Below are 56,113 nucleotides of genomic sequence, written 5' to 3'. Positions count from 1 at the left end.
GCCGCACCGTTGGCCGATGCCGAATGGCAGCACTTTTTCAGCTATGCCGCGAGCCGCGATCACCAGGAGGGCGTGCAGGCCTTCCTGGCGGGCCGTCCCCCTGTTTTCACCGGAGAATGAACTTGGAACACGACGCCAATCTCTATGCCATCTTGCAGACGGGCTTTCCGGCAGACCGCCAGGCCGTCGCCATCGAGACCCCCGAACGCAACTACAGCTGGGATGACATCGAAGCCCTGAGCGGCCAGATCGCCAGCCTGTTGGCCAGCCTGCGGGTGCCCGCCGGCGCCCGTGTCGCCGTACAGGTCGAAAAATCGCCTGAGGCGCTCATGCTGTATCTGGCCACGCTGCGCGCGGGTCTGGTCTACCTGCCGCTCAATACCGCCTACCACGAGGCCGAGGTCGGCTATTTCCTGGGCGACGCCGAGCCCGCGGTGGTCGTCTGCACCGAGGCTGCCCGCGGTTGGTGCGAGCCCTTGGCGCGGGCCAAGGGGGCGGCCCACGTCTACACCCTGGACGCCGATGGCCAGGGCAGCCTGATGCGGGCCGCCGCCGGACATGACCCAGCCTTCCAGACCGTGACGCGCGCCGCCACCGACTTGGCCGCCATCCTGTACACCTCGGGCACCACGGGGCGCAGCAAGGGGGCCATGCTCACGCACGGCAACCTGGCTTCCAACGCGCTCACGCTCAAGACCTATTGGGGCTGGCGCGCCGATGATGTCTTGCTGCACATGCTGCCCATCTTCCACGTGCACGGCCTGTTCGTCGCCTCGCATGGCGCGCTGCTGGCCGGTGCGCGCATGATCTGGCTGCCGCGCCTGGACATCGACCAGGCCCTGCGCTACCTGCCGCGCTGCACGCTCATGATGGGTGTGCCCACGTATTACGTCCGTCTGCTGGCCGATGCGCGCTTCGAGCGCACGGTTTGCGGCCACATGCGCCTGTTCATTTCCGGTTCTGCGCCGCTGCTGGTAGACACTTTCCGTGAGTTTCAGCAGCGCAGCGGCATGACGATACTCGAGCGCTACGGCATGAGCGAAACGGGCATGATCACGTCCAACCCCTACGACCCGGCGCGCGGCGCGCGCCTGCCGGGCACGGTCGGCCCGGCGCTGCCGGGGGTGGCGGTGCGGGTGGTGGACGACGCCGACCAGGGGTTGGCCCCCGGCACGCCCGGCCACGTGCAGGTGCGCGGCCCCAACGTCTTCGCCGGGTATTGGCGCATGCCTGAAAAGACCCGGCAGGAATTCACCGCGGATGGCTGGTTTCGCACCGGCGACATCGGCGTGCTGGGTGGCGCGGGCATTCCCGACGACTACCTGAGCATCGTCGGGCGCAGCAAAGACCTCATCATCACTGGCGGCTACAACGTCTATCCCAAGGAAATCGAGATGGTCATCGACGCCATGCCGGGCGTGCAGGAATCCGCCGTCATCGGCGTGCCGCATGCCGATTTCGGCGAGGCCGTGGTGGCCGTCATCGTGCCCCGCGCGGGCGCCACGGTGGATGCGGCGGCGGTGCTGGCGGGCCTGAAGGCCGATCTGGCCAATTTCAAGGTGCCCAAGCAGATACACCTGGCCGATGCCCTGCCGCGCAACACCATGGGCAAAGTGCAGAAAAACGTCCTGCGGCAACAGTACGCGGGCCTGTCGTAACCCCAGGAAGCGGTGCCTGATCCTGGCAACCTTGCCGTCCCGGCGTGGGCGGCGGATTCACCATCAAGACCCATCATGGAGACAAGACAATGAAGCGACACATTCTTTGCGCCGCCCTGGGGCTGGCCTTGGCGGCAGGCAGTGGCGCCGTTCTGGCCGAAACCACCTTGCGCGCCTCGCACCAGTTTCCCGGCGGGCAGGGCGATCCGCGCGACGAAATGGTGCAGATCATCGCCCGCGAGGTCGAAGCGGCCAACGTCGGCCTGAAAATCCAGGTGTTTCCTTCGTCCTCCCTGTACAAGGCCAACGAGCAGTGGGGCGCGCTCACGCGCGGGCAGCTGGACATGGCGGCCTTCCCGCTGGACTACGCCTCGGGCCGGGTGCCGCAGTTTTCGGCCACGCTCATGCCGGGGCTGGTGCGCAACTACGAGCACGCCGAACGCCTGAACAAGTCCAACTTCATGAAGGAGATCAAGGGGATCGTCGAGCGCCAGGGGGCGGTGGTGATTGCCGATGCCTGGCTGGCCGGGGGCTTTGCTTCCAAGAAAAACTGCATCACCGGGCCCGAGACGATCAAGGGGCAGGTGATCCGTGCCGCGGGCCCGGCGTTCGAGCAGATGCTGGCGTCGGCGGGGGCCTCGATTTCGTCCATGCCCTCGTCCGAGGTGTATTCGGCCATGCAGACCGGGGTGCTGGATGCCGCCAATACGTCCAACGACAGCTTTGTCTCGTACCGCCTCTACGAGCAGGCCAAGTGCCTGACGGCGCCGGGCGAGAACGCTCTGTGGTTCATGTACGAACCCGTGCTCATGTCCAAGAAGGTGTTCGACCGGCTCGAGCCCGCCCAGCGCGACGCCATCCTGGCGGCCGCACAGAAAGCCGAGGCTTATTTCACGGAAGAAGCCAAGAAGGGCGAGCAGAAGATGCGCGACATCTACACCAAGGCTGGCGTCGAGGTGGTCACCATGACGCCCGAGCAGTATCAGGCCTGGATGGCGATCGCCAAGCACTCCTCGTACCGGCAGTTCGCCGAAAAAGTGCAGGGCGGCGACGCGCTGCTCAAGAAGGCCCTGGCGGTTCAGTGATGGGGGGCGGCCGCTGGTTCGGCCAGCGGCCGCCTGAAGCGTCGGCGCGACACCGGGAGGTCGCATGAGTCGGATTTTCATTCGTTGGGTCGAGGCGCTGTCGCGCGCCTGCGGGGTGGCTTCCGTGCTGCTGCTGGGCTTTGCCATGCTGGTTGTCTGCCAGATGATCCTGATGCGCTACGTCTTTCGCGCCGCCACGATCTGGCAGACGGAAGCCGTCGTGTTTGGCGCCACCGCCGCCATTTTCCTGGGGGCACCCTACGTGCTGATGACCAAGGGGCACGTGGGCGTCGATTTCATCCAGATGCTGGTGCAGCCGCGCACGCGCCTGTGGATGGATCGGGTAGGCGCCTGGCTGGGGCTGATCTTTTGCGTCGTCATGGCGGTGGCCAGCGCCCTGTACCTGTTCCAGGCCATCGCAGGCGGCTGGACGACGCCCAGCGTGGCCGCCGTGCCGCTGTGGATGCCGCTGAGCCCCGTGGCCTTCGGCTTTGCGTTGCTCAGCCTGCAGTACGTCGCGGAAATCATCAAACTGATGGAGGCGCAACCATGACGCCCACTCTGGCAGGAATCAGCATCGTGCTTGCCCTGTGCCTGATGCTGGCCACCGGCATGCCGATTGCCTTCGCCCTGGGGCTGGCGGCCATCGGCGGTCTGATGCTCGACATGGGGCCCGACGTCATCGAGGTGCTGGCCGAAACCATGTTCGCCGGCATCGCCAACCTGGGCTACGTGGCCATCCCCATGTTCGTGCTGATGGGCGCCATCGTCGCGGGCACGCCAGCGGGCGGCGATCTGTACAAGGCGCTCGATCGCTGGCTGCACAAGGTGCCCGGCGGCCTGGTGCTGTCCAACATCGGCGCCTGCGCCATTTTTTCCGGCATGACGGGCTCCAGCCCGGCCACCTGCGCGGCCATCGGCAAGATGGGGATCCCCGAAATGCTCAATCGCGGCTACCCGGCTTCGGTGGCCACCGGTTCGATTGCCGCGGGCGGCACCCTGGGCATCCTGATTCCGCCGTCGGTCACCATGATCGTCTACGGCATCTCCACCCAGACCTCGATCGGGCGCCTGTTTCTGGCGGGGGTGATGCCGGGCCTGTTGCTGACCGTCCTGTTCATGGCCTGGGCGCTGTACGACGCGCGCCGCAAGGGGTTTCGCTTTGGCGGCGGCACGCTGCACTACTCCTGGCGCGACAAATTCGAGGCGCTGCCCCGGGTGCTGCCGCTGCTGTTCATCATCCTCGGCATGCTGTTCGTGTTGTATGGCGGAGTGGCCACGCCTTCCGAGGCCGCCGGGGCGGGGGCGCTGCTCACGCTCGTGGTGGTGGCCGTCGTCTATCGCCTGTTTCGCATCAAGGACTACACCGGCGTCTTTGGCTCGGCCATGCGCGAGAGCGTCATGATCATGATGATCATGGCGTCCGCCGAACTCTTCGCTTTCGCGCTGTCGTCGCTGTTCATCACGCAGTCGCTGGCCGCCGCCATTGCCGCCCTGGAAATCAACCGCTGGCTGCTCATGGGGCTCATCAACGTGTTTCTGCTGGTGGCGGGCATGTTCCTGCCGCCGGTGGCCATCATCGTCATGGCGGCGCCCCTGCTCTTGCCCATCATCACGCAGGCGGGCTTCGATCCCTACTGGTTTGCCGTCGTGCTCACGGTCAATATGGAAATCGGCCTGATCACGCCGCCCGTGGGCCTGAACCTGTTCGTGCTCAACGCCATCGCGCCGGACGTACCCACCAAGGACATCCTCGCGGGGGCCTTGCCCTACGTGCTGGTGATGATGCTGGGCATCGTGCTGCTGTGCTTTTTCCCCGGCGTGGTCACCTGGCTGCCCGACACGCTGATGGGCAAACCGCTCTGAACCGCGCGCGGGCCTGGACAAGGCGTGCCGCCCCGTCGGGCCAGAGGCCATGACGGGCGGATAGCCGCAACTGGCGCGAGCGCTTTGTCGCGGGCGCTGTGGGGTCAGGCCGACAGTGGGCTCAAGCCGCCGGAGCCAGCTTGCGGGCGTTGTCGTCGATCAGCTGGGCCGCCTTGCTCATCTGCCGCAATGGATAGGCCAGCGCGGCGTAATCGCCTTCGGTCTCGATCACGTTGGGCGGCGCGGCGGGCCGCCCGGCCAGCGCGTCGTTGGTGGCCGCCAGCGCCTGGCGGATGCCCTCGGGCTCGGCGTCGAGCAAGGCCAGCTGCGGAATGACGGCGGCGATCTGCGAGGCCAGGGCGTGGTGCTGGATGAGCAGGCGGTTGAATTCGGGCACGTGCCGCTGGCGGCGCACGGGTTCGTCCATCATGCGGTAGAACGCCGAGGCAAAGTTGCTGAAGGCCACGTGCACGTTCTTGCGGCAGAGTTTCCATTGGGTTTCGGCTTCTTTCACGCGCTCGTCGTCGGGGTTGCCGCGCGCGCGCTGCGCCCGGACGGCATCGACGAAGGCCAGGCCGCTGTGCAAGAAGGCCTGGTTGGCGGTGCGCAGCGCCTGGGCCAGCGCATCGAGGGTGTTGCGTTCCCAGGACGGCAGAATATAGCTGCAGCCCAGGGCCAGGATGCTGCCGATGACGGTGTCCACCAGACGCTCGCCCACCACGGTGTTCGAGCCCGGCACCAGAAAATGGAACACCAGCAGCACGAACAGCGTGTTGCAGACGGCGGACAGCACGTAGTTCACCTGGATCAGGCCATACCCCAGGATGCTGCACAGCACCAGGATCAGCAGGTAGACCTTGGAATCCAGGTCGAGAAAGAACAGCACCAGCGCCAGCCCGCAGCCCAGCAGCGTGCCGGTGAGCCGCCAGCCGTTGCGCTGCCGGGTGAGCGCAAAGCCGGGCTTCATGATGATGAGCACGGTCAGGATGATCCAGTAGCTGTGCCCGGCCATGCCGGGGTCGAAGCTGCGCACCATGGGGGTGTAGGCGATGGCCGTGCCCACCCCCATCGACAGCAGCGCCGCCACCGCCACGCGCAGGGCGTAGCGGAAGTGCGCCGACTGCATCCGCAGATTGTCGGTCAGCAGCCCGATGCGCCACTTCTGCCGGGTGAGGAAGCGGTTGAGCGAGCGGTTGGCGCGGCTCAGGTCGGCCTCTGCCATGGGCACGGGGGTGACCGAATGGTCGGCCATGCGATCCACCTGGCGTGTCATGTTGCGCAGGCGCCGCAGCACCTGCACCAGCAGGGCGTAGAGTTCGGGTTTGGCCGTGGCCGTACCGTCGATGCGCAGCTGCTGCAGCTCGTATTCGAGCGCGCGCAGTTCGGCCTTGACGCTGTTGCGCACGCGCGTGTGCCGGTTGCGCGCCACGTTGAGCGCCAGGGCCGCGACGTTGAGCGCGAGCTTGCGCATGGCGTCGCGCACGAACAGCAGGATGTCGCTGTCGGGCAACGCCTGGCGCAGCGTGCTGTAGTCGGTATGGGTGGCCACCATGCTGTCGAGCAGGTTGATCATGTCCACGAACAGGTTCAGCAGCCCCTGGCGCAGCCGGTCGCCGTGCGAGCGGGTGCCCCGGGGCAGCTCGCGCAGCACCATGTCGCGCGCGGCCTGGTGGGCGTCGGTCATGGCGGCCTGGCGGCGGATGAGCTGCCGGTAGCTGTCGTCCAGGTCGGCGTGGATGTCGTAGAAGCGGGCGCGCGTGCCGATGTAGTCGGCGGTGGCAAACAGCGCCACCGACAGGGCCTGCTGTTCTTCGCGGTGCCACAGCAGGCGGTGGGCGATGGCGCTGTAGACGAGATAGAAGGCCCCGCCCAGAAAGGACGTGAGCGTGTGCTGGATGACGTCGGCCTGGGTGAGCGGCGTGCGCAGCGTGAGCGTCATGATGAGCAGGCAGGCAAAGCCCAGCAGGCCGCCGTGCTTGCCGTAGACGGTGAGCATCGAGAAGCCGAAGCACAAGGCGGGCACCACGATCCAGATGGCCAGGGCGTGGCTGGCCGCCAGGCCCGTGGCCGCGGTGGTGAGCGAGCCCAGGCACAGGGCGGCGAACATGCCGTTGAGCCCGTAGCGTCGTGGGCCGCCGGGCTGATCGAGGATGGCGACGCAGGCCGCGCCCACGGCGGCCACGAAGCCGCTGGCGACCCAGCCAAAGAGGCCCGCGAGCACCAGGGCGGGGATGAGCACGCCCGTGGCCTGGCGCAGCCCGCCAAAGAAATAGTGACTGTAGAAGAAACGCTGCAGTTGGGGCGTGGAGGGGGTCATGCCGTCATGGGCCTTGGGCCCCACACGGGGCAATGCTCGAAGTATAAAAAATCCCGCCAGGCCGTGCTTTGGCCACCGGGCGTCGCGGTGCCCGGCAAGGCGCGCGCGCCCGCCTGGCGCGTCCGTGGCGCGCACCGGTGACGCGCGTACGCGACAAGGATACGGCGGCGCCGCTTGCGGCCCATGTTGCAACGCGGTAAATTAAGCGCTCAGTCAGGGGCGATCGCGCCTGATCGATGTGGCGAACGCACCGGGTCACACACCCGGTTTTTTTCGTCTTCCGTTTTCATGTCCCCAGATACGCCAAAAGCGTGATCCCGGGCATCCGTTTCCACCAGTTCGCGCCGCTTCTGGCGCACGCACCTTGTACCAAGGGGTACAGGCAGGCTCTGCGAGGTGGCCGGGCGACGCGGTTCCGTGAACCGTCTAGCGTCGGCGCATGTTGCAGATCACCGGCACTGGCCCAGGCTGTCCGATGGCCGCTTGGCGCAGGTTGCAGGTTACGAAAGGAATCCGCTATGGAACTCAATGGCGCCGACATCGTCGTGCGTTGCCTGATCGAGGAAGGCGTAGACCACGTGTTTGGCTACCCCGGCGGTGCCGTCCTCTACATCTACGACGCAATCTACAAGCAAGACAAATTCCAGCACATTCTCGTGCGGCACGAGCAGGCGGCGGTTCACGCGGCCGATGCGTATTCCCGCTCTTCCGACAAGGTCGGTGTGTGCCTGGTCACCAGTGGCCCGGGCGTCACCAATGCCGTTACCGGCATCGCCACCGCCTACATGGATTCGATCCCGCTGGTCATCATCAGCGGCCAGGTGCCCACTCACGCCATCGGCCAGGACGCCTTCCAGGAATGCGACACCGTGGGCATCACGCGGCCCTGCGTCAAGCACAACTTCCTGGTGCGCGATGTCAAAGACCTCGCCGAGACCATGCGCCGCGCGTTCTACATCGCGCGCTCGGGGCGTCCCGGCCCGGTACTGGTCGATATCCCCAAAGACGTTTCCGTGGCCATGTGCAAGTACACGCCCAAGCGCGGCCCCACGCAGCTGCGCTCGTATTCGCCAGTCACCAAAGGGCACCAGGGGCAGATCAAGAAGGCCGTGCAATTGCTGCTGGCCGCCGAACGTCCCATGATCTACGCCGGGGGCGGGGTGGTGCTGGCCAATGCCGCCGACGAGCTGCGCAAGTTCGTGCGCATGACCGGCGCGCCGTGCACCACCACGCTCATGGGGCTGGGGGCCTATCCGGGTTCCGACGAAAAATTCGTCGGCATGCCGGGCATGCACGGCACCTACGAAGCCAATATGTCCATGCAGAACTGCGACGTGCTGCTGGCCATCGGGGCGCGTTTCGACGACCGCGTCATCGGCAACCCCAAGCACTTTGCGCAAGTGCCGCGCAAGATCATCCACGTGGACATCGATCCCTCGTCGATCTCCAAACGCGTGCGCGTCGATGTGCCCATCGTGGGCGACGTGCGCGACGTGCTGCAGGACATGATGGGGCTGTACGCCCAGTCGCTGGCCGAGCAGAAAGCGCCTGAACACCGGCTCGACGCCTGGTGGCAGCAGATCGACGGCTGGCGCGCGCGCAAGTGCCTCGACTACGAACACTCCGATACCGTCATCAAGCCGCAGTTCGTGGTGCAGAAGCTCTGGGAAGTCACCCGTGGGCAGGCCTTCGTCGCCTCGGACGTCGGCCAGCACCAGATGTGGGCTGCGCAATACTATCCCTTCCCCGAGCCGCGCCGCTGGATCAATTCCGGTGGTTTGGGCACCATGGGGGTGGGGCTGCCCTTTGCCATGGGCGTGCAGATGGCCAATCCCGACCGCGACGTGGCCGTCATCACGGGCGAGGGCTCCATCCAGATGAACATTCAAGAGCTCTCCACCTGCAGCCAGTACCGGCTCAGTCCCAAGGTGCTGTGTCTCAACAACCGCTATCTGGGCATGGTGCGCCAGTGGCAGCAGATCGAATACGGCTCGCGCTATTCCGAATCGTATGTCGATGCGCTGCCCGACTTCGTCAAGCTGGTCGAAAGCTACGGCCACATCGGCATGCGCATCGACAAGCCGGCCGATGTCGAACCCGCCATCCGCGAGGCCTTCACCAAGTACAAGGATCGCCTGGTCTTCATGGATTTCATCACCGATCAGACAGAAAACGTCTGGCCTATGGTCAAGGCAGGCAAGGGCCTGACCGAAATGCTCCTGGGCGCCGAAGATCTGTGAGGAACCAACCATGAAACACGTCATTTCCGTTTTGCTGGAAAACGAACCGGGCGCCCTGTCGCGCGTGGTGGGGCTGTTCTCGGCCCGCGGCTACAACATCGAAACGCTCACGGTGGCGCCCACCGAAGACGCCACCCTGTCGCGCATGACCATCGTCACGGTGGGCTCCGACGAAATCATCGAACAGATCACCAAGCACCTCAACCGCCTGGTCGATGTGGTCAAGGTGGTCGATCTCTCCGAAGGCCCGCACGTCGAGCGCGAGCTCATGCTCATCAAGGTGCGTGCCGTGGGCAAAGAGCGCGACGAGATGAAGCGCATGGCCGAGATTTTCCGCGGCCGCATCATCGACGTCACCGACAAGACCTATACGATCGAACTCACCGGCGTGCAGGATAAAATTGCCGCCTTCATCGAGGCCCTCGATCGCAGTGCCATCCTCGAAACCGTGCGCACCGGCGTCTCGGGCGTCGGGCGCGGCGAACGCGTGCTCAAGCTGTAAACCGCAGGCCTGGCGGGGCACCTTCCGGTGCGCCGTGGCTGCCTGAAGCGGGCCACAGGCCAGGCCATCCTCTCTCAATTCAGAATTAAAAAGTTTGGAGTTTTTCATGAAAGTTTTTTACGACAAAGATTGTGATCTGTCCCTCATCAAGGGCAAGCACGTGGCCATCATCGGCTACGGCTCGCAAGGTCACGCGCACGCGCAAAACCTGCACGACTCCGGCGTGCACGTCACCGTGGGCCTGCGCAAGGGCGGCGCCTCATGGAAAAAGGCCGAGAACGCCGGTCTCACCGTGAAAGAAGTGGCTGAAGCCGTCAAGGGTGCCGATGTCGTCATGATGTTGCTGCCCGACGAGCACATCGCCGAGGTCTATCGCACGCAAGTGGCCGCCAACCTCAAGGCGGGCGCCGCGCTGGCCTTTGCCCACGGCTTCAACGTGCACTATGGTCAGGTCGTGCCGCGCGCCGACATCGACGTCATCATGATCGCCCCCAAGGCCCCGGGCCACACCGTGCGCAGCACCTACACCCAGGGCGGCGGCGTGCCGCACCTGATCGCCGTGCACCAGGACGTCTCGGGCAAGGCCCGCGACCTGGCCTTGTCCTATGCCATGGGCAATGGCGGCGGGCGTGCCGGCATCATCGAGACCAACTTCCGCGAAGAAACCGAAACCGACCTCTTCGGCGAACAGGCCGTGCTGTGCGGCGGCACCGTCGAACTCATCAAGGCCGGCTTCCAGACGCTGGTCGATGCCGGCTACGCGCCCGAAATGGCCTACTTCGAGTGCCTGCACGAACTCAAGCTCATCGTCGATCTGATCTACGAGGGCGGCATCGCCAACATGAACTACTCGATCTCCAACAACGCGGAGTTCGGCGAATACGTCAGCGGCCCGCGCGTGGTCAACGCGGAATCGCGTGCCGCCATGCGCCAGGTGCTGACCGACATCCAGTCGGGCGTGTATGCCAAGAACTTCATCCTGGAAAACGCCGCGGGCGCGCCCGAGCTCACCTCGCGTCGCCGCATCAACGCCGAGTCGCAGATCGAACAGGTGGGCGGCAAGCTGCGCGCCATGATGCCCTGGATCACGGCGCACAAGCTGGTCGATCAGACCAAGAACTGATCACCTGCTGAGATGAAACCCGGGCCGCTGGGCGCCGGGCCCTGGAATCACGCGATGCGGATTCCGGGGCTGGGGCACCCGGCGGCCTTGTCGTCTTTGCCTGGGCCGTGCCGTCGGGCATTCATCCGGCTGAAACCCTGTGCCGAATTGGGTTATCCTTGCGCCTATCATGAAAATCCCTCCCTATCCTCATCCCCTCATCGCCCGCGAAGGCTGGGGTATTTTGGCCGGCGGCCTCGTCGTGGCGGTGCTGGTCAGCACCTGGTCGTGGTGGGTCTCCATCCCGTTCTGGATCTTCACTATCTTTGCGCTGCAGTTCTTCCGCGATCCGGCGCGCGAAGCGCCCGAGGGCGAGGGGCTGGTGCTCAGCCCGGCCGATGGCCGCATCGTCTGCGTCGAAGACGCCGACGACCCCTACGCCCAGGGCCGCAAGGCGCTGAAGATCAGCGTCTTCATGAACGTCTTCAACGTACACTCCAATCGCGTGCCGGTGGACGGCAGCGTGCAGTCCATCGAATATTTCCCCGGCAAGTTCTTCAATGCGGCGCTGGACAAGGCGTCGCTGGAAAACGAACGCAACGCCATGGTGCTGCAAACCACAGACGGGCACCTCGTCACTGCCTGCCAGGTGGCCGGGCTGGTGGCCAAGCGCATCCTGTGCCATGCGCGGGTGGGGCAGTCGCTGTACGCGGGGCAGCGCTACGGCTTCATCCGCTTCGGCTCGCGGGTGGACGTATACTTGCCGCCAGGGGCCCGGCCCCGCGTGGCCATCGGCGACAAGGTCAAGGCCACCAGCACCGTGCTGGCCGAGCTTCCCGCCCTTTCCGGCGATCATGACACCGCAGCCTGAGCCCATGCCTGACGAAAAACAACGGCGGCGCAGCATTTACCTGCTGCCCAATGCCTTTACCACGGCCAACCTGTTCGCCGGCTTTTACGCCGTCGTGCAGGCCATGAATGCAAACTTTGAAACGGCCGCGATTGCCATCTTTCTCGCCATGGTGTTCGACAGCATGGATGGCCGGGTGGCGCGCCTCACCAATACCCAGTCGGCCTTTGGCGAGCAGTACGATTCCCTGGCCGACATGATCTCCTTCGGCATGGCGCCCGCGCTGGTCATGTACGAATGGTCCTTGCAGGGCCTGGGGCGCTGGGGCTGGCTCGCCGCGTTCGTCTACGTGGTCGGGGCCGCGCTGCGCCTGGCGCGCTTCAACGCCAACATCGGCAAGATCGACAAGCAGTACTTCCAGGGCCTGCCCAGCCCGGCGGCGGCGGCGTTGGTGGCCGGTTTCGTCTGGCTGTCGGTGGACAACAAGCTCTCGCTGTCCGACGGGCTCATCCCCTGGGCGGCCTTCGCCATGACGGTCTATGCCGGCATCGCCATGGTGTCCAACGCGCCGTTTTTCAGCGGCAAGTCGTTTGCCCTGGGACGCAGCGTGCCGTTCTGGGTGATGCTGGTGGTGGTGGCGGTCTTCGTGTTCGTCTCCAGCGATCCCCCCGTCGTGCTTTTTGCCTTGTTCGTGCTCTACAGCCTGTCGGGCTGGGTCACCTGGCTGTGGCGCGTGCGCCGCGCGCGGCGGCTGGGCCAGCGCATGCGCAGCGCCGATACCGACGCCGCCGGGCACTGATCCCGCCTGAAAGCCGCTGTGCGGCGTGTGGGCATATCCGCTATAATGCGCACTGCGCCACCGCTCGCGTGGCGCTTTTTTCATCCCACGGCAATGCCCCTCAGTGTTGCCGCCTGTTTCCGAGGTTTAAAAAAGCATGTCTGTTGCAGATATCGTCAAGTCCGACATCGTTGCGCAATTCCAGCGCGCCGCTGGCGACACCGGGTCCCCCGAAGTCCAGGTTGCCCTGCTCACCGCCCGCATCAACGAACTCACCGGCCACTTCAAGGCCCACACCAAAGATCACCATTCGCGCCGCGGCCTGCTGCGCATGGTCAGCCGCCGTCGCAAGCTGCTCGACTACCTGAAGGGTCGCAACCCGGATTCCTACCGCGCCCTGATCGAAAAACTCGGTCTGCGCAAGTAATGCCCCGGGGCCTGGCTCCCCGCGCACGAACCGTGTACGCCGCGTGCGATCGCAAGCGCGGGGTGCACGGTTTTTTTTCGTAGTCGCAGCCGACGGCTGATCGGGCAGCATGACAGGCCCGTCAGCGGGCTGTTCGGCGGCTGCCGCGGGGCAGGGCCCTCAATTGTCAGAAGGATAATGTAATGTTCAACAAAGTGAGCAAGTCGTTCCAGTACGGTGAGCACACCGTCGTGCTCGAAACCGGCGAAATCGCCCGCCAGGCTTCGGGTGCCGTGCTGGTCTCGGTGGATGACACCGTCATCCTGGCCACGGTCGTGGCCGCCCGCACCGCCAAGCCGGGGCAGGATTTCTTCCCGCTGACCGTCGATTACGTCGAGAAAACCTACGCCGCGGGCAAGATCCCGGGCGGCTTCTTCAAGCGCGAAGGCAAGCCGTCGGAAAAAGAAACCCTCACCTCGCGCCTCATCGACCGCCCCCTGCGTCCGCTGTTCCCCGAAGGTTTCTACAACGACGTCCAGGTCATCATTCACACGCTCTCGGTCAACCCCGAGGTCGATCCCGACATCCCCGCCATGATCGGCGCCTCGGCGGCGCTGGCCATCTCCGGCATTCCCTTCAACGGGCCGGTGGGCGCGGCGCGCGTGGGCTACGTCGATGGCCAGTACGTGCTCAACCCCAGCGCGAGCGTCGTGCGTGAAAAATCGCAGCTCGACCTCGTGGTGGCGGGCACCGAAGCCGCCGTGCTGATGGTCGAATCCGAAGCCCAGCAGCTGCCCGAAGACATCATGCTCGGGGCTGTGGTGTTCGGCCACGAGCAAATGCAGGCCTGCATCAACGCCATCCACGAACTGGTGGCCGAAGCCGGCAAGCCCGAATGGGACTGGCAGCCCGCGCCGCGCAACGAAGCGCTGGCCACGGCGGTGCACGGCATCGCCTTCGAGCCGCTCAAAGCCGTCTACCAGATTCGCAACAAGCAAGAGCGCACCACGCACCTGCGCCAGGTGTATGCCGACGTCAAGGCCAAGCTGGCCGAACACGCCGCCGCCCGTGGCGATGCCGCGCCCGACAGCGTCGAAGTCGAGAACATGCTGTTTGCGATCGAGTCCGAGATCGTGCGCGGCCAGATTCTCAATGGCGAGCCGCGCATCGACGGGCGCGATACGCGCACCGTGCGTCCCATCAGCATCCGCCTGGGCGTGCTGCCGCGCGCCCACGGTTCGGCCTTGTTCACGCGCGGCGAGACGCAAGCGCTGGTGGTCACCACCTTGGGCACCAAGCAAGACGAGCAGATCATCGATTCGATCATGGGCGAGTACCGCGACCGCTTCATGTTGCACTACAACATGCCGCCGTTCGCCACGGGCGAAACCGGCCGCTTTGGCGTGCCCAAGCGCCGCGAAATCGGCCATGGCCGCTTGGCCAAGCGCGCGCTGCTGCCGCTGCTGCCCAGCGCCGACGAATTCCAGTACACCCTGCGCCTGGTTTCCGAAATCATGGAATCCAACGGCTCGTCGTCCATGGCTTCGGTGTGCGGCGGCAGCCTGTCGATGATGGACGCGGGCGTGCCCGTCAAGGATCACGTGGCCGGCGTGGCCATGGGCCTCATCAAAGAGGGCAGCAAGTTTGCCGTGCTCACCGACATCCTGGGCGATGAAGATCACCTGGGCGACATGGACTTCAAGGTCACCGGCACCGTCACGGGCGTGACCGCCCTGCAGATGGACATCAAGATCCAGGGCATCACCAAAGAGATCATGCAGGTGGCGCTGGCCCAGGCCCGCGAAGGCCGCCTGCACATTCTGGGCAAGATGCGCGAAGCCATCGACGGCTCGCGCACCGAGCTGTCCGACTTCGCGCCGCGCATGCTCAAGCTCAAGATCAACCCCGAGAAGATCCGTGACGTCATCGGCAAGGGCGGCGCCACCATCCGCGCGCTCACCGAGGAAACCGGTTGCCAGATCGACATCAGCGATGATGGCAGCATCACGATTTCCAGCGCCGACCTCGATCGTGCGCACGATGCCGAACGCCGCATCAAAGAACTCACGGCCGACGTCGAAATCGGGCAAGAATACCAGGGCACGGTGCAGCGTCTGCTCGATTTCGGCGCCATCGTCCAGGTGCTGCCGGGGCGTGATGGCCTGCTGCACATCTCCGAGATCGCCAACTACCGCATCGCCGACATCAACGACGTGCTGAAGGTGGGCCAGTCGGTGCGCGTCAAGGTCATCGAGGCCGACGACCGTGGCCGCTTGCGTCTGTCGGTGAAGGCCATCGGCGGCATCGAAGCCCAGGGCGGCCCCGCCGCCCCGGCGCCCAAGGCCGAGTAAACCTGCTGTTGCCCGCACTCAGTCCGTCTGGCTGAGCGCGGCCAGCACGAAAAAAACCCGAGAAGCAATCGCCTCTCGGGTTTTTTTCGCGCGGGAAAACGGCTTTATTTCATTGTTTCCAATCTGCGTGCGTGGTCGGGCCAAAAATGGCGTCCGTCATGTCTCAACCATTGCTCAAACCTGCCAGCTGCTGTGTGAGATAGGAGCTCAGTGAATTCATTTGCGCCATCATCGAGTCGAGTGCCGTGAATTCCTGCCGGTAATTGTCCATCTCGCTCGAGATATTGTCTGATTGTTGCTGATATTGTGCCTGCAGATCGGACAGCAGGTTTTTCGTGCCTTCTGTCGCTGATGAAAAAGCGCCGCCTGTCTGCAGCAGTTGATCGCTCATGGTCTGAAACGCCTGACCCACCCCGGAGGCCCCTGCCAGCACGTTCTGTACGTCGGTTGGGTCGCTTGCCAGCAGCGAACTGAAGGTATCGGTATTCAGCGACAGTTGCCCTGTGGTCGGGTCGGTGCTCAACCCCAGACTGAATACAGAACTCAGCGAGCCACTGGAAGATGGCGTGTCGAGCGCATTGTTGAGCTGTTCTTGAACTTGCAGTGCCAGGGGGTTGCCCGTCAGTGGGCTGGCTGTTTGTGTGCCGGTGTCGTATGCCGTGAGCGACTGAAGCGTGGATAGAACGCTGTTGTAGGCGGTCACCAGGTTTTGTACCGATTGTGTCGCCTGGGTTGTGTCGTGGGTGATGTCCAGTTTGGTCGGGTCGGCGTCTACCGACTGCAGGGTCAGCGTCACCCCCGTGATGGCACTTTGCAGGGTATTGCTTGGGCTGGAAATAGCAACCCCGTCGATATGCAGCTGGGCGTTGCTGGCTGCCCTTTCAGTGACGCCAGACCCTGTGTCGCCTTGGGTGAAGCCCAGCAGATTTTGCAGGTTGGCGTTGTCGCTGGAAATGCTGCTGACGGCAGCTTGTGTGCCCGTTTGCTGGGCGATCAGCAACAAATGATAGGGTGAGGCCGAACCATCGTTGACGAGCGTGGCGGAGACGCCCAGTGCGCTGTCGCCGTTGATGGCGGCGACCAAGCCATTGAGCGATGTGTCTTTGCCGGTGAGATCCAGCGTGTTGCTGGTGCCGTTGGCCAATGTAATGGTCAATGAACCGCCCGTGCCGTTGCTGATGGTTTGACTGGCTTGTCCGGCAGTCACCAGCGTCTGTGCGCTGGCCAGCTGGTCGACGGTGACGTCGTATTGCCCCGCGATGGCGCCGCCGTCGACCGTGGCGGTGAAGGCTGAACCCCCAACGTTGGCTTGCAGCGTATTGAAGCTTTGCGGGTTGGACAGCGGCTGCGCGGCGGCTTGCAGGTTGCTGATGCTGTTTTGCAGCGTGCCATAGGCGGACAGGGTGGCGTTGGCGGTATCTTCCTGGGCCTGGATGGGCTGCAGGGAGGCGTTCTCGCTGGTTTGCAACTGATCCAGAAGGTCATCGAGTGGCAGCCCTGAGCCCACACCCAACGAAGAAATGAGGCCAGAATTTTGTGTACCGGACGAAAGAGAGGTGATGTCCATGGCCAACTCCTGCAGAAGGTAGCCATGAGACTGGGTTTCAAATGGAAAGGTTCAGTCTTTTTTGACCGTTATTTTGTAACTTAGTGTGTTAATTCGGCAAGGTCAGGACAATCTTGCCGATCTGTTCGCCCGCGTCCATCATGGCGTGCGCTTTCGAGGCCTCGGCCAGCGGGAAGGTGGCGTGGATGATGGGCCGGATGGTGCCTGCTTCCAGCAGCGGCCAGACGCGCTCGCGCAGCGAACGGGCGATGGCGGCCTTGAAAGCCACCGGGCGCGCGCGCAGGGTAGAGCCCGTGATCGTCAGCCGCCGGGCCATCACCTGCCAGCAGTTGAGCGTGCCGTGCGCGCCGCCCAGCTGGGCAATCATCACCAGTCGGCCATCGTCGGCCAGTACCTTGAGGTTGCGCGGCAGGTAGTCGCCCGCCACCATGTCCAGGATGACGTCCACCCCGCGTCCGCCCGTCAGTGTCTGGATTTCCTCGACGAAATCCTGCGTGCGATAGTTGATGCCTTTGGTGCAGCCCAGCGCCTCGATGGCCTGCACGCGCCCGTGGCTGCCCGCCGTCGCGTACACCGTGTGGCCGAAGGCCACGGCCAATTCGATGGCGGTGGTGCCGATGCCGCTGGCCCCGCCGTGCACCAGCAGGGTTTCGCCCGCGGCCAGCGCCCCCCGGTCGAAGACGTTGCTCCAGACGGTGAAGTAGGTTTCGGGCAGGGCGGCGGCCTCGATCATGGACAGCCCCGCGGGCACCGGCAGGCATTGCGTGGCCGGGGCCGTGCAGTATTGCGCGTAGCCGCCGCCCGCCAGCAGGGCGCAGACCGCGTCCCCCAGTTTGAAGCCGCCCGCTGCGGGGTCGCCCCCGATGATGCGGCCCGCCACCTCCAGCCCCGGCAGGTCGGACGCCCCGGCCGGGGGCGGATAGCTGCCCTGGCGCTGGAAGACGTCGGGCCGGTTGACCCCGGCGGCATCCACCTCGATGAGCACCTCGCCCGGGCCGGGCACGGGGGTGGGGCGCTCGACCAGATCCAGGACGTCGGGGCCGCCCGGCTGGGTGATGGCGATGGCTTTCATGGCTGTTCTCCTGTCACGATGCAGGCCCAATTATGCGCTACACTTGCCGTCTTCATCCCGGAGGTGTGGCAGAGTGGTCGATTGCACCGGTCTTGAAAACCGGCAACGGGCAACCGTTCGTGAGTTCGAATCTCACCGCCTCCGCCAATAATCAGCACCTCGTCAGCCATCGAAAGTCGGGCGCAAGGGGCTTCGTCGGGCATAATCCAGATATTCAATAGGGTTGTTCGCGCGACGTTCATGTCTGTTTTGCATGCCATCGGCCGCCGGGGGGCGGCCCTCTTCGCTTTCGCGCAGCGCCTGCTGCGGCGCGGGGGTGCCGCGCTTGTCGGCGCCAGACGGTCGCGCGCGGCCTTGCTCGAAAGCGAGAAACGCCTGCAAGCCGTGTTCGACCAGGCGGCGGTGGGCGTAGCGCTGGTCGATATGCGCACGGGCTGCTTCGAGCGCGTCAACCAGAAATATTGCGACATCCTGGGTTATACGCGTGATGAGCTGCAGGGGCGCAGTGTCCGCGACATTTCCGAGGCGAGCGATTACCAGCTCAACCTGGATCTGCGCGACGAACTGCAGCGAGGCCGACGCGCGTCGTTCCAGATGGAAAAGCGCCAGTTGCGCAAGGACGGCAGCATGGTCTGGGTCGATCTCACCGTCGCCCCGGTGCTGCAGGAGGGCGGCGTGCCCCGCTACAACGTCGGGGTCATTCAGGACATCACCGAGCGGCGGCGCATGCAGGATACCTTGCGCCGCAGCGAAGAGCAGCTGCGCAGCATTCTCGACCACCTGCCCGTGGGCATTCTCCTGTCGGGCCCGGACGGGCAAGCCATCTTCCACAATCGCCACTTCGTTGACATCACGGGCTATACGTGGCGCGACCTGGTCGGCGCCGGGGCCTGGTGGACGCGGGCCTTTCCCGACCCCGACGTGCGCGCGCAGGCGCTGTCGCGCTGGCACGCCGCGTGCAGCCAGGCCCATGCGGGGCAGATCGCCCGCGCCGAGTACGACGTGTGCCGGGCCGACGGCGGCATCTGCAGCGTAGCCTTGTCAGGCATTGCCCTGGGGCACAATGAAATCCTCATCTTTGAGGATCTCAGCCGCTACAAGGCCGCCGAAGAACAGATCAACTACCTGGCCTATTACGACCCGCTCACCGGGCTGGCCAACTGGCGTCTGCTCCGGGATCGCCTGGACACGGCCCTGAGCCGCAGCGTGTTGCGCAAGCAGTGTGGTGCCGTGCTGATGCTGGATCTCGACCGTTTCAAGCTGCTCAACGAAGTTCGCGGGCACGATTGCGGCGACCAGCTGCTGCGCCAGGTGGCCCAGCGCCTGCGCGGGCAGGTGCGGACCGAAGACGTACTGGCCCGGCATGGGGGCGATGCCTTCGTGCTGGTGCTCGATGCCGATCGTCCGACGCCGACGCAGGCCGCGGCACACGCCGGCGAGCTGGGTGAGCGCGTGCTGGCGGCCTTGCGCGCGCCTTTTTTGCTGGACGGCGAGTCCTACCGCACGACGGCCAGCATTGGCGCGGCGGTGTTCCAGGGTCGCGCGGAGAGCCCCGACGAACTGCTGCGGCAGGTGGACGTCGCCCTCTACCAGGCCAAGGCGTCGGGGCGCGACGTGCTGTGTTTTTACGACGCGCGGGCCCAGGCGCTGGTCAGCGAACGCGCGGCGCTCGAGTCGGATTTGCGCGTCGCGCTCGAACAGGGGCAGCTCGAACCGTATTACCAGGCTCAGGTGTGCGACGGGCGCATCATCGGGGCCGAGATCCTGGTGCGCTGGCACCACCCGCGTCAGGGGCTGGTGCCTCCGGCGGCGTTCATCCCCCTGGCCGAGGAAACCGGGCTCATCCAGCCCCTGGGCGAGGCGATGCTGCGCGCGGCCTGCCAGCAGCTGGCGGCCTGGGCCACCGACCCGCGGCTGGCCGGCCTGACCTTGTCCGTCAACATCAGCCCCCTGCAGTTCTACCAGGATGATTTCGTGGCGCGGGTGCTCGACGCGCTTGCCGACACGGGGGCCGACCCGTCGCTGCTCGAACTCGAACTGACCGAGGGCCTGCTGCTGCAGGACGTCGAGGACACGATCGCCAAGATGGTACGGCTCAAGGCGCGCGGCCTGCGGTTTTCGCTGGATGACTTCGGCACGGGGTATTCCTCCCTGGCGTATCTCAAGCGCCTGCCGCTCGACCAGCTGAAGATCGACCAGAGCTTCGTGCGCGACGTGCTGCGCGACCCCAACGACGCCGCCATCGTGCGCACCCTGGTGGCCCTGGGCTCGACGTTCGGCCTGCGGGTCATCGCCGAGGGCGTGGAAACCGAGGCGCAGAAAGCCTTTCTGCTGGCGCAGGGCTGCCGCCACTGGCAAGGCTACCTGTTCAGCCGACCCGTTCCGCTCGGTCGTTTCACGGCGCTGGTGCGCGCGAATCCGGCGTCCGGACAGGGCGTGTGAGCGGTGGCTGTGTGAGCGGCGGCCTGAGAAAGCCCGCCAATCGTCTTATACTTGCACGTTTCCTCCCTATTCAGGATGTCACCATGAAAAACCGCTTCATCCCCGGCTTTCTCCTGGCAGCAACGTTGGGCCTGGCCAGTGCGGCCGCGTCCGCCGATACCGTGCGCATCGGGATCGAAGGCGCCTATCCGCCGTTCAACACCGTGACGGCGTCCGGGCAGCTCGAAGGCTTCGATGTGGACATCGCCCGCGCCCTGTGCACCGCCATGAAAGCCGAATGCACTCTGGTGGCCCAGGATTGGGACGGCATGATCCCGGCACTGATGGCGCGCAAGTTCGATGCCGTGGTGTCGTCGATGGTGGACACCCCCGAGCGTGCCAAGCAGGTGGACTTCACCAAGCCCTACTACCGCACCATGCTGGCGGTGGCCGTGGCCAAGGATTCCGACATCAAGGACACCCAGCCCGCCTCGTTCAAGGGCAAGACCCTGGGCGCGCAGTCCTCCACCACCCAAAGCCAGTATGCCGAAGACGTCTACGGCAAGGCGGGGGCCGAGATTCGCCTGTACCCCACGCCTGACGAAGCCGGCAGCGATCTCATCGTGGGTCGTCTGGACGGCGTCGTACACGACAAATACCCGCTCATCGAATGGATGAACAAGCACAGCGAAAACTGCTGCCGCCTGCTGGGCGACATCCCGGGCACCGAGGGCGACACCAGCATCGCCGTCCGCAAGGGTGACGACGCCCTGCGCGAGCGCTTCAACACGGCCATCCAGACCATCCGCGAGCAGGGCATCTATCAGAAGATTTCCCAGCGCTACTTCGGCATGGACATCTATTAAGGCCGCAGGCCCTCAGCGCGTCTTGCATGCTTGATTCTCTGTTTCTGCTGGGGTTTGGCGACGGCGGCTGGGGCGGCGCCCTGCTGGCAGGCGCCGTCGTCACGCTCACCATGTCGCTGTGTTGCGTGCCTTTCGGCCTGCCGCTGGGCTTGCTGCTGGCCATGGGCACGCGCTCGCGCCATCGCGTGCCGCGCGCCCTGGCCACGGTCTTTTCCACCGTCTTTCGCGGTCTGCCCGAACTGCTGACGCTGTTTCTGGTGTATTACGGCTCGCAGATCGCCATCAATGCGCTCATGGCGCGCTTTGGCTACGTGATGGAAGGCACGCTCAACGCCTTCGTGGCCGCTGTCATTGCCTTCAGCCTGGTGCTGGCGGCGTTTTCCAGCGAAGTCTGGCTGGGGGCCTACAAGGCCTTGCCGCGTGGCCAGTTCGAGGCCGCACATGCCCTGGGGCTGTCGCGCACCACCACGCTGTTTCGGGTGACGCTGCCGCAGCTGCTGCGTATCGCCTTGCCAGGTCTGTCCAACAACTGGCTCACGCTGCTGAAAGATTCGTCCCTGGTGTCCACGATTTCGCTGGTGGACATCATGCGCCAGACCAACCTGGCCGTTTCGGCCACCAAAGAGCCCGTGCTGTTCTACGGCGCGGCCTGCATTCTGTACCTCATCCTGTCCGCCGTCTCCGGGCTGGCCTTCTCGGCCGCCGAGCGCTACTTCGGGCGCCACGCCCAGGAGGCCCGCTGATGGATGCCTGGCAGACGCTGCTTGCGCCGCTGCTGCAGTCGCCGCTGGTCGAGCGCTACGGGCCGCGCATGCTCGAAGGCCTGTGGGTCACGGTCGAACTCGTCGCCCTGTCGTATTTCGTCGGCATGGCCCTGGGGCTGCTGCTGGCGTTGGGCCGCCAGTCGCCGCGCAAGTCGCTGCAATATTTTTGCCGTGCCTACATCTACGTGCTGCGCGGCTCGCCGCTGCTGGCCCAGCTGTTCCTGGTGTACTACGGCATGAGTTCGTTTCGCCCCTGGCTGCAGCAGGTCAACCTCTGGTGGTTTTTCCGCGATCCCTGGTATTGCACGGTGCTCGCGTTCACGTTGAACACCGCCGCTTACCAGGCCGAAATTTTTCGCGGCAGCCTGTTGGCGATTCCCAAAGGCCAGCTCGAGGCCTGTCACGCGCTGGGCCTGGGCCGCGCCACGCGCTTTTTCAAGGTGGTGCTGCCCCAGTCGATGCTGGTGGCCATCGGCCCCCTGGGCAACGAACTCATCCTGATGGTCAAGGCCAGTGCCATTGCCTCGCTGGTCACCATCTATGACCTGATGGGGGTGGCGCGTCTGGCCTATTCGCGCAGCTTCGACTTCGCGGCGTATCTCTGGGCGGCGGTGTTCTACCTGCTCATCGTCGAACTGCTGCGCCGTGGGCTCAAGCGGGCCGAGGCCCGCTTGTCCCGGCACTTGGCCGGGTAGGGGGGGCGCCGCATGACACCAACCACCGCGCAGCCGCCCGCGTACGACGTCATCGTCCTGGGGGCGGGCATCATCGGCGTATGCACTGCGCTGCACCTGCGGCAGCGGGGCCGCCGGGTCTGCCTGCTCGACCAGGCAGAGCCAGGCTCGGGCACCAGCTATGGCAATGCCGGGCTCATCGAGCGCTCCAGCGTCGTCCCTTATGCCTTCCCGCACGATTTCAAGCGCATCTTGCGCTACGCGTTCAATCGCGAGGCCGACGTCTGCTACCGGCTCGACGCCCTGCCGGGCTTGGCGCGCTGGCTGTGGCGCTACTGGCGCGAGTCGGCGCCACGCGCGCTCGCGGCGGCGGCGCGCGACATGCTGCCGCTCATTGAAGGCAGCATCCGCGAGCACCAGCCCTTCATCGAGGCGGCGGGGCTGGAGCGGCTCATCCGGCAAGATGGCTGGATCGACGTCTACCGCAAAGCGCGCGGCCTGGAACAGGCCGCCGCCGAGGCACGCGCGCTGAGCGCGCACGGCCTGCGCTTCGAGGTGCTGGATGCCCAGGCTCTGCGCGCGCGTGAACCGGGCGTGCTGCCCGCCTTGCGCGGCGGCGTGCATTGGCTCGACCCCTGGACGATCACCGCGCCGGGCGAACTGGTGCGGGGATACGCGCAGCTGTTCGAGGCGGGCGGCGGGCAGCTGCTGACCGCCTGTGCGCAGCGCATCGAGCCCACAGGCACAGGGTGGCGGGTGGTGGCCGGGGCGCAGGCCTATGCGGCCACCGACCTGGTGGTGGCGCTGGGGCCGGATTCTCCGGCGCTGCTCGAACCCCTGGGCTACCGTTTTCCGCTGGCGCTCAAGCGCGGCTATCACCTGCATTACCAGCCGCGCGCCGACGCCCCCGCGTTGACGCGCCCGATCTGCGATTCGGCGGGTGGCTACGTGCTGGCCCCCATGCGGCAGGGCATCCGCCTGACCACGGGCATCGAGCTGGCCCGGCCGGGGGCCGCGCCCTCGACCACGCAGATCCGCCGCGCCCACGCGCTGGCAAGCCACATCTTTCCGCTGGGCGCGGCCATCGAAGCCCAACCCTGGATGGGGCGGCGCCCCTGCCTGCCGGACATGCGGCCCATCATCGGCCCCGCGCCGCGGCATCCAGGGCTGTGGCTGAACTTTGGCCATGCGCACCATGGCATGACGCTGGGGGCGGTGTCGGGCCGCCTGCTGGCCGAACTGATGACGCGCGAAACCCCTCTCACCAACCCCGCGCCTTACCGCGCCGCCCGTTTCTTGTGACCCCACGCTTGGCATGAACGATACTGCTTCCGATTCCGCGCATTCCTCCTCGTCGGCCGCGGCCCGGCCAGACGCCGCGCAGGCGGCGCCCGTGGTCGAGATGCGCCAGGTGAACAAGTGGTACGGCAACTATCAGGCGCTGCACGCGATCGATCTGCAGGTGGCGCGCGGCGAGCGCATTGTGCTGTGCGGCCCGTCGGGTTCGGGCAAATCGACGCTCATCCGCTGCGTCAACCAGCTCGAACGCATCGACCAGGGACACCTGGCCGTGCTGGGGGCCGATCTCGGCCAGGCCTCGCCCGCCGCGACCCAGGCGTTGCGCAAGGTGGGCATGGTGTTTCAGCACTTCAATCTGTTTCCGCACATGTCGGTGCTCGACAATTGCACGCTGGCGCTGCGCTCGGTCAAGAAGCTGGGCAAGCAGGCCGCCGCCGAGTGCGCCCTGCATTATCTCGACCAGGTGGGCATCGCCAACCAGGCCGCCAAGTATCCCACCCAGCTTTCGGGCGGCCAGCAGCAGCGCGTGGCCATTGCCCGCGCCATCTGCCTCGAACCGGAAATCATGCTCTTTGACGAGCCCACGGCGGCGCTCGACCCCGAGATGGTCAAAGAGGTGCTCGAAGTCATGGTGCGTCTGGCGCAGACCGGGATGACCATGCTGTGCGTCACGCACGAAATGGGCTTTGCCCGGCGCGTGGCCGAGCGCATCCTGTTTCTGGACGAAGGACACCTGCTGGAAGATACCGCACCCGGCGAGTTTTTCGATTCCCCACGCACGGAACGCGCGCAGACGTTCCTGCGGCAAATCTTGTAGCGCCAGGAGCTGCTGACCATGCCTTCTTCGACGACCCCGGTTCAATACGCCGACGCCGCCCGCACCCGCGCGCTGCTGCCTTTCGCCCCGCTGATGCAGGCATTGGCGCAGGCCGCCCAGGATCTCGCGGCGGGCCGCATCCAGGCCCCCGCCCGGCAGGCGGTGCCGCTGCCCACGGAAAGCGGCACCATGCTGTCCATGCCGGCCACGGCGCCCGACGTCAGCATCCACAAGCTGGCCAACATCACCCCGGCCAACCGCGCGCTGGGCTTGCCCACGCTCAACGGCGTGGTGTCAGTCTACGACAGCGTCACCGGACAGCTGCGCCTGCTGCTCGACGGCCCCACCGTCACCACCCGGCGCACGGCCGCGGTGTCGATGCTGGGGGTGCAGTACCTGCTGCCCGCGCCGGCGCCGCGCCACGCGGCCATCTTTGGCACCGGGGCCCAGGCCCACGTCCATGCCGAGGCCTTGCTGGCGCTGTACCCGGACGTCCGCATCGACGTCATTGGGCGCACGCTTGCTCAGGCGCAGGCTTTTGCGCAGGGCTTTGCCGACGGACGGGTGCGCGCCGCGGACACGGTTGCCGCCGCGGCCGATCTGCTCATCACCGCCACGACCAGCGCGCGGCCCATCTACGACGAGGCCGCTCGTCCCGAACGCCTGGTGATCGGCGTGGGGGCCTACCGCGAAGACCTGGCCGAGATCGGTGCCCGCACCCTGGGCGCCAGCGCCCTGTACGTCGATGACCTGGTGGGCGCGCGCCACGAGGCGGGCGACTTCATCCAGGCCGGCATCGACTGGGCATCCGTCCACAGCCTGGCCGATCTGGTCATGGGGCGCCAGCCCGCGCGCCAGCCCGCTGTTTTCAAATCCGTGGGCTGCGCCGCCTGGGATCTCGCCGCCGCCCGCTGCGCGCTGGCGAACGCGGGCTGACACGCGCCGGGATGCAGCCGCCACCGGCTTCCTGCGCGCTGTCGGGCCGTTGCGCACACGAGTCTGCAGCATGCGGATAGCAGCCGCGGTCAGCGGCCAGGCGCCGGGATCGGCTCAGGGTTTTTCTTGATGGATGTTAAGAACAGGGGGCCGCTATAAGAGTCGGATGGTGAGGATTTCACATGCTGACTTCGCATAGCGGGCCGGGACGAATGCCCACGGCCATCTGCCACTTGCTCGATTGTCCGGATCGCCTGCTGTTCGCGTCGGGCGACCTCGAAGAAACCCAGCTGCGGGTCAGCGGCGTCATGCAGTCCCACCGCCTGCGCGTGCCGGGCAGCGGCAAAAGCCTGGATGCCGCCATGCATCACTTCGGTCTGGGCGAGGTGTCGCTCAGCCATTTGCGCTATGGCGCCGCCGTGTGTATCGAGCCCGATCCGCTGGGTGACTTTTTCCTGGTGCAGATGCCGCTCCATGGCTGCGCCGACATCCGCAGTGGCGGGCAGGCCATTGATTCCGATACCGAGCTGGCCTCGGTGCTCAATCCGGATGACGAGGTGCATATGCACTGGGGCGCTGGCAACGACCAGCTCATGCTGCGGCTGTCGGGCTCTTTGCTTGAGCGTACCCTGGTGGGTCTGCTTGGACATCCGCTCGATGCGCCGCTGCGCTTCGACCTGGGCTTTCGCTGGCGAGAGAGCTTCCCCTGGCGCAGCCTGCTTGCGTACCTGGCCGATTGCGCAGCGCAGTGCCCCGATTTCTCGCAGCACAAGCTTGTAGTCTCCAGCGTCGAACAACTGGCAGCCTCGGTGCTGCTGGCGGCGCACCGGCACAACTATACCGACGCGCCGCCAGTGCGCTGCACCACGATTTTGCCGCGGCACGTGCGCCGCGCCCAGGATTATCTTCAGGCGCATGCGCACGAACCCGTCTCGGTCGAACAGCTCGCTCTGGTGGCGGGCATCAGCGTACGCAGCCTGTACGCCGGTTTTCGGGATTTTCTCGGCACCAGCCCCATGAATTATTTGCGCGATCTGCGCCTGCAGCGGGTGCGCGCCGAGCTGCTGGGCGGCGCCACAGGCAACGTGACAGGGGTCGCCTTGCGCTGGGGCTTCTCGCACATGGGGCGCTTCAGCACCGACTACAAGCGCCGCTATGGCGAAACGCCCGGCCAGACCCTGCGCCGCCGCGCTTAGTCGCCCCCGCCGCCCCCGGTTCATGAAGCGCGGGCGTCGGGGGGCGTGGCTGCGGTTTTAGCGGGGGGCAATCATGTCGGCCACCAGGCAGCCGGAGCCCGCGCCCAGGCCTGGCCCGGGGTGGCTGCTGGCTCCCACGTGGTAGACATTGCGCACGTGCGTGTGGTTGCCGCGCGCGCCGTGGCTGCCGGCAAAGGGCCTGAGCCAGAAGAACTGGTCGGGCGAACAGATGCCGGAATAGGGGTCGCCGCCCACCAGGTTGCAGTTCAGTGCTTCCAGATCCGCGGGCGAATAGGCCCGCCGCCCCACGATGCGCGCCTGCAGCCCCGGCATCACGGTTTCCAGGCGCTGCTGCACCCGGTCGGCAAAGGCCTCGCGCACCGCCTCCGTCCAGCGGCCGTCCGCCGGGACGTCAATCTGTCCGGCGACGTCGCCCTTGATACGGCTGGGCAGCTCCTGCATCTGAATCCAGAGTATCCAGGCGCCCGCCGGCGCGCGTGATGCATCGACGGCCACGGGCTGGCCGATGCCCAGGGTCGGACGCTCGGGCAGCCAGCCATTGTTGGCTGCCGTGACCGAGGCGCAGACCTGCTCCAGACTCTCGGTCAGGTGCACCAGGGGCACTTGCAGCAGTTCGGGGTTGCGCCATGCGGGCGGCGCGTTGAGCGCAAAGTGGATCTGCATGTCCCCGCGCCCGTAGCGGTAAGCGGCGGCGTGCGCCTGGATGGCCTCCGGGGCCTGGGGCAGCAGGCGGCCGTAGAGCTGTTGGGGCGTGACGTTGCAGACCACGGCCTCTTGGGCCTGAAAGCGGCGCCCGTCGGTCAGCTGCACGCTGTTGGCACGCTGCCGCCGACCCTGGCCATGCAGTTCGATACGCTGGGCCTGGGCGTCGGTCAGCAGCTGTCCGCCGTGCTGTTCGATGATGCGCACGAGCGCTTCAACCAGGCGCGAGCCGCCACCCTTGACCACGGGCATGCCCGCGCTGACGACGGCGGCCAGCGTCAGTTTGCCAATCAGGGCGGATGAGGCGTCGTCCGGGCCCAGCCCCGAGTGCAGCGTCCAGGGTGCCATCAGCGCCCGGGACTGGGCCGACTGCAAGGCGTGTTCCGACCAGCGACGGAAGCTTTCCAGTGCCCGCGCGGCATAGGCGGCCAGGCCGTCCACGCCGCGTTTACGCCATTCTTTGAACAGCAGCTTGAGCAGGCCGCGTCCGTACAGATTCTGGCCCAGCAGGCCGAACGTCAACGCGGCGTCGGTGCCGAACAGCTGGGCCGCGGCGGCTTCGAGCGCCTTGCCGTCGCCGGGCGCGAGCGCTTCGAGGCGCCGTACCGCATCGGCAAGATCTTGCCGCAGCGCCAGCGCCTGGCCATCGGGCTGCGCCAGGCCGGTGGCGTAGTCCGAGTACAGAAACGTGACGCCGGCGGCTTCCAGCGCCGGGCGCAGCTCGGCGTAGCCGGGGCTGCCGACGAAGAGCGGATACCAGGAAGACATCACCTCGTGGTGGTAGCCCGGAAACAGTTCTTCGGTGCGGATGCAGCCGCCCGCGCGCGCATTGCGTTCGAGTACCAGCACCCGTTTGCCGCGCAGCGCCAGCAGGGCCGCGCCCACCAGCGAATTGATGCCGCTGCCGACGAAGATCACATGAGGAACCGCGCCTGTGTTCATGCCTCACTCCACCAGGGCCAGAACGCGCAGGGGACTGCCTGAACCGCCCTCGATCTTCAGCGGCGCCGACAGAATGAGCGCCCCTTGCGGCGGCAGCTGATCCAGATTCTTCAGACATTGCAGGCCGTAGCGGTTGGCGCCGTGCATCAGCGTATGGCAGGGGTAGGCCGTGGGCCAGGCATGGGATTGCCCCGCATCGGTGTTGATGGTCTCGACGCCGAAGCCGTGCACGGCGCGCTCGTGGATCATCCATTCCACCGCCTCCTGGGTGGGGCCGGGCGTGTGCGCGCCGTCTTCGCGCATGTTGAGAAAGGCCTGGGCGTCTTGCGCGCGCAGCGACCAATCGGTGCGAAACAGCACCCAGGCGCCCTGGGGTATGCGGCCGTGGCGCTGCTCCCAGGCTTTGAGAAAATCGGCTGTCAGCAACCAGTCGTCATCGGTGGCGACTTCGGCGCTGGCGTCGATCACCACGGCGGGCGCGACGAATTGGTGTGCTGGAATGGTATCGACGCTGTTGTCGGGGTGCTCGCGGCCCGTGATCCAGTGGGCGGGTGCGTCGAAGTGGGTGCCCGTGTGCTCGCCGCACGAGAAGTTGTTCCAGTACCAGGCCGGGCCCGCCTCGTCGTAGCACGAGATGCGTTCAATCTGGAAACCTTGCACTTGGCCGAACTGCGGCGGCAACTGCAGGGCCGGGAATGAGGGGCTCAGGGTCTGGGTCAGGTCGATCACGCGAATCTGGCCCGAGGCCAGTCGGGTGGCCAGCGCGGGCAGGAAAGCCGAAGTGTCGATGCTCATGAGGGGTCTCCGGGAGAAAATGGCGGGGTCTGGCGCCAGGGATGCCGCGCACGGCGCGGCGTGTGTGCCATGCGCGGATGATGACGAGGGGACGGTGTTCAGAGCGGCATGACGAGCTTGAGCCAGAATTTGTCGCCGCCAAAACGGTTTTCCACCAGGGTTTCGTGTTGCCATTGCGCGGTGAGTTGCAGGCCCTTCTTGGTGGTGTAGTTGACGCTGGGGCCGAAGGCCAGCACGCGTCCCTTGCGGCCTTCGGACCAGGGGCCCAGCGCCGGGGAGATCGCCTGGCCGTCGAGTTCATCGTTGGTGGTCTGCTGCAGGTAGTAGCCCGAGACCCCCACGGCCCAGGGGCCGAAATGCTTGCCCAGCAGGAAATCGGCATGAAATTCGTCGCCCGAGCGGTAGTCCATTTTCGGGCCGCCCTTGACCGGGCTGAACGAGGTGTTGGTGGTCTTCATGTTGTACATGAATTTGGCCGAAGCCTCCCAGCCCTGCGCATTGAGGTACGTGGCGGCAAAGACCGGCTCGAAGCTCCAGTAGTTGGCGCCGATGCTGCGCCGCGGCTCGCCGGAGTGATAGTCGCCCGTGGGGGCGTAGACATCCAGGGCCGCCACCCAGTGCCAGCTGCCCCGATGCCAGGACAAAATGAAGGGGCTGATGGTGATGTCCCCCAGGCTGGACTCCGTATCCGCGCCGCCGCCCATGCGGATGCGCTGGTGCACCAGCGGCGCGATGATGTGCCAGCCCCAGTTGCCGCCCAGGATCTGGTGCTCGGTGATGTGAATGAAGCGCAGCGCGTCGAACCAGGCGTCCACACTGGCGCCGCCGACCTTGTCGCCATTGCCGTCGCGCAGCTTGCCGCTGTAGTAGCCCGCGTAGTTGAGGAAATAGCTGCCGGGGGGCGGCACGGCTCCGGCCAGCCAGTTTTCCGCGCCGTTGGGGTATTGATCCGCGCCTTCCTTGGCCTGGGCCGTCAGGCAAAGGCCAAGGGCCAGGGTCAGCGCCGTTGCGCATGTCTTGAGCTTCATGGGTAGGTCTCCGGTATGGGATCAGGTGGCGGCGGTGGCGGGCTGGTGTTCCTGGATCAGACGCTCGGCGGCCTGCATGTCGTGCCAGGCGGGGAAATAAGCGGGTGGGTGGTTGAAACCATTAGCCAGGAAGCTCGCCAGCGCGGGTGACTGGTTGGCGGCCCCCAGCAGCTTGAGGGCCTGGGGCGGCGGCGGGGTGAGCAGAGAATTCGTCCATTCCACGACCCAGCGGGCATAGTCCCAGAAGGCTTCGAAGGTCTGCTCCATCCAGCCGCGCGTATAGGGCTGGTCGCCGTGGGCGAGGATGGCGTCCAGATAGACCTTGGCCGCCTTGGTGGCGTTGTTTGAACCCTGGCCCGTGATGGGGTCGTTGACGCACACGGCGTCGCCCATGCCGAACACCAGGCGGCCCGAGGGCAGGGTGAGCACGGGTTTGCGCACGGTGGGGGCGAACGCGCCCGCCAGCACGCTCTTGCTGTCGGTCAGTTCCACGTGGCGGGCGCGGGCGCCTTCCCAGGGCAGATAGGTGTCCAGAAAACGCCGTGAGGCCGCCAGGTGTTCTTGCGGCGAGTGGACGTCGCGCCAGAAATCCAGGGGGCCGCCGGGCACCCCTTCGAACACCATGATGTCGCACGGGCCGCTCAGCGTATAGGCGGGAAAGACGAAGTACTCGCCGATCCCGGGCAGCAGGTTGAAGGACACGCGCGAGTAGTCCGGCTTGGGCTCCAGGCCGTGAATCTGGGTCAGCGCCAGGGCCCGCTGCGGCTTGTCGAACGGCGAGCGGGTCGCGTCGCGCTCGAAGAGCCGCACCACGTCGCCCTTGCCCGCCGACAGCAGCACCAGGTCGTGATTTTGCGTGAGCGCTTCCAGTTCGGGTACGCCCACGTTCTGGATCAGCACCTGGCCGCCCTGGGCTTCGAGTTTTTCCAGCCAGGCGGCCATCTTCACGCGCTGATCCACCGACTGAGCCGGTTTGTGCAGGCGCGCGCTCCAGTCGATGGCCTTTGCCGTCGGGTCTTGCGGGTGGGGAACCGTATAAGCGATGCCCTCCACGGGCGGGCAGACATCGTCCCAGTCGTTGATGTGCAAGTCGCGTTCGATCTGCAGTGCCGGGTCGAAAATGCACTGGCTCGACATGATGCTGCCCTGGCGGATGTCCGTCGGTGTGCGGTTGGTGACGACAGTGACTTCGTAGCCTTTTTCCAGCAGCCCGAAGGCCAGGGGCAGGCCGGATTGGCCCGCGCCCACGATTGCTATGCGTGACATGTGTGTTCTCCTTTGGGGGGCGAGGTGTTCCCGAATGGGAATCTTGTGCAGCTTGCTGCACGGCGCGCGCTTGCCCGAACGCCGCTCGTGCATGGGGTTTGGTCGATGGCCGGGGACTATTGCGCCAGGCGCGGGATGGCGGCGCTGGCCTGTTCCGGCCCCATGGCCGAGTAGCCGCCGTCCACGGCATAATCGGCACCCGTCACGAACGAGGCGTGTTCCGAGAGCAGGAAGGCCACGACGTCGCCCACCTCGCGCGGGTCGCCCACGCGCCCCAGCAGGTGAAAGTCGCGCGCGACCCGGTCGGTCTTGGCGCGGTCACCGCCCGTGAGCTCGTCCATGACGCGCGACCACGTCCAGCCGGGAGAGACTGAATTGACGCGGATGCCGTCGGCGGCGAAATCCAGGGCCAGGTTGCGCGTCAGCTGCACGAGGCCCGCCTTGGAGACGGGGTAGAGCCAGCGCCCGGCCTGCGCCACCTTGGACGAAATGCTGGTGAAGTTGACGATGGCCCCGCCCCCGGCCTGTGCCAGGTAGGGGTGCGCCGCCCGGCAGGCCATGACGGCGCTCACCAGGTTGACGTTGAGCGCGGCCAGCCAGTCATTGCGTCCTGATTGCCGCCCTTCGTCGAGATAGGTGGCCGCCAGGTTGACCAGGCCGCCGAGCCGTCCGAAATGGTTGACCACGGCGGCGATGCCCTCTTGCAGCTGTTCGTCGTCGGTGATGTCCACTGGCCAGAAGCGGATGCCGTCCGGGTCGCTTGCCTGCAGACGTCGGCCCCCCTCGACATCGATGTCGAAGACGGCCACCCGGGCGCCGTAGCCGCGCAGCGCCTGGACGACGCCCGCGCCGATCAGTGTGGCGCCACCTGTGACGATGACCACTGTGTCCTTGAGTCCCTTCATGCTGCCTCCTTGGCATTCTTGCTCGACTATTCGGTGCAAAAACCGGCGCTTTCATCAAAGACCGATATTGCTTTAGTTATGAATTGAATAGTGCTGAAGAATGCCGGGCAGGCCTATCACGATAGTGCGGCGCTTATCCGCGGATTGCGCTTATTGCCGCTGGGCGGTGTCATGGCAGACGCGGGTCGGTGCGCGCCGCCCCTCGGTTCTGGCGGGAGCCGCGGGGGTCGGCTGCGCCGTGTCGGTCTATTCTGCGTCGACGCGTGTCGTCTTGGCGGCGGCCCGCCCGCGCAGCCATTCGAGCACCAGCAGCAGGCTGGTGGAAAAGAGGATCAGGATGGTGGCGACCGCCGCAATCACCGGGCTGATGTTCTCGCGGATACCGGTGAACATCTGCCGCGGCAGGGTGACTTGCTCGGGCCCCGCCAGAAACAGGGTGATGACGATTTCGTCGAAGGCCGTGGCGAAGGCGAACAGGGCCCCGGCGATCACGCCGGGAGCGATGATGGGCAGGGTGATCTTGAAGAAGGTTTCGATGGGCCCCACGCCCAGGCTGTAGCTGGCGCGCAGCAGATTCGGATCGAAGCCCTGCAGCGTGGCCGAGACGGTAGTGACCACGAAGGGGGCGCCGATGGCTGCCAGCGCCAGGATGAGCCCCGGGTAGCTGTTGACCAGGCCGTAGGGCGCGAAAAACAGGTAGATGCCCAGGCCGGTGACCACCAGCGGCACGATCATGGGCGAGATGAGCACGGCCATCAGCAGCCCCTTGCCGGGAAACTGCGCGCGGTGCAGGCCGGCGGCGGCCAGCGTGCCCAGCACCGTGGCGATGAGCGTGGCGGCGGGCGCCACGATGAAGCTGTTGCGCGTGGCGCGCATCCATTCGTCGGAGTGAAACAGCGTCGTGTACCAGTGCGTGGAAAAGGACTGGATAGGGTAGATGAGCATCGTGCTGTCGCTGAACGACAGTGGAATGATGACCAGCACCGGCAGCAGCAGAAACAGCAGGATCAGCCCGCACAGCGTGCGCAGGGTGTAGTACCAGAGCCGCTCGCTGGCGGATGCATAAGGGGGCAATGGGGTCTTGAGCATGCTGGCCTTCTTAGCTGAGCGCGAGTTCTTTGCCGGAGATTCGGCGGTACAGGGCGTAGAGCAGCAGGGTGCCCGCCAGCAGCAGCAAGCCCAGCGCGCTGGCCATGCCCCAGTTGATCGTCTGGTTGGTGAAGTACGCCACGTAGTAGCTGATCATCTGGTCGCTGGCGCCGCCCAGCAGCGCCGGGGTGATGTAGTAGCCGATGGCGATGATGAAGACCAGCAGCGAGCCCGCGGCGACCCCCGGATAGGTCTGCGGCACGTAGACGCGCCAGAAGGCGGCGAAGGGGTGGCTGCCCAGCGAAATCGCGGCGCGCTGGTAGCTGGGCGGCACCGACTGCATCACGCTGTAGAGCGGCAGCACCATGAAGGGCAGCAGGATGTGCACCATGGCGATGTAGACGCCCAGGCGGTTGAACAGCAGGGGCAGGGGTTCGGAGATGATCCCCAGGTGCATCAGGCCGCTGTTGATGAGGCCTTCGCGCTGCAGCAGCACCACCCAGGCGGCAATGCGCACCAGCACGGACGTCCAGAAGGGGATCAGGATGCAGATGAGCACCAGATTGGCCTTGCGCTTGCTCAGGCGCGTGATCCAGTAGGCCAGCGGGTAGCCCAGCACCAGGCAGACCAGCGTGACCACCAGGCTGATGACGAAGGTGCGCGTGAAGATCGCGCGAAAGGCGGACACGTCCGGCGGAATGGAGACGATGTCGCCGTGGCTGTCCACCCGCAGGTCGAGCGACGCCAGCAGATAGTACGACGACCAGGCGTGGTCGTTGCCGGCGATGGCCTGCCAGTAGCGTGGTTCGTCCCAGCGCTTGTCCAGGGCGATGAGCGCGTCGCGGGCCGCCGCATCGGTATCGGCATGCAGGGGGGCCTTGCGCGCCGTCTTGAAGATGAGCGAACGATAGCCTGAGATCTCGTAGTTCAGGCGCCGGGCCAGTTCGCCCACGGCGCGGGAGTTTTTCGCCTTGCCCAGGTCGTCGCTCAGGGCGCGGTAGGCCGCGGGCGGCACCGGCGCGGCGTGATCCCAGCCTTGCAGGGCCTGCAGGGTGCGCGGCAAAGTCTGGATGACTTCGGGGTTGTCGATGGCGCGGGTGAGCAGCGAGGCGATCGGGATGACGAAGATGATCAGCAGAAAAAGCGCCAGCGGCCCGATCAGGATCAGGGCGCGGGCCGTGCGGCGGCGCTGTGTCGTCCGAAGTGCGTGCCGGATGGCTGCCGGGTTCTCTAGAGTGGTGTCCATCATCTCACCTTGCGGGGTGGGCCGATCCGAAATGGATGGCCCTGGCGCCCGTCGCCCGCGCCGAGCGGCGGTGCTCGGCACGGCGGGTGCCAGGCGGCTGAGCAGGCGTCAGCCGGGGAGCTTATCCGAGATCAGCGGGCGGCCCAGGCCGTGAAACGCTGTTCAAGTTCTTCGCCGTGGTCTGTCCAGAATTCAAGATTGTTGAAAATCGCATCCTTGACGTTGTCGGGCGAATTGGGCACCTTGGCCAGCACTTCGCGGCTGAGCAGCCCGATGGCGCGCTTGCTGACGGGGCCGTAGGCAATGTGCTCGGAGTAGGCCGCCTGGGCCTTGGGCGAACTGGCGTATTTGATGAATTCGATGGCCTGCTCTTTGTTGGCCGAACCCGTGGGGATGACCCAGTAGTCGAAGTCGTAGACGCTGCCCGGCCAGGAGATTTTCAGGTTGCGGCCTTCGCGCTGCGCGGCGTCGATGCGCCCGTTATAGGCCGAGGACATCACCACATCGCCCGCCGTGAGCATTTGCGGCGGCTGGGCGCCGGCCTCCCACCACTGGATGTTGGGCTTGAGTTCGTCGAGCTTCTTGAAGGCGCGATCCACGCCCTCGGGGGTGGCGAGCACGGTGTAGACGTCCTTGGGCGCCACGCCGTCGGCCATCAGCGCGAATTCGAGGTTGTAGTGCGCGCCCTTGCGCAGGCCGCGCTTGCCGGGGAATTTCTTCACGTCCCAGAAATCGGCCCAGCTGGTGGGCGCGGTCTTCAGGGCGTCGCCGTTGTAGGCCAGCACGGTGGACCACACGAAGGTGCCCACCCCGCAGTACTTGAGCGCGCCGGGCACCATGTCTTCTTTATTGAGCACGGTGGACCAGTCGATGTTCTCGTAGGTGCCTTCTTCGCAGCCGCGGCCCAGGTCGCCGGTTTCGACTTCGACCGCGTCCCACACCACGTTGCCTGCCTGCACCATGGCCTTGACCTTGGCTTGTTCGCCGTTATAGGCGACGGGGATGATCTTCTTGCCGGATTCTTTTTCGTAGGGCTTGATGAAGGCGGCGGTCTGGGCGTCGCCATTGGCGCCGCCGAAGTTGACGACGGTGAGGTCGCGGGCCTGGGCCGGGCCCTGGGCCAGCAGGGCCAGCGGGGTGGACAGGGCGAGGGCCACGAGCAGTGAACGGGGTTTCATGGGCTTGTCTCCGGTGGAATGGCGGTATCAGGGTTGGAAGACGCGAACGTATTGGCGATCGACCTTCAGGGCGATGTCCTGCCCGCGGGTCTGTGCTTCCGGGTTCGCAGCCAGAGGCATCTTGACGAAAAAGGTTTCCGATTCACCGATGCGGCAGCGTAGGCGCACGTGGTCGCCCAGGTAGACCTCATCGACGGTTCGCGCCTGGAAGCGGTTGGGCTGGCCGTCGTGCGCGCCGGGTTCGATGCGTTCGGGGCGGATCGCCACCACGCAGGGGGCACCCGCCGTCAGGTGCTGGACGTTGATGCCTTCAATGAGGGTGCCGTCGTTGAGCGCGACCTGGCAGTGCTCGCCGTCGGTCTGGCGCACGGTGCCTGGAAATTGGTTGCTGTCGCCCACGAAACCCGCCACGAAGCGGTTGCAGGGCGTCTCGTACAGCGTATCGGCGGCGGACACCTGCTGGATGATGCCCTGGTTGAACACGGCAATGCGGTTGCTCATGGTGAGCGCTTCGCTTTGGTCGTGCGTGACGTAGACGAAGGTGATGCCCAGCTGGCGGTGCAGCGCCTTGAGTTCGAGCTGCATGTGTTCGCGCAGCTGCTTGTCCAGTGCGCCCAGCGGTTCATCCATGAGCACGATCTTGGGTTCGAAGACGAGCGCCCGGGCCAGGGCCACGCGCTGTTGCTGGCCGCCCGAGAGCTGGGCCGGGTAGCGCTTGGCAAAGCTTTGCATCTGCACCATGCCCAGGGCTTCGTGGACGCGCCGCGTGCGATCGGCCGGCGCCACCTTGCGCACCTTGAGCGGGTATTCGAGGTTCTGCTCGACCGTCAGGTGCGGAAACAGCGCGTAGTTTTGAAACACCATGCCCAGGTTGCGGTGGTGCGGCGGCACGTCGTTCAGGCGCTGGCCATCGAGCAGAATGTCGCCCCCGGTGGGGGTTTCAAAACCGGCCAGCATCATCAGACAGGTGGTCTTGCCAGAGCCCGATGGGCCCAGCAGCGAGAGGAACTCGCCCGGGTAGATGTCGAGATTGAGGTCTCGAACCACCAGGCTTGCGCCATCGTAGGACTTTTGAACCCCTTGGAAACGCACCAGGGGTTCGGCGGGCATTGCAGCGGACATCGGCAAAACCTCCGGGACAGATGCAGCGCCCGATCAGGCGTTGAGTACGAGAGGAAGGATACCCATGTCCGGTCGATGGGAACCATCCGGGATTGTCAGGGGAAGCGCGTGATTCATGGCTTGGTCTCCGTGGTTTGTACGCGGTATCCGCGTTTCGTTTTTTTCACTATACTGAGGTTTTGGTTTGTCAAATAGACCCAATTATCTAATTTTGATGGAGCCAATTTGGAAGCCTTTCTTCTCTCTGAATGGTTGCTCAGGGCATTTTTAGTTCCGGCAGATGGCCCTGTCTATCTGCGTTTATACAAGCTGATCTGTAGAGCCATACTCGAAGGCCACCTGTCCGCGGGCACCCGCCTGCCGTCCACCCGCGATCTGGCCGCCGAGCTGGGCATCGCCCGCAATACCGTGCTGCAGGTCTACGACCAGCTGGCCGAAGAAGGCTATGTACGCGCCGGCGTGGGGCGGGGCACCTACGTCGAAGACATCAGCCAAGAGCTTCCTGGCGCGCTCGAACGTCCGGTGGCCGCCGTGCGGGCCGACGAGCACGCCCCGCCCAGCCTCGAACTCTCTCGTCGGGGCCAGGCGCTGCTGGCTCACCTGGGCTTTTCCAACCTGCAGGCCGGGGCGTTCATGCCGGGCGTGCCCGACGTGCGCGAGTTTCCGCTCAAGGTCTGGATGCGCATCCAGAATCGTCTGTGGCGCACAGGCCCCTGGGATCTCATGCGCTATGCGCCGGCGGGCGGTTACGGGCCGCTGCGCCAGTCCATTGCCGATTACCTGGGCAGCGTGCGTTCGGTGCGCGGCTCGGCCAAGCAGGTGGTCATGACCACCGGCATCCACCAGGCGGTGGATGTCACGGTGCGCCTGCTGTGCGACCCAGGCGACACGGTCTGGGTCGAAGAACCCGCGTACTGGGGCGTGCGCAATCTGGTGGCGTCCGCCGGGCTCAAAGTGGTGCCGGTGCGCGTGGATGACGAAGGCATTTCCCCCGACGGCGACAGCCACCGCCAGCCCCCGCGTCTCATCGTGGTGGCGCCCTCGCACCAGTACCCGCTGGGCATGGTCATGAGCCTCGCGCGGCGCCGCATGCTGCTCGACTACGCGCGCCAGACCTCGTGCTGGATCCTCGAAGACGACTATGACAGCGAATTCCGCTACGGCACGCGCCCGCTGTCCTCGCTGCAGGGCATGGATGAATCGGGCCGTGTCATTTACGCCGGCAGCTTCAGCAAGACCTTGTATCCGGGCCTGCGCGTGGGGTTTCTGGTGGCACCGCCCGCGCTGGCGCCCGCCTTTGCCGACGCGGTGGCCGAGCTCTACCGCGAAGGCAATATGGTCAACCACGCCGTGCTCGACGAATTCCTGCGCGAAGGCCACATGGGCTCGCACATCCGGCGTGTGCGCCGCCGCTATGCCGAGCGGCGCGACTGTCTCATCGAGGCCATCCACCGGCACTTTGGCGACACGCTCGAAGTGGTGGGCGGCGACGCCGGCCTGCACCTGGTGTTGGCCCTGCCCGAAGGGGTGGACGACGAAGTCGTCGTGCGCAACGCCTTGCAAGAGGGGGTCATCAGCCGCCCCCTCAGCACGTATTACCTGGATCGGGCGCATGCGCGATCCGGGCTGTTGCTGGGTTATGCCGGGGTGACGCCTGACGAGATCCGGCCCGCCTTTGATGTGCTCGCGCGCGTCATTGGCCGTTATCTGCAATCTTCTCACTCCAAAGGGGGTCGTCATGACGACACAAGACGCACTGGCACGTAGCGACATCAATTTTCAGCTGCACTCGTACACCAACGCAGAACAACACCGGGTGCAGGGCCCGTGCATCATGGAACGCGGCGAAGGCATCTACGTCTTCGACACGTCGGGCAAGCGCTACATTGAAGGCATGTCGGGCCTGTGGAGCGTGGCGCTGGGCTTCAGCGAACCGCGTCTGGCCGAGGCCGCCCGGCGTCAGATGGAATGCCTGCCCTTCTATCACACCTTCAGCCACAAGACCAACGTGCCGTCCATCCGGCTGGCGGAAAAGCTGATCGGGCTCACCGAGGGCCGCATGGCGCAGGCCTTCTTCACCAATTCGGGCTCCGAGGCCAACGACACCATCGTGAAGATGGTCTGGTACTACAACAACGCCCTGGGGCGCACCAAGAAAAAGAAGATCATTGCCCGCCACAGCGGCTATCACGGCGTCACCGTGGCCGCCGCCAGCCTCACGGGCCTGCCTTACCTGCACAAAGACTTCGATCTGCCCCTGCCGCAGATTCGCCACGTGCGCTGCCCGCACTGGTATCACCAGGCGCAGCCGGGCGAATCGCAAAGCGCCTTTGCCGATCGCCTGGCCGCCGAACTCGAAGCCATGATCGTGGACGAAGGCCCCGAGACCGTGGCCGCCTTCATCGGCGAACCCATCATGGGGGCGGGCGGCGTCATCGTGCCGCCCGAAACCTACTGGCCCAAGATGCAGGCCGTGTGCCGCAAGTACGACGTGCTGGTGATCGCCGACGAAGTCATCACGGGCTTTGGTCGCACCGGCCACATGTTCGCCTCCAAGCCGTTTGGCATCGAGCCCGACTTCATGACGCTGTCCAAGCAGATCACCTCGTCGTACCAGCCGCTGGCCGCCGTGCTCATCAACGAGCGGGTGGCCTCCGTCATCGCGCACCATTCGGGCGAGCTGGGCACCTTCGGCCACGGCTACACGGCCAGCGGCCACCCCGTGGCCACGGCGGTGGCGCTGGAGAACATCGCCATCATCGAAGAGCGCAAGCTGGTGGACAACGCCGCTCGCGTGGGCGCCATCCTGCAAAGCAAGCTGCGCGCCCTGGCCGACCATCCGCTGGTAGGCGAGGTGCGCGGCATGGGGCTCATCGCCGCCGTCGAGCTGGTGTCCAACAAAGACACCCGCGCATCCTTCGAGCCCGCGGGCTCGGTCGGCGCCAAGGTGGTCAAGCAGGCACAAGACAACGGCCTCATCCTGCGCGGCATCAAAGACAGCGTGGCCATCTGCCCGCCGCTCATCATCAGCGAAGCCCAGGTCGATGACCTGGTCGGCTGCCTCAAGCAATCGATCGATGCGGTGGCGCGGGCGCTCTAAAATCAGTGTGTGCGGCCCCCGGTGTCCGGGGGCCGCGTCGGAGACCGGGGTTCTGCGCCGAGCGTGCGCCTGCTGACCCTGGGCGGCGGGCCCGTCGGCATCGGGCCGGGCAAGGTGCCGTGGCCCCCTGTTGTCGGCAAGAACGGGCTTTTCGTGCTCATGAAAGCATGACGACTGGTAACATTGAGCCATCAAGTTCACTGAACATCTTCTTGATTCATTTATTCCAGACCTTCCTGCCCGTTTGCACGGCGCCCTTCGGTACACGAGGCTGGCGGTACGCGCCATTTTTGCTGAGCGGGCTGATGAGCCTGGTGATCGCGCCCGTGGCGCAGGCCTGCGAAGACGCTACCCGCGTCCGCCTGACCGAACCCGTGGCGTTCAGCGCGCAGCAGCTGGCCGAGTTTCGCGCCTTGCCGCCGCTGCGTGTGGTGGCCGTCAATGCGCCGCCCATGGCGCGTTATGACGAAGATCACCACACCTACAGCGGCGTGGCGATCGACGTCCTGTGCTTCATCGCTCAAGAACTGGGCCTGCACTACGACATCCTGCCCGAGCGAAACATCACCGTGGCCGACAAGATTGCGATGGTGCAGTCGGGCCGTGCTGACCTGTTTCTGCCCCTGAGCCTGACGCCCGAGCGCGCCGCGGGCGGCGTCTTCACCCAGCCGTACTACGACAGCTACTACGCCGTGATTGCCCGCAAGGGGCGCCGCCTGGCCGTCACCAGCCTGGCGGATCTGTCACGGCTGCGCGTGGGCGTGGTCAAGGGCGTCGCGTTCGAGTCGGTGCTGCGAAACATCGTGCCGGCCACGCGCCTGATAGCCTACGATCTCACCTCCAGCGACGGCCTGTTCCGGGCGCTGCAGGAAGGTGAAATCGACGTCGCCGTGTTCAACCGGAACATCTTCACGGAAAAGCGTTTTCAGCATGACTACTTCAACCTGGAGGTCGTGCACACGATCCACGAGTTTCCGCGTGGCTATCGCTTTTACCTGAGCCCGTCGCCCGCGCACCAGCGTCTGGCGGCGGCTTTCGACCGTTATCTGGCGGTGATGGACGTGTCGCGGTCGGTGGCGGAGCACGAGGACGGCGAGCGCATCCTCATCGATCGCTACGTCGCCGAGCGCAGCCAGCGTCTGCTGCTGCAGGCGGGCTTGGCAGCGGCCGCCTTGCTGGCGCTGATCTTTTTCATCTTCACCCGCCGCTACCGGCGCCTCGCGCGCCAGCTGGCCGGCCGCAACCGGCAGGTCGAGGCCCAGCAGCGCGAACTGCAGACCGCCTACCAGACGCTCGAGCGTCAAAGCCAGAAAGACGGGCTCACTCAGCTCGCCAACCGCGTGCATTTCGATCAAGTATTGGCGCATGAGCACGCGCGCCAACAGCGCTCGCACCTGCCCCTGAGCCTGTTGATCGCCGATGTTGACCATTTCAAGTGCGTCAACGATCACTATGGCCACCTGGTGGGCGACGACTATCTGCGTGCGGTGGCCCGGGTGATGGCCGCCAGCGTCAGCCGCGCCAGCGATCTGGTGGCCCGCTTTGGCGGCGAGGAATTCGCCTGCCTGCTGCCCGGCACCGCCGCCGCCGATGCGCGGCTGCTGGCGCAGCGCATCGTCGACGCGGTGGATGCGCTGGATCTGCCCAACGCTCTGGCGGGCACTGGTCGGCTCACCATCAGCATCGGCCTGGTCACCCTGGTCGCCCCCGGCATGACAGTGCATGAGCTGGTCGATCAGGCCGACGCCCAGCTCTACGCGGCCAAGCACGCCGGACGCCACTGCATCCGGTCAGTCGAGCTGGGCCTGGATGCGACCCAGACCGTCGGCGGGTGAGCCGGTGCAGGTACAATACACGCCTTTCAGGGCGTGCTCCCATGGCGGAATAGGTAGACGCAAGGGACTTAAAATCCCTCGCTTTCGGGCGTGCCGGTTCGATTCCGGCTGGGAGCACCATTTAAATCACGCTACAATCAAGAGTTATCTAATTTCAAATAGACCGCTATCGCGATGAGCCAGGTTCACAGCCAACCCCGTACGCGCCTTGTCATGGGCAACTGGAAAATGCATGGCAGTCTCGCAGAGAATGCCGCGCTGCTGGCCGGCTTGGCGGCGGGGCAGGGTCGCGGTGGCGCCACAGAACTGGCGGTGACCGTGCCCTTTCCCTATCTGGCGCAAGTGCGCGAGGCCCTGGCGGACACTCCACTGTCATGGGGTGCGCAAGACGTCAGCGTGCACGAACGTGGCGCCTATACGGGCGAAGTCTCGGCGGCCATGCTGGCCGACTTCGGTTGCACCTGGGTCTTGTGCGGGCACTCCGAGCGCCGCGCACTGCATGGCGAGTCCAGCGCGCTGGTGGCCGCCAAGGCGGCTGCGGCGCTGGCAGCGGGGCTGACGCCTGTTGTCTGCGTCGGCGAAACCCTGTCCGACCGTGACGCGGGCGATGCCGAATGCGTCATCGGCGATCAGCTCGAACCCGTCCTGGCACTGGGTGCCGAGGCTCTGTCGCGGCTGGTCATTGCCTACGAGCCCGTCTGGGCCATTGGCACGGGCCGCACCGCCAGCCCCGAGCAGGCACAGGCGATCCACGCGCTCATTCGTGCGGCGCTGGGCAAGAGCGGCGCAGCCAATACCCGTGTTTTGTATGGCGGCAGCGTCAAGGCGGCCAACGCGGCGGCCCTGTTCGCCCAGCCCGACATCGACGGCGCCCTGGTCGGTGGCGCCTCGCTCGTGGCAGAAGAATTTTTGAATATCGCGGCTGCAGTCGCTTAAGCCCCCCCGGAGCTCTCACATCATGCAATGGTTTTCCTCGATCCTGCTCACGTTGCAGGTCATTTCCTCGCTTCTGATCATCGTGCTGGTCTTGCTGCAGCAGGGCAAGGGCGCCGACATGGGTGCCGCCTTCGGCAGTGGTTCGGCGGGCAGTGTATTTGGGTCTGCCGGGGCGGCCAATTTCTTGTCGCGTGCCACCAAGTGGGCCGCCGTGTTGTTCTTTGCCACCACCATCGGTCTGGCCTGGATCGCGCACCATCCCGCGGGCTCGCCGCTCGAATCCGGCATCATGCAGGGCTTTACCTCGTCGTCCACCACCACCAAAGAAGCCGCGCCTGCCACGGGTTCCGCCGTCCCTGACCTGGGCAATGCTGTGCCCGCCGCCCCAGCCGCTGCCGCGAACAAGGCTGCGTCTGACGCCGCGTCTTCCGCCGGCAAGGCTGCCGCCAACTCCGATGCGGCCGTCCCGTCCGTGCCTGCGGCACCCGCTGTCGGTGCCGACCAGAGCGTTCCCTCAACGCCAAGCAAGTAATTCGTTTTCGTGCTATAGTCACGCTCTTTATCGCACAATGCGATGCCGTCGTGGTGGAATTGGTAGACACGCTATCTTGAGGGGGTAGTGGCGAAAGCTGTACGAGTTCGAGTCTCGTCGACGGCACCACAGTTAAAAATCAGGCTGTTCCAGAACAGCCCGGAAAGTACCGGAAACCCGCATGAACATTAGGTTTATGCGGGTTTTTTATGTGCGCCCAGCATGGGCGCACTCCTGCGGCTAGTGGAATCCACCACCGGCGGCGATTTGCTGAACGTCACGAGCTCCATGAAGGACGCGGACGATGGTGACGGCTTCATGGGTATGCGTGAAGTAAATCGCGTAAGACCCATGAAAGGTCACACGCAGGCCAGGTGCAATGAGTGACCGTGCCGGCTGGCTTTCTGGAAACGGGAGCATTTTTTCGCAGGTAGCGTGTAGCGTGGCAATCAGGCGGTTTGCCGTGGCCTCGCTGGTGTCCTCTGCGACATAAGCCCAGATTTCCGCCAGATCCGCTTCTGCACTGTCAGTCAGGAAGAGCGTGCGGCTAATAGTTTTCTCCCCCGCTCAGCGATATGCTGCGCATTGAATTCGCGGACGCGGCCTGCTGCGACATCTGCAAGCCCCTTGTCGATGTCCTGTTTGAGCGCTGCCAATTCGTCCAGCATCAGCTGGCGCTTGAAGGACCAGTCGCGCAGAGCTTCCCGGATGACTTCGCTGGTGGATGCGTATTCGCCCGCATCGACGGCGCTTTTGAGCGTGGCTGCCATTTCGGCAGGCATCGTCACGGTCAGGCGTTCAATGGTAGACATTGTGCTGTACCTCAGAGGGGATTCATACTTAATCATACTTTATCCTCTTTGGAGTATGAATGCTTAGGTCTGACTGGGCGCCAGCATATTCTCGATCAGGCGAATCATCACATCCTTGGCCTTCGGGTCGGATTCGGCAACCAACAAAGCCAGGGCAGCAAGACCGACATCATTGATGACTGGCTCACCATCACGTTGCAGGCGACCGTTGCGGGCCAGAAAATCGACGAACAGATAGGAGCCGATGCGCTTGTTGCCATCTGAAAACGGATGGTTCTTGATGATGAAGTACAGCAGGTGGGCCGCTTTGGATTCCACCGTGGGGTACGCGGGCTCACCGAATACGGTCTGTTCCAGATTGCCCAGGGTAGCGGCGAAGTTGTCTTCACGTTCGTTGCCGAACAAGGCCGTGGCCTCATGGCGGCTCATCAGGTCGGCCTTCAGTCGTGTAATGCCTAAACGGGCCTCGACAGGCGAGGGTAGCGTGCCGCCAGGGCTGCCAGGTGGTTGGGTCAGCAGACCTTCATCGTAGCGTTGCAGCCACAGGAAGGTGTGGGTATATCGGGCGATGACATCCACCAGACCGCGCCCCTGGTCGGTGGTCAGGGCATCACCGGCTGCAGCCTTCTTTACCAGAGTCAGGGCGGCTTCCAGTTCGGCGGCGTTTTGCTCGAAGCGTTGGCGATTTAGGGTGTAGCCTTGCGTCAAGTGCTCGCGCAAAGTTCGTGTGGCCCATTGGCGAAAGCGAGTGGCACGGCTCGAATTGACGCGATAGCCGACTGAAATGATCGCGTCCAGGTTGTAGTATTCGATTTGCCGGATGACTTCCCGACCGCCTTCGAGTTGAACCGTTGCATTTTTTGCAACGGTTGCCTCCCGGCTTAGTTCTCCAGTAGCAAAAATACTTTTCAGGTGGCGCGAGATGACAGACTTGTCTCTTGCGAATAGCTCTGCCATCTGTGGGAGGCTCAACCAGACGGTTTCCCCTTCCAGCCGCACTTCCACCTGCCCGGTGTCGCCTTCAAAGATCACCAGCTGCTGTTCATCGTTCATGGGGTCTCCGGTAGGGCGGGGGGTAGAGCACGGTGTAGTGTGCGCATAGGAAAAGGCTTTCTTACGAGCCAGCCTGTTATAGCGTACCTTTCGGCTGCAAGGCGCGTGCGTGCGACCTTTTTGGCCGGGGCAAAAGCCAAGCCTCACGTTTTAGGTATCTGTTTGGGTATTTCCAGGATGCCAGGCTTACGAAACCCGCATGGTCATTGACCATTCGAGTCTCGTCGAACCACAGATCAAAATCAGGCTGTTCCAGAACAGCCCAGAAAATACCGGAAACCCGCATGAACATCAGGTTCTTGCGGGTTTTCTTTCGTCCGGCCCCTACAATGAGGCATTGGCGCCGCTGTGGCGCCCTATACGTGCGATTTCAAAGGATGTCAGTTGATGGAAGATTTAAACAGCCGGTATGGCCTGAATCAGGCCCACAGCGAGGTCGTGCAGGCTTGTCATGTCGTCAAGCCTTGCGGTGCGCTGGATATGGGGTGCTCCAGCGGGCGCAATGCCCTGTACCTCAGCCAGCAGGGGTTCGAGGTCACGGCGATTGACGCCAACCCGCAGGCTATTGCCACCTTGCAGTCCATTGTCGATCAGGAAAACATCCAGACGATCAGGCCGCAGGTGTACGACATCCAGCGGGCCGCGCTGCAGGCAGATTACGGTTTCATCGCTTGCACCGTCACCTTGATGTTCATCGATGCGGCGCGTATCCCCGCCGTGCTTGCCGACATGCAACGGCACACGTTGCCCGGGGGCTACAACCTGATCGTCTGCGCCATGGATACCCCCGAATACCCGTGCCCGATGAACTTTCCGTTTACGTTCAAGCCCAATGAACTCAGCACGTATTACCAGGGCTGGGAACTCGTCAAGTACAACGAAGACCTGGGCACCATGCATAACGGGGCGCGGTTGCAATTTGCCACCATGCTGGCGCGCAAGCCGCAATAAGCGTCGTCAGTGGTCGGGGCACGCCGATGCCCTGGTTTCCCGGTGCGGCTTGCTCCGCCGCGCTTCATCCTGTGCCGAGGCGCGCGTTGATGCTCAAGCGCCCAGCGCAGGGTGCCGCTTGTCTTTCTCCGACAAGACTGGCGCGTCGATCGGCCAGGGGATGGCCAGCGTCGGACAGTTCCAGGCGACCCCACCTTCGTCGGCGGGGTCGTAGTAATCCGTGCACTTGTACTGGAAAACGGCCGATTCGCTGATGACGCAAAACCCGTGGGCGTAGCCCGGCGGCACCCAAATCTGCCGATGGTTGTCGGCGGACAGTTCGGCGGTTACGTATTGGCCGTAGGTAGCGGATGCCGGATCGATGTCCGCCACCACGTCGAACACGGCACCTTCAGTCACCTGAATCAATTTGCCCTGCGGGCGGCTGCGCTGAAAATGCAGGCCGCGCAGCACGCCATACGTGGAACGCGAGACATTGTCCTGCACGAAGGGCAGGGTGATACCGGCTTCTTCCTCGTAGCGCCGGGCGCTGAATGATTCCAGGAAATAGCCGCGCGCGTCGCCGAATACCCGGGGGGCGATGATGCGTACGCCGGGCAACTGGGTTGTTTGGACGTTCACCCTTGCTGGCCCTCCTGGACGAGCGCCAGGAGATACTGGCCGTATGCCGTTTTCTCCAGACGCCGACCGCAGGCGGCAAGTTCGGTGCGCGTGAGCCAGCCGTTGTTGAAGGCGATCTCTTCCAGGCAGGCCACCTTTTGCCCCTGACGCCGCTCGATCGTCTGCACGTACGTGCCGGCGTCCAGCAGGCTTTCGTGGGTGCCCGTGTCTAGCCAGGCAAAGCCGCGGCCCAGGCGCGTGACGTGCAAGTCGCCGCGCCGCAGATAGGCGTTGTTGACGTCGGTGATTTCCAGTTCGCCGCGCGCCGAAGGGCGCACCTGGCGGGCGATATCGACGATGTCCCGGTCGTAGAAATAAAGGCCGGTCACGGCGTAGGACGATTTCGGGTGCTGCGGTTTTTCTTCAATCGACACCGCGCGGCCTTGCGGGTCGAACTCGACCACGCCAAAGCGCTGCGGGTCGGCCACCCGATAGCCGAAGATCGTGGCCCCCGTGGCCCGCTGCGCCGCCTCGCGCAGCATGCCGCTGAAGCCGTAGCCGTAGAAGATGTTATCGCCCAGCACCAGGCACACGCGATCGTTGTCGATGAAATCCGCGCCAATCAAAAAAGCCTGAGCCAGACCGTCGGGCGAGGGCTGCTCGGCGTATGAAAGCCGGATACCGAAGTCTTGTCCGTCGCCCAGCAGGCGTTGAAAGCCAGGCAGGTCATTGGGCGTGGAAATCACCAGGACGTCGCGAATACCCGCCAGCATCAAGACCGAAAGGGGGTAGTAGATCATCGGCTTGTCGTAGATGGGCAGCAGCTGCTTGGAGACCCCGCGAGTGATGGGGTGCAAGCGGGTGCCCGAGCCGCCCGCGAGAATGATGCCTTTCATGTGCGCCGTCAATGAATGTGATGGCTGCTAGTTTACGATGCCTGCGGGCAGCGGGGCAGTGGGGCAGCGGGGCAGCGGGGCGGTGGTATTCTTCCCGCTGAACGGAGGTATGCAGATTGAACAGGTCGTCCGACAGCGATTTCTTGCCGGTGCTCGAGTTTTGGCACAAGGTCGAATTTTTCATTCCATTTGATTTGCGCGGCCAGGTCTTGCAAGCTTCCGATGCGCCGTGGAACGTCAAGCGTCTCACCCGGGCGGAATTGCGGGCCATGGCGTCGGATGCCTCTGGGGGCCTGTGGCAGGTTGCCCGGGTGCCCGCAGGCAAGGAAATCCGCGGATTCGAGCTGTATCTGGGGGTTTTCGACAAACGCCTCCTGGCGACGGTCACCGAGCGTGTCGTCGGCCAGGTGGATTCCCCGGCAGCCGCGGTCGATCAGGACGAGCGTGCGGATTTGGAAGGCGAGACCTGCATTGCCAAAGTGTCGCTCAATGCCTTGGGTGAGCCGCTGTTCGACCAGGTGTCGGTTTCAACGGCACCCTGGGCCCTGGGCAGGGTCGCGGTCGGCGGCCTGGATACCCTGGGTTTCGATGCCTTTCAGGCCAGTCTCGGGCGGCTGCGAAACACTTTGCTGAATTTTCAGGCAGACAGGAAAAAGCACGATCGGCCCGCAGCGCCAGCCGCCGACGTCTTGCCCCTGAGCCGCACCGACATCGAGGCGTTGCTGCGGATTTTCCAGGAATGGGCCGGTTTCGACACCGACGAAGAAGAGTCCGCTGTGATCGTGGTGCGCGCCATCGTGGGCAAGAAGCCCGCCGCCGACGCCAAGCCAGGGCGCGGCAGCGAGCCGGAAGACGCGGACGACGACGAGGCGGAATCGGCCGCAGCGGATGAAGTCGGGATCGACATTCTCAACAGTTTCTATATCCGGGACATCGAGCGGGCGATGGCGTCCTTGCGCCAGAAGGGGGAAACAGGGGCGTTGGGGGCTTATCTGACGCCGCTGCCCAAGGACGCGCGCACCGACCTGGATGCCCGGCGCATCGTCGATGGCCTGCACCCCGGTTCGATGCCTGCCGCGCACTGGCTGGATGAGCCCGGCCACGCCATGAGCCTGATGCAGCAGTTTGCCATCAACCGCATATTTGCTGATTCGAATGAGAACGACACCGCGCTGTTCTCGGTCAATGGCCCTCCGGGCACGGGGAAAACCACGCTGTTGCGCGATGTGTTTGCCGAGAACATCGTGCGCCGTGCGCGCGTGTTGGCGTCTTTCGATGCCGCCCGGGACGCGTTCGTGCCCGATCAGAAAGCCAAGGTGGAGTTCGAAGGGCAATCCTGCACCTGGTCGATCGCCTTGCTCAAGCCCGAGCTGACGGGGTTTGAAATGCTGGTGGTGTCGTCGAACAATGCCGCTGTCAACAATATTTCGGTCGATCTTCCCAAGGCCGCATCGCTGGGCGCGGTGAACTGGGGCACCCCGGAAGACATTACGTGGCGCGGCAAAGATGGGCAGCCGCGCCAGACTTATCTGCAGGCCGTGGCCATTCGCATGGCGGCGCAGACATCCAGTGGGGATTTCGCCAGCCTGACGCCGGACGACACCCCTTGGGGCCTGATTTCATGCGCCCTGGGCAAGCGCGCCAACCGGCGCAAATTCGCGCAGCGGGTCTTGACCCCGCTGTCGGGGAAGGGGCAGGCTGCGGGTGCTCCGAAGCCCAAGGGATACGATCCAAAACGTCACCAGTCCTTCCAGGAATGGCGCGACCAGTACCGGGGCCCGACGTTTGCCACGGCGCGGGCGGCCTTCATCGAGGCTGACCGCTGCGTGCGCGAGCGCAAGGTGCAGTTGGGGCGGCTGGCCAGTCTGCATGAGCAGCTGGCCGGTCAGACCGAAGCCGCCTATATCCGGCCACAGGTGCAGGCTTTGTCGGCGGCGCAGGACAGTGCTCGCCAGGCCGAAGCCCATCTGGCGGACGTGGATGAAGCCCTGGATGCCTGCCAGGGCAGGCTGGGCACCCTGAAGGAAGCGGCGACGCTGATTTCTGTGCCATCCATCTGGGCCCGGTTGCTGGGCAGACTGCCTGCCATGCCTTTCTGGCCCAATCTCAGCCGCCAGCGGTGCGAAACCTACCGCCACAATTTCGACGAAAACCGGGCAGCCCAGCGGGCCTGCCTGAGCGAAATGCTGTCCCTGGAGAAAGGGAAAATGCTTGCCTCATCGAGCCTGAAGCAGGCAAAGGCCGATGAAGAAAAAGCCCGCGTCGCCGTCCGTGAGAAAAGTGACGCGTGGCAGGTCGCGCAGACGGAGTATCAGCGCCTGCAAGCCCGCTTCAGCGCGGTGGAATTGCCCGGAGCCGACAACGGAATCAAAGACCCGCAGCGGCAGATGCGCGGTCTCTGGTTCGACCACGAATTGAATCTGCAGCGTTCTCGGCTGTTTGCCGCAGCCCTGGCGCTGCACGAGGCCTGGCTGGCGGAGGTTGCCGCGACCGGTGCGCATGGCGGCGGCTTCGCTCCCAATCTCTATGCCATGCGCGACCTGCTGGGGGGCAAGCGCCTGGTAACGCCGGAGCACGCCCTGGCTGTGTGGCAGAGCCTGTTCATGGTGGTGCCGGTCGTCTCGAGCACGTTTGCATCCGTGGCCTCGCAGTTCAAGGATCTGGGGGCGGGCACGCTGGGCTGGCTGTTCATCGACGAGGCTGGGCAGGCGGTTCCCCAGGCCGCTGTCGGCGCGTTGTGGCGTGCGCGGCGCGCGGTGGTGGTGGGTGATCCCCAGCAGATCGAGCCGGTGTTCACGGTGCCGGTGAAGCTGATCGATGCACTGGCCAAATCGGCAAAATTGCCTGAGGGTCTGCGCGTGGCGCCGCACCTCGTATCCGTGCAGAATCTGGCGGATGCAGCCAATCGCGACGGCGCATGGGTGAAGGGGGCAGGCGACGAGCGCGAGTGGGTGGGCAGCCCCTTGCGTGTTCATCGCCGCTGTGTCAATCCCATGTTTGGCATCGCCAACGCCATTGCATATGGAAACAGGATGATCTTTGGCCTGCAAAGCGCCCGGCAAGCGCTGGATGGCTACGATCTGGGGGAAAGCGCCTGGGTACATGCGCCTGGCGTGGTTCTTGAGCAGCACGTCGTGCCCGCGCAGATCGAACTCGTGGCGCAGGCCGTCATTCGCCTGTATCGCGGCAAAGAGCAGCTGCCGCCCTTGTACATCGTGTCGCCTTTCAAGCGGATCAAGCGGGCGCTGATCGATCGCTTGAACAATATCGCCCTGTGGCAGGCCAAGGGCATTCACACCTTGTCAAAAGGCGCGCTGAGCACCTGGTGCCACGCCAGCATCGGCACGGTGCATACCTTTCAGGGCAAAGAGGCGCCCATGGTCTGGATGGTGCTGGGGTGCGACGAGAACAGCGCGGGCGCGATCGCCTGGGCGGCGGGCAAGCCCAACATCCTGAACGTCGCCCTGACGCGCGCCAAGCGCCGCTTTTTCATGATTGGAGACGTGAATCTGTGGGGCGGCAAACTCTACTTCGACGTGGCCCGGCGCACCTTGCCGCAGGTGTCGCAACAGGCGTTCTTGCAGCGGATGGAACAGGCGGCGCCCGTGGCGCTGGGTCGGCCGCCGCATTGAACCCGTGGCCGTCAACAGGCCGGACGACTGCCGCCGTCGGCCTACGACAGCAGCTTCATCCGCTGCTTCTTGCCCTTGATGAGGATGTTTTGCAGGCGCGGAAAAGCACTGTGGGCGACGGCGCGGCTGAGGGCGATGTAGGACACCTGATCCGTGATGTCGATCTTGCCCACCTGCTCGCGCGTCAGGCCGCCGTCGCCCGTCAGCGCGCCCAGCAGATCTCCTGGGCGCAGCTTGGCCTTTTTGCCGCCCAGCACCAGCAGCGTCACCATGGGCGCCGGGGTGGGCCGCCCCGCGGCGGCCTTCGTCCGGGGCAACGGCTCCAGATTCAGGGGCCGATCCAGCTGGCGCGCGATGCGGGAGGCCACGTATTGCTCGTCCGGGGCGCACAGGCTCAGGGCCAGCCCGGTTTCCTGCATCCGGCCCGTGCGCCCCACCCGGTGCGTGTGCACGTCGGGGGTGCGGGCAAGTTCGGTATTGATCACCATCGGCAGGGAAGGGATGTCCAGCCCGCGTGCCGCCACGTCCGTGGCTACCAGGATGTTGCAGCTACGGTTGGCAAACTGCACCAGCACGTCGTCCCGATCACGCTGATCCATGTCGCCATGCAGCGCCAGCGCGCTGAAGCCTGCTCGCCGCAAGTGGGTGGATAACTCGGCGCAGGCGGCCTTGGTGTTGCAGAAGGCCAGCGCCGATGTCGGCTGAAAATGGCGCAGCAGCACGGCGGTTGCGCCGTAACGGTCTGCCGCCTCGATCGTGTAGAAGTGCTGCTCGATCTGAGCCTCGTCGTGCACCGCATCCACCTTGACGAGCTCGGGGCTGGATAGCAGGTGTTCGACGTCCTCGCGGATGCTCTCTGGATAAGTAGCTGAAAACAGCAGCGTTTGGCGCTGGGCCGGGCAGGCGCTGGCGAGCGCCATCACGTCGGGGAAGAACCCCATGTCCACCATGCGGTCGGCCTCGTCCAGAACCAGCATGCGCACGGCGGAAAGATCCAGCGTTTGGCGTGCCAGGTGATCCAGCAGGCGGCCTGGCGTGCCGACGATGATGTGAGCGCCATGTGCCAGCGACTCGACCTGCGGGCGCGCGGAGGCGCCGCCCGCGAGCGTCAGCACCTTGATGTTGCCGTCGGCGCGCGCCAGGCGCCGCAGCTCGGTGGCCACTTGTTCGGACAGCTCGCGGGTGGGGCAGACCACCAGCGCCTGTGGCACCCACTGCGCCGGGTTCAGGTGATGCAAAATGCCCAGGCCGAAGGCCGCCGTCTTGCCGCTGCCGGTCTTGGCTTGCGCGATCAGGTCGCGGCCTTCCAGGATGATGGGCAGGCTTTGCGCCTGAATCGGCGTCATGGTCTGGTATTCCATGCGTGCCAGGTTGTCGAGTTGCGCGGCGGAGAGCGGCAGATTGCTGAAGGCGAGGGGGTTCACGGGGAGTCTGTGTTCAAAAATGAGGTACGTGTGTGCGGCTTGCGGCGCGAGGCTGCCGCCAGAACCCGGTGATGGCATTCGTGAGCCTGGCAGGCGAGCCAGTATATCCCGATCAGTATTCGGTATTTCGGCTCGCCCGTCGTGATTCGCCGTGCGTGGGGATAGCGCCGATCGGGGATCGGGTACAGTAAGAATTGGCATTTTATCGAGAGACGAGATGAGCAACAGAAATGACGGGGTTTTACACGCCACCGATTTTTACGGCCTTCGATACTCTTGCTTCAATAAAAAGGAGATCCTATGAGGCGTTACGTTGCCCTGTACGGTACGGAGTGTGTGGCAGCCGCGAAGCGGTGCGGTGTGGAAGACCCACAGGAGGTCGTCCGGTTCCAGACGGTTTGCGCTTTCCTGGCCGACAATCCCACGCTTCTTTCATGGCGTGGAAATAACAAGCCGGATGCGACTGAGTCGGTGGGGATCGTCCAGCTGGCGGAAAAGTTCTTTGGGGTGCGGTCGAAACGGACTTGGCCGGGCGAACCCAGCACAGTCCCTGATGAGGCTGTCAGCATCGTGATGCAGGCGGTCTACGGATATTCGGAAGGGCAGACCGGACGCATCAAGACGGAACACCAGCACGCCATGTCCGCCGAAAATATCGTCGGTGCATTGCTGGAAAGGTACATTGCCTCGGTCATAGAACCTCACGGGTGGGTCTGGTGTGCTGGAGATTTCGTGAAGGCGGTTGACTTCATCAAATACCAGGCGGCAGAGGGTCAGTGGTTGGCTTTGCAGATCAAAAACCGTGACAACACTGAAAACTCGTCCTCTGCCGCCATTCGCCATGGAACCGAAATCAAAAAGTGGTTTCGCAGCTTCTCCAAGAAGGATGCAACCAACTGGAGCGCGTTTCCTGAGCCCAGGTTCAGAAACGAACTCGGCGAGGATGGCTTTCGGCGCTTTTTGATGGGCTACCTGACGCGTGGATAAAACCGTTCTGCCGTACCTCTGTCTCAAGCAATCGCGCCCGGATCAAGGTCGAACGCATGGACGTGTGTGCCAGCATGCCGGTCAAGCACCTGTTGCGAGAAGCTGCTCTTGCTTGCCATAAGGGGTATCCGGTTTTCGTGATTGAAATGGGTTCATAGTGGAGAAGAGGACGATTCTCCAGAAAATTGGGAGAACGACGAAGAAAGGCCTATTTAATTGTATATTGTCATTTTACAAATTATAATTTGTAGATTAGAGATACAAAACAGAGTTTGTATGCCAGACTTCACAGTCCGCACTGCGGAGCAGCTCCCCGTGCTGTTGCAAGCATTCCGAAAGCAAGCCGGTCTCACGCAAGCTGACGTCGCGAGCCGGCTGGGTGTCACACAGCAGACGCTTTCCTCTCTGGAACGCAATGCAGAAAAAGTCAGTGCTGGCCGACTACTGACGCTGCTGAGCACACTCGGGGTAGAGATAGTGTTGCGTCAGAGCGGTGCCCCACACACACCCAAGCCGCCATCAACCAACCCCGACTGGTGAGTGGGAAATGGGAAGACGCTCACACACACGAACTCTGTATCTTTGGATGAACGACGCTTTCGTCGGCACCTGGAGCGTACACCCCCATGCGGGCGAGATACTGCAGTATGACGACGGCTGGGTGGCCTCTGAACAAGGCCGACCGCTATCTCTACCCGATCATCGGCAGGGGAGCAAACCAGCTATTCCCATTCAAGGCGAAGATAGCCACGGCGGTGCGTTCCAAGAATACTCATTGGGTCATGCGTGACATTGCACGGCGGCATTGGGTGACAGTAGGAACAGCGCACGGCGTCATGGCGCCTGACGGTCAGGGCGTCGAAGCTGTGCTCGACGAGATGGTCGCCCAAACCCCGGAGGTCGTGCATACGGTTCGTGCGCAGCTACCTGACGGGTTCCCTGCACACGTGGCGGACAGCATCCTCAGCGGGTTGCAGACAGCAGCTGAAAAATTGGCCAAGTAACTCAGTTTCGTGGATCGACCAGGTGGAGCGCTGGTTTGCCACCCTGACGCAGTCCTGCATTCGTCGTGGCACGCATCGCTCAACACGTGAGCTCAAACTGGCTATCGAGCAGTATCTTGATCTGAACAATGCGGATCCGAAACCTTCCATATGGATCAAAACGGCAGAGGACATCTTGGAAAGCGTCAAACGATTTTGCCTGCGAATTTCTGATACAGCACATTAGATTGATGCGGAAGTGACTCGTTGGCCAAGGGCGAATTAGGCCTCGGCCATTTCCCGTTCCGCGGCTTTTGCCAGAAATGCGGAGCGCGCCAGACGCTGGGCCTTGGCGACTGCATCGATACGATGCACGAGATTTTCCGGCAAGCTGAGAGATTCGCGGGGCGCGGTTCTTTTGGAGCGTGCGGTGATGGACTTCATGCACGACCAGCTGTCCGACGGGCGCAGCATCCGGCTATTCAACGTGGTGGACGACTTCAACCGCGAGAAGTTGGGCATCGAGGTGGACTTCAGCCTGCCTGCGGAGCGGGTCGCCAAGCGGCGTATCACGCTCATCCATGTCCATGGTCGTTTTCTCTCATGTTATGCCTCACCCACAAAATTCCGAACACTTTCCTGACTCGACTTGTTTCAGGCCGTAGCGCACGTCTTTCTGCCGACGCTGGCATCCCATCGAGACAGTTCCATCCCTCGGCAGCTCTCCCAGCTAGGCGGCATTCACCGCAGTTTGGACAATAGGCATCCCGATGTCTGGATGCCCAATCATGCCCGCTTCCGAACACCAGCCCGTGGACGATCCCAGGCCTGAAATACCGCTATCAGTGATCGATGATCACGATAGCCCCTGGAAAGACGCGCTTGAACTGTACTTCCCCCAGGCCCTGGCCCTGCTGGCCCCCGGTTTGCACGCCATCATCGACTGGGATGTGCCTGTCATTTTTCTGGATAAAGAGCTGCAAGCCGTCAAGCGCGCCAGCACACCAGCCCAGGGCCGCCGCCATGCGGATAAACTGGTTCAGGTGCAGCTGCTGGATGGCGACGAGGCATTCCTGTTGGTTCACGTCGAAATCCAAGGGCGTTTGTCCGGCGCCCAGGCTCTGCATGCCTTTGGCTGGCGCATGCTGGAATACAAGGTGCTGATCTGCCAGCGCGAGCGGCGCAAACGCCAATTGGCGCTGCCGCCCCGGGTCTACAGCCTGGGCGTGCTGATCGACCAGCCTGCGAGCGATGATGGCCAGGAGTCGCCGGTCACGCTGACCTACAGCGACCAGTTTCTGGATCAGCAGG

50 protein-coding genes, 3 tRNA genes and 2 pseudogenes (1 of these 55 cut by a window edge) are annotated in these 56,113 nt (G+C 64.7%); 36 read left to right on the top strand and 19 right to left on the bottom strand.

The window, feature by feature from the left end:
- The 5 genes from CCA01S_RS01405 to CCA01S_RS01385 form a co-directional block, all read left to right on the top strand.
- On the top strand, positions 1–120 hold the 3' end of the coding sequence (locus CCA01S_RS01405) for an enoyl-CoA hydratase/isomerase family protein (protein ID WP_066453037.1). The gene continues 672 nt to the left of window position 1, outside the view; the window shows 120 of its 792 coding nt (coding positions 673–792); its start codon lies off the left edge, out of view; it ends in the stop codon at positions 118–120.
- Entirely contained in the window at positions 117–1,658 is a 1,542-nt protein-coding gene (locus tag CCA01S_RS01400; RefSeq protein WP_066453035.1) for a malonate--CoA ligase, read from the top strand. Before CCA01S_RS01405 ends, CCA01S_RS01400 begins: the two co-directional genes overlap by 4 nt.
- Before the next feature lie 89 nt (positions 1,659–1,747).
- On the top strand, positions 1,748–2,743 hold the full coding sequence (locus tag CCA01S_RS01395) for a TRAP transporter substrate-binding protein (RefSeq protein ID WP_066453033.1): 996 nt from the start codon (positions 1,748–1,750) through the stop codon (positions 2,741–2,743).
- Positions 2,744–2,807: 64 nt separating this feature from the next.
- On the top strand, positions 2,808–3,296 hold the full coding sequence (locus CCA01S_RS01390; protein ID WP_066453032.1) for a TRAP transporter small permease subunit: 489 nt from the start codon (positions 2,808–2,810) through the stop codon (positions 3,294–3,296).
- Positions 3,293–4,609: a TRAP transporter large permease gene (locus tag CCA01S_RS01385; RefSeq protein ID WP_066453030.1), complete on the top strand. Its 1,317-nt coding sequence runs from the start codon at positions 3,293–3,295 to the stop codon at positions 4,607–4,609. Before CCA01S_RS01390 ends, CCA01S_RS01385 begins: the two co-directional genes overlap by 4 nt.
- Positions 4,610–4,730: 121 nt before the next feature.
- On the opposite strand, the gene CCA01S_RS01380 is transcribed toward CCA01S_RS01385, so the two are convergent.
- Positions 4,731–6,926, bottom strand: a complete 2,196-nt coding sequence (locus tag CCA01S_RS01380) for an FUSC family protein (protein ID WP_066453028.1) — start codon at positions 6,924–6,926, stop codon at positions 4,731–4,733.
- 518 nt (positions 6,927–7,444) lie between these two features.
- Here CCA01S_RS01380 and CCA01S_RS01375 point away from each other — a divergent pair.
- The 7 genes from CCA01S_RS01375 (at position 7,445) to pnp (ending at position 15,155) form a co-directional block, all read left to right on the top strand.
- The gene (locus CCA01S_RS01375; protein WP_066453024.1) at positions 7,445–9,166 is read left to right on the top strand and encodes an acetolactate synthase 3 catalytic subunit; all 1,722 of its coding nucleotides are present in this window, start codon (positions 7,445–7,447) and stop codon (positions 9,164–9,166) included.
- A 10-nt stretch (positions 9,167–9,176) separates the two neighbouring features.
- On the top strand, positions 9,177–9,668 hold the full coding sequence (ilvN, locus tag CCA01S_RS01370) for an acetolactate synthase small subunit (RefSeq protein WP_066453023.1): 492 nt from the start codon (positions 9,177–9,179) through the stop codon (positions 9,666–9,668).
- 106 nt (positions 9,669–9,774) lie between these two features.
- Positions 9,775–10,791 carry a ketol-acid reductoisomerase gene (gene ilvC / locus CCA01S_RS01365; RefSeq protein WP_066453022.1) on the top strand — a complete coding sequence of 339 codons (1,017 nt, stop codon included), beginning with the start codon at positions 9,775–9,777 and terminating at the stop codon, positions 10,789–10,791.
- A 169-nt stretch (positions 10,792–10,960) separates the two neighbouring features.
- Positions 10,961–11,641 (top strand): phosphatidylserine decarboxylase, encoded by a 681-nt coding sequence (locus tag CCA01S_RS01360; RefSeq protein ID WP_066453021.1) that lies wholly within the window; start codon positions 10,961–10,963, stop codon positions 11,639–11,641.
- 4 nt (positions 11,642–11,645) lie between these two features.
- Positions 11,646–12,419, top strand: a complete 774-nt coding sequence (gene pssA, locus CCA01S_RS01355; RefSeq protein WP_066453019.1) for a CDP-diacylglycerol--serine O-phosphatidyltransferase — start codon at positions 11,646–11,648, stop codon at positions 12,417–12,419.
- A gap of 136 nt (positions 12,420–12,555) precedes the next feature.
- Positions 12,556–12,825: a 30S ribosomal protein S15 gene (gene rpsO, locus CCA01S_RS01350; RefSeq protein ID WP_066453017.1), complete on the top strand. Its 270-nt coding sequence runs from the start codon at positions 12,556–12,558 to the stop codon at positions 12,823–12,825.
- Positions 12,826–13,007: 182 nt separating this feature from the next.
- On the top strand, positions 13,008–15,155 hold the full coding sequence (gene pnp, locus CCA01S_RS01345) for a polyribonucleotide nucleotidyltransferase (protein ID WP_066453015.1): 2,148 nt from the start codon (positions 13,008–13,010) through the stop codon (positions 15,153–15,155).
- Positions 15,156–15,318: 163 nt separating this feature from the next.
- Here pnp and fliD read toward each other — a convergent pair whose 3' ends face one another.
- Entirely contained in the window at positions 15,319–16,722 is a 1,404-nt protein-coding gene (gene fliD, locus CCA01S_RS01340) for a flagellar filament capping protein FliD (RefSeq protein WP_066453013.1), read from the bottom strand.
- Between the two features lie 88 nt (positions 16,723–16,810).
- Positions 16,811–17,794 carry an NAD(P)H-quinone oxidoreductase gene (locus tag CCA01S_RS01335; protein WP_066453009.1) on the bottom strand — a complete coding sequence of 328 codons (984 nt, stop codon included), beginning with the start codon at positions 17,792–17,794 and terminating at the stop codon, positions 16,811–16,813.
- Between the two features lie 59 nt (positions 17,795–17,853).
- Between CCA01S_RS01335 and CCA01S_RS01330 the strand changes: the two genes are divergently transcribed.
- The 9 genes from CCA01S_RS01330 to CCA01S_RS01290 all read left to right on the top strand — a co-directional run bounded on the left by CCA01S_RS01330 (position 17,854) and on the right by CCA01S_RS01290 (position 26,767).
- Positions 17,854–17,941: transfer RNA gene (locus tag CCA01S_RS01330), tRNA-Ser, on the top strand.
- A 93-nt stretch (positions 17,942–18,034) separates the two neighbouring features.
- Entirely contained in the window at positions 18,035–20,236 is a 2,202-nt protein-coding gene (locus CCA01S_RS01325) for a putative bifunctional diguanylate cyclase/phosphodiesterase (RefSeq protein WP_084386303.1), read from the top strand.
- Between the two features lie 83 nt (positions 20,237–20,319).
- Entirely contained in the window at positions 20,320–21,081 is a 762-nt protein-coding gene (locus CCA01S_RS01320; RefSeq protein WP_066453005.1) for a transporter substrate-binding domain-containing protein, read from the top strand.
- A gap of 26 nt (positions 21,082–21,107) precedes the next feature.
- Positions 21,108–21,824 carry an ABC transporter permease gene (locus tag CCA01S_RS01315; RefSeq protein WP_066453003.1) on the top strand — a complete coding sequence of 239 codons (717 nt, stop codon included), beginning with the start codon at positions 21,108–21,110 and terminating at the stop codon, positions 21,822–21,824.
- Positions 21,824–22,540: an ABC transporter permease gene (locus CCA01S_RS01310; protein ID WP_066453002.1), complete on the top strand. Its 717-nt coding sequence runs from the start codon at positions 21,824–21,826 to the stop codon at positions 22,538–22,540. The genes CCA01S_RS01315 and CCA01S_RS01310 overlap by 1 nt, the downstream gene beginning before the upstream one ends.
- 12 nt (positions 22,541–22,552) lie before the next feature.
- On the top strand, positions 22,553–23,821 hold the full coding sequence (locus CCA01S_RS01305) for an NAD(P)/FAD-dependent oxidoreductase (RefSeq protein ID WP_066452998.1): 1,269 nt from the start codon (positions 22,553–22,555) through the stop codon (positions 23,819–23,821).
- Between the two features lie 100 nt (positions 23,822–23,921).
- On the top strand, positions 23,922–24,635 hold the full coding sequence (locus tag CCA01S_RS01300) for an amino acid ABC transporter ATP-binding protein (protein WP_269747417.1): 714 nt from the start codon (positions 23,922–23,924) through the stop codon (positions 24,633–24,635).
- Between the two features lie 18 nt (positions 24,636–24,653).
- Positions 24,654–25,571, top strand: a complete 918-nt coding sequence (locus CCA01S_RS01295) for a delta(1)-pyrroline-2-carboxylate reductase family protein (RefSeq protein WP_180984150.1) — start codon at positions 24,654–24,656, stop codon at positions 25,569–25,571.
- 182 nt (positions 25,572–25,753) lie between these two features.
- Positions 25,754–26,767: an AraC family transcriptional regulator gene (locus CCA01S_RS01290; RefSeq protein ID WP_066452992.1), complete on the top strand. Its 1,014-nt coding sequence runs from the start codon at positions 25,754–25,756 to the stop codon at positions 26,765–26,767.
- A 57-nt stretch (positions 26,768–26,824) separates the two neighbouring features.
- Here CCA01S_RS01290 and CCA01S_RS01285 read toward each other — a convergent pair whose 3' ends face one another.
- The 9 genes from CCA01S_RS01285 to CCA01S_RS01245 all read right to left on the bottom strand — a co-directional run bounded on the left by CCA01S_RS01285 (position 26,825) and on the right by CCA01S_RS01245 (position 37,061).
- Positions 26,825–28,432 (bottom strand): phytoene desaturase family protein, encoded by a 1,608-nt coding sequence (locus CCA01S_RS01285; protein ID WP_066452991.1) that lies wholly within the window; start codon positions 28,430–28,432, stop codon positions 26,825–26,827.
- Between the two features lie 3 nt (positions 28,433–28,435).
- Complete coding sequence (locus tag CCA01S_RS01280; RefSeq protein WP_066452989.1) at positions 28,436–29,227, bottom strand: cyclase family protein; 792 nt, start codon at positions 29,225–29,227, stop codon at positions 28,436–28,438.
- A gap of 98 nt (positions 29,228–29,325) precedes the next feature.
- On the bottom strand, positions 29,326–30,255 hold the full coding sequence (locus CCA01S_RS01275) for a SphA family protein (RefSeq protein ID WP_066452987.1): 930 nt from the start codon (positions 30,253–30,255) through the stop codon (positions 29,326–29,328).
- A 21-nt stretch (positions 30,256–30,276) separates the two neighbouring features.
- Positions 30,277–31,521, bottom strand: coding sequence for a styrene monooxygenase/indole monooxygenase family protein (locus CCA01S_RS01270; RefSeq protein ID WP_066452985.1), 1,245 nt, complete (start codon positions 31,519–31,521; stop codon positions 30,277–30,279).
- A 116-nt stretch (positions 31,522–31,637) separates the two neighbouring features.
- Positions 31,638–32,426 (bottom strand): SDR family oxidoreductase, encoded by a 789-nt coding sequence (locus tag CCA01S_RS01265; RefSeq protein WP_066452983.1) that lies wholly within the window; start codon positions 32,424–32,426, stop codon positions 31,638–31,640.
- A 246-nt stretch (positions 32,427–32,672) separates the two neighbouring features.
- Complete coding sequence (locus CCA01S_RS01260) at positions 32,673–33,515, bottom strand: ABC transporter permease (RefSeq protein WP_066452982.1); 843 nt, start codon at positions 33,513–33,515, stop codon at positions 32,673–32,675.
- Positions 33,516–33,525: 10 nt separating this feature from the next.
- Complete coding sequence (locus tag CCA01S_RS01255; RefSeq protein WP_373278618.1) at positions 33,526–34,764, bottom strand: ABC transporter permease; 1,239 nt, start codon at positions 34,762–34,764, stop codon at positions 33,526–33,528.
- A 128-nt stretch (positions 34,765–34,892) separates the two neighbouring features.
- Entirely contained in the window at positions 34,893–35,939 is a 1,047-nt protein-coding gene (locus CCA01S_RS01250) for an ABC transporter substrate-binding protein (RefSeq protein WP_066452981.1), read from the bottom strand.
- Between the two features lie 27 nt (positions 35,940–35,966).
- Complete coding sequence (locus CCA01S_RS01245; protein ID WP_103035263.1) at positions 35,967–37,061, bottom strand: ABC transporter ATP-binding protein; 1,095 nt, start codon at positions 37,059–37,061, stop codon at positions 35,967–35,969.
- Positions 37,062–37,286: 225 nt separating this feature from the next.
- Here CCA01S_RS01245 and pdxR point away from each other — a divergent pair, with 225 nt between their 5' ends.
- The 7 genes from pdxR (at position 37,287) to CCA01S_RS01210 (ending at position 43,593) form a co-directional block, all read left to right on the top strand.
- Positions 37,287–38,828, top strand: a complete 1,542-nt coding sequence (gene pdxR / locus CCA01S_RS01240; RefSeq protein ID WP_066452974.1) for a MocR-like pyridoxine biosynthesis transcription factor PdxR — start codon at positions 37,287–37,289, stop codon at positions 38,826–38,828.
- Positions 38,800–40,161 (top strand): aspartate aminotransferase family protein, encoded by a 1,362-nt coding sequence (locus CCA01S_RS01235; protein WP_066452973.1) that lies wholly within the window; start codon positions 38,800–38,802, stop codon positions 40,159–40,161. Before pdxR ends, CCA01S_RS01235 begins: the two co-directional genes overlap by 29 nt.
- A 305-nt stretch (positions 40,162–40,466) precedes the next feature.
- Positions 40,467–41,996, top strand: coding sequence for a GGDEF domain-containing protein (locus tag CCA01S_RS01230; protein ID WP_066452972.1), 1,530 nt, complete (start codon positions 40,467–40,469; stop codon positions 41,994–41,996).
- A gap of 35 nt (positions 41,997–42,031) precedes the next feature.
- A tRNA-Leu gene (locus tag CCA01S_RS01225) sits at positions 42,032–42,116 on the top strand.
- Between the two features lie 54 nt (positions 42,117–42,170).
- The gene (tpiA, locus tag CCA01S_RS01220; RefSeq protein ID WP_066452970.1) at positions 42,171–42,932 is read left to right on the top strand and encodes a triose-phosphate isomerase; all 762 of its coding nucleotides are present in this window, start codon (positions 42,171–42,173) and stop codon (positions 42,930–42,932) included.
- Between the two features lie 22 nt (positions 42,933–42,954).
- Positions 42,955–43,464 (top strand): preprotein translocase subunit SecG, encoded by a 510-nt coding sequence (secG, locus tag CCA01S_RS01215; protein WP_066452965.1) that lies wholly within the window; start codon positions 42,955–42,957, stop codon positions 43,462–43,464.
- Positions 43,465–43,508: 44 nt separating this feature from the next.
- A tRNA-Leu gene (locus CCA01S_RS01210) sits at positions 43,509–43,593 on the top strand.
- Between the two features lie 111 nt (positions 43,594–43,704).
- On the opposite strand, the gene CCA01S_RS16260 is transcribed toward CCA01S_RS01210, so the two are convergent.
- The 3 genes from CCA01S_RS16260 to CCA01S_RS01200 form a co-directional block, all read right to left on the bottom strand.
- Entirely contained in the window at positions 43,705–43,965 is a 261-nt protein-coding gene (locus tag CCA01S_RS16260; protein WP_369691512.1) for a type II toxin-antitoxin system RelE/ParE family toxin, read from the bottom strand.
- A gap of 29 nt (positions 43,966–43,994) precedes the next feature.
- The gene (locus CCA01S_RS01205) at positions 43,995–44,276 is read right to left on the bottom strand and encodes a ribbon-helix-helix domain-containing protein (protein WP_066453463.1); all 282 of its coding nucleotides are present in this window, start codon (positions 44,274–44,276) and stop codon (positions 43,995–43,997) included.
- Positions 44,277–44,339: 63 nt separating this feature from the next.
- Positions 44,340–45,329 (bottom strand): virulence RhuM family protein/type II toxin-antitoxin system death-on-curing family toxin, encoded by a 990-nt coding sequence (locus CCA01S_RS01200; protein ID WP_066452964.1) that lies wholly within the window; start codon positions 45,327–45,329, stop codon positions 44,340–44,342.
- Positions 45,330–45,528: 199 nt separating this feature from the next.
- On the opposite strand from CCA01S_RS01200, the gene CCA01S_RS15545 reads away from it, so the two are divergent.
- Together CCA01S_RS15545 and tehB are read left to right on the top strand one after the other, a co-directional pair.
- The gene (locus CCA01S_RS15545) at positions 45,529–45,717 is read left to right on the top strand and encodes a hypothetical protein (protein WP_146030584.1); all 189 of its coding nucleotides are present in this window, start codon (positions 45,529–45,531) and stop codon (positions 45,715–45,717) included.
- Positions 45,717–46,280 carry a tellurite resistance methyltransferase TehB gene (tehB, locus tag CCA01S_RS01195; RefSeq protein WP_066452963.1) on the top strand — a complete coding sequence of 188 codons (564 nt, stop codon included), beginning with the start codon at positions 45,717–45,719 and terminating at the stop codon, positions 46,278–46,280. The genes CCA01S_RS15545 and tehB overlap by 1 nt, the downstream gene beginning before the upstream one ends.
- Positions 46,281–46,373: 93 nt before the next feature.
- Here the strand turns inward: tehB and rfbC are convergent, their stop codons facing one another.
- Together rfbC and rfbA are read right to left on the bottom strand one after the other, a co-directional pair.
- Complete coding sequence (gene rfbC, locus CCA01S_RS01190) at positions 46,374–46,901, bottom strand: dTDP-4-dehydrorhamnose 3,5-epimerase (protein WP_066452962.1); 528 nt, start codon at positions 46,899–46,901, stop codon at positions 46,374–46,376.
- The gene (gene rfbA / locus CCA01S_RS01185) at positions 46,898–47,776 is read right to left on the bottom strand and encodes a glucose-1-phosphate thymidylyltransferase RfbA (RefSeq protein WP_066452960.1); all 879 of its coding nucleotides are present in this window, start codon (positions 47,774–47,776) and stop codon (positions 46,898–46,900) included. Before rfbA ends, rfbC begins: the two co-directional genes overlap by 4 nt.
- Positions 47,777–47,892: 116 nt before the next feature.
- Between rfbA and CCA01S_RS01180 the strand changes: the two genes are divergently transcribed.
- A complete protein-coding gene (locus CCA01S_RS01180) occupies positions 47,893–51,408 on the top strand; it encodes a DEAD/DEAH box helicase (protein ID WP_066452957.1) in 3,516 nt (1,171 codons plus the stop codon).
- Between the two features lie 41 nt (positions 51,409–51,449).
- On the opposite strand, the gene dbpA is transcribed toward CCA01S_RS01180, so the two are convergent.
- Positions 51,450–52,832, bottom strand: coding sequence for an ATP-dependent RNA helicase DbpA (dbpA, locus tag CCA01S_RS01175; RefSeq protein WP_066452955.1), 1,383 nt, complete (start codon positions 52,830–52,832; stop codon positions 51,450–51,452).
- Between the two features lie 300 nt (positions 52,833–53,132).
- On the opposite strand from dbpA, the gene CCA01S_RS01170 reads away from it, so the two are divergent.
- The 3 genes from CCA01S_RS01170 to CCA01S_RS01165 all read left to right on the top strand — a co-directional run bounded on the left by CCA01S_RS01170 (position 53,133) and on the right by CCA01S_RS01165 (position 54,823).
- Positions 53,133–53,819: a SinI family restriction endonuclease gene (locus CCA01S_RS01170; protein WP_084386295.1), complete on the top strand. Its 687-nt coding sequence runs from the start codon at positions 53,133–53,135 to the stop codon at positions 53,817–53,819.
- 276 nt (positions 53,820–54,095) lie between these two features.
- Positions 54,096–54,359: a helix-turn-helix domain-containing protein gene (locus CCA01S_RS15135; protein ID WP_084386293.1), complete on the top strand. Its 264-nt coding sequence runs from the start codon at positions 54,096–54,098 to the stop codon at positions 54,357–54,359.
- Positions 54,360–54,466: 107 nt separating this feature from the next.
- Positions 54,467–54,823, top strand: a complete 357-nt coding sequence (locus tag CCA01S_RS01165) for a HipA domain-containing protein (protein ID WP_066452954.1) — start codon at positions 54,467–54,469, stop codon at positions 54,821–54,823.
- A 261-nt stretch (positions 54,824–55,084) separates the two neighbouring features.
- On the opposite strand, the gene CCA01S_RS15540 is transcribed toward CCA01S_RS01165, so the two are convergent.
- Positions 55,085–55,246, bottom strand: coding sequence for a type II toxin-antitoxin system HicB family antitoxin (locus tag CCA01S_RS15540; RefSeq protein WP_232304930.1), 162 nt, complete (start codon positions 55,244–55,246; stop codon positions 55,085–55,087).
- Between CCA01S_RS15540 and CCA01S_RS15925 the strand changes: the two are divergent.
- Positions 55,236–55,397: pseudogene (locus tag CCA01S_RS15925) on the top strand (IS3 family transposase); the annotation flags it as partial. The gene CCA01S_RS15540 and the pseudogene CCA01S_RS15925 sit on opposite strands and share 11 nt — an antisense overlap.
- Positions 55,398–55,590: 193 nt before the next feature.
- Positions 55,591–56,113 (top strand): annotated as a pseudogene (locus CCA01S_RS15805) (hypothetical protein); the annotation flags it as partial.

The sequence above is a fragment of the Castellaniella caeni NBRC 101664 genome (assembly GCF_001592225.1).
Lineage (GTDB): Bacteria > Pseudomonadota > Gammaproteobacteria > Burkholderiales > Burkholderiaceae_B > Castellaniella > Castellaniella caeni.
This window is presented reverse-complemented; position numbering and strand designations above follow the sequence as displayed.

What these genes read in the sequence shown, in the direction of transcription:
- CCA01S_RS01270 (WP_066452985.1), bottom strand. Translation starts at nt 31,521, where the DNA reads ATGTCACGCATAGCAATCGTGGGCGCGGGCCAATCCGGCCTGCCCCTG.
- CCA01S_RS01325 (WP_084386303.1), top strand. Translation starts at nt 18,035, where the DNA reads ATGTCTGTTTTGCATGCCATCGGCCGCCGGGGGGCGGCCCTCTTCGCT.
- CCA01S_RS01230 (WP_066452972.1), top strand. Translation starts at nt 40,467, where the DNA reads ATGAGCCTGGTGATCGCGCCCGTGGCGCAGGCCTGCGAAGACGCTACC.
- CCA01S_RS01265 (WP_066452983.1), bottom strand. Translation starts at nt 32,426, where the DNA reads ATGAAGGGACTCAAGGACACAGTGGTCATCGTCACAGGTGGCGCCACA.
- CCA01S_RS01400 (WP_066453035.1), top strand. Translation starts at nt 117, where the DNA reads ATGAACTTGGAACACGACGCCAATCTCTATGCCATCTTGCAGACGGGC.
- pssA (WP_066453019.1), top strand. Translation starts at nt 11,646, where the DNA reads ATGCCTGACGAAAAACAACGGCGGCGCAGCATTTACCTGCTGCCCAAT.
- CCA01S_RS01235 (WP_066452973.1), top strand. Translation starts at nt 38,800, where the DNA reads ATGACGACACAAGACGCACTGGCACGTAGCGACATCAATTTTCAGCTG.
- CCA01S_RS01310 (WP_066453002.1), top strand. Translation starts at nt 21,824, where the DNA reads ATGGATGCCTGGCAGACGCTGCTTGCGCCGCTGCTGCAGTCGCCGCTG.
- CCA01S_RS01275 (WP_066452987.1), bottom strand. Translation starts at nt 30,255, where the DNA reads ATGAAGCTCAAGACATGCGCAACGGCGCTGACCCTGGCCCTTGGCCTT.
- CCA01S_RS01165 (WP_066452954.1), top strand. Translation starts at nt 54,467, where the DNA reads ATGACGACGGCTGGGTGGCCTCTGAACAAGGCCGACCGCTATCTCTAC.
- CCA01S_RS01260 (WP_066452982.1), bottom strand. Translation starts at nt 33,515, where the DNA reads ATGCTCAAGACCCCATTGCCCCCTTATGCATCCGCCAGCGAGCGGCTC.
- CCA01S_RS01205 (WP_066453463.1), bottom strand. Translation starts at nt 44,276, where the DNA reads ATGTCTACCATTGAACGCCTGACCGTGACGATGCCTGCCGAAATGGCA.
- CCA01S_RS01290 (WP_066452992.1), top strand. Translation starts at nt 25,754, where the DNA reads ATGCTGACTTCGCATAGCGGGCCGGGACGAATGCCCACGGCCATCTGC.
- CCA01S_RS01255 (WP_373278618.1), bottom strand. Translation starts at nt 34,764, where the DNA reads ATGATGGACACCACTCTAGAGAACCCGGCAGCCATCCGGCACGCACTT.
- rfbA (WP_066452960.1), bottom strand. Translation starts at nt 47,776, where the DNA reads ATGAAAGGCATCATTCTCGCGGGCGGCTCGGGCACCCGCTTGCACCCC.
- CCA01S_RS01305 (WP_066452998.1), top strand. Translation starts at nt 22,553, where the DNA reads ATGACACCAACCACCGCGCAGCCGCCCGCGTACGACGTCATCGTCCTG.
- CCA01S_RS15545 (WP_146030584.1), top strand. Translation starts at nt 45,529, where the DNA reads ATGGTCATTGACCATTCGAGTCTCGTCGAACCACAGATCAAAATCAGG.
- CCA01S_RS15135 (WP_084386293.1), top strand. Translation starts at nt 54,096, where the DNA reads ATGCCAGACTTCACAGTCCGCACTGCGGAGCAGCTCCCCGTGCTGTTG.
- tpiA (WP_066452970.1), top strand. Translation starts at nt 42,171, where the DNA reads ATGAGCCAGGTTCACAGCCAACCCCGTACGCGCCTTGTCATGGGCAAC.
- CCA01S_RS01385 (WP_066453030.1), top strand. Translation starts at nt 3,293, where the DNA reads ATGACGCCCACTCTGGCAGGAATCAGCATCGTGCTTGCCCTGTGCCTG.
- ilvC (WP_066453022.1), top strand. Translation starts at nt 9,775, where the DNA reads ATGAAAGTTTTTTACGACAAAGATTGTGATCTGTCCCTCATCAAGGGC.
- CCA01S_RS01300 (WP_269747417.1), top strand. Translation starts at nt 23,922, where the DNA reads ATGCGCCAGGTGAACAAGTGGTACGGCAACTATCAGGCGCTGCACGCG.
- CCA01S_RS01250 (WP_066452981.1), bottom strand. Translation starts at nt 35,939, where the DNA reads ATGAAACCCCGTTCACTGCTCGTGGCCCTCGCCCTGTCCACCCCGCTG.
- tehB (WP_066452963.1), top strand. Translation starts at nt 45,717, where the DNA reads ATGGAAGATTTAAACAGCCGGTATGGCCTGAATCAGGCCCACAGCGAG.
- CCA01S_RS01360 (WP_066453021.1), top strand. Translation starts at nt 10,961, where the DNA reads ATGAAAATCCCTCCCTATCCTCATCCCCTCATCGCCCGCGAAGGCTGG.
- secG (WP_066452965.1), top strand. Translation starts at nt 42,955, where the DNA reads ATGCAATGGTTTTCCTCGATCCTGCTCACGTTGCAGGTCATTTCCTCG.
- CCA01S_RS01320 (WP_066453005.1), top strand. Translation starts at nt 20,320, where the DNA reads ATGAAAAACCGCTTCATCCCCGGCTTTCTCCTGGCAGCAACGTTGGGC.
- CCA01S_RS01280 (WP_066452989.1), bottom strand. Translation starts at nt 29,227, where the DNA reads ATGAGCATCGACACTTCGGCTTTCCTGCCCGCGCTGGCCACCCGACTG.
- pnp (WP_066453015.1), top strand. Translation starts at nt 13,008, where the DNA reads ATGTTCAACAAAGTGAGCAAGTCGTTCCAGTACGGTGAGCACACCGTC.
- fliD (WP_066453013.1), bottom strand. Translation starts at nt 16,722, where the DNA reads ATGGACATCACCTCTCTTTCGTCCGGTACACAAAATTCTGGCCTCATT.
- CCA01S_RS01375 (WP_066453024.1), top strand. Translation starts at nt 7,445, where the DNA reads ATGGAACTCAATGGCGCCGACATCGTCGTGCGTTGCCTGATCGAGGAA.
- CCA01S_RS01390 (WP_066453032.1), top strand. Translation starts at nt 2,808, where the DNA reads ATGAGTCGGATTTTCATTCGTTGGGTCGAGGCGCTGTCGCGCGCCTGC.
- CCA01S_RS01335 (WP_066453009.1), bottom strand. Translation starts at nt 17,794, where the DNA reads ATGAAAGCCATCGCCATCACCCAGCCGGGCGGCCCCGACGTCCTGGAT.
- CCA01S_RS01170 (WP_084386295.1), top strand. Translation starts at nt 53,133, where the DNA reads ATGAGGCGTTACGTTGCCCTGTACGGTACGGAGTGTGTGGCAGCCGCG.
- CCA01S_RS01395 (WP_066453033.1), top strand. Translation starts at nt 1,748, where the DNA reads ATGAAGCGACACATTCTTTGCGCCGCCCTGGGGCTGGCCTTGGCGGCA.
- CCA01S_RS15540 (WP_232304930.1), bottom strand. Translation starts at nt 55,246, where the DNA reads ATGAAGTCCATCACCGCACGCTCCAAAAGAACCGCGCCCCGCGAATCT.
- CCA01S_RS01380 (WP_066453028.1), bottom strand. Translation starts at nt 6,926, where the DNA reads ATGACCCCCTCCACGCCCCAACTGCAGCGTTTCTTCTACAGTCACTAT.
- CCA01S_RS01285 (WP_066452991.1), bottom strand. Translation starts at nt 28,432, where the DNA reads ATGAACACAGGCGCGGTTCCTCATGTGATCTTCGTCGGCAGCGGCATC.
- CCA01S_RS01295 (WP_180984150.1), top strand. Translation starts at nt 24,654, where the DNA reads ATGCCTTCTTCGACGACCCCGGTTCAATACGCCGACGCCGCCCGCACC.
- CCA01S_RS01315 (WP_066453003.1), top strand. Translation starts at nt 21,108, where the DNA reads ATGCTTGATTCTCTGTTTCTGCTGGGGTTTGGCGACGGCGGCTGGGGC.
- CCA01S_RS01245 (WP_103035263.1), bottom strand. Translation starts at nt 37,061, where the DNA reads ATGTCCGCTGCAATGCCCGCCGAACCCCTGGTGCGTTTCCAAGGGGTT.
- CCA01S_RS01200 (WP_066452964.1), bottom strand. Translation starts at nt 45,329, where the DNA reads ATGAACGATGAACAGCAGCTGGTGATCTTTGAAGGCGACACCGGGCAG.
- rpsO (WP_066453017.1), top strand. Translation starts at nt 12,556, where the DNA reads ATGTCTGTTGCAGATATCGTCAAGTCCGACATCGTTGCGCAATTCCAG.
- ilvN (WP_066453023.1), top strand. Translation starts at nt 9,177, where the DNA reads ATGAAACACGTCATTTCCGTTTTGCTGGAAAACGAACCGGGCGCCCTG.